Here is a 57,671-nt window from a genome sequence, read left to right on the forward strand (position 1 = left end):
TTAATAGTATGACAAATAGATTATACAAGTTGTGTTTTTTGCTATTGCCTTGCTTATGCTTTGCTCAAATTGAAAAAAACACTTATCAGTTTAAACACTTAAGTACTTCTGATGATTAAGATTTTAAAATCTACCATCGTTAGTCGTGTTCAACTCTTTATCTTACTCCATATAAAATACCTCGTCCAAAGGTTTTGAAATAGGGGAGTTGTCATCATTGGTTTCCATAATGTCAGCCATAAATGCCCACCATTTCTTTACAATCTGGTTCTGGCTTAAATCTTGTGAACCACCATTGCCTGACACTTTTTGAAATGCAAAAAGTGTGTTTGTTTCTTCATCTAAAAAGATGGAGTATTCACTTACGCCAGCCTTCTTTAGCAGTTCTTTTAGTTCTGGCCATATTTCATTGTGCCTTTTTGTATATTCTTCTTTAGCACCGGCTTTTAGTTTCATTTTAAATGACAATCGTTTCATCATAATAGTTGTTTTGGTTCATAGTAATGTATTACCGGTTATATGGGTATAGTAAAATATCTAAATGGTCTACTTTCTTTGTATTATGACCTAGTTTACAATACTCTTTTATGCTTAACATGCTACCTGTGTTTCTAAACATTCTTCTTAGTTTTTCCACTGCGTTTTCCATACTGCCCAGTTGCTTAAAGGACCATTGATCTGGAGTTTTTAAAAAGGGTAAGAGGTAGTCGTAAGCTTTTTGTAAATCGCCTGTATTTGACCGGTAATTCCATATATCTATTTGAACACCATCTTTCCTGCCAAAAAATGCAAGTTTTGATAATCCTGTTAAATTTAAAATACTGTACGTTAATGATTTTGTTCGTTGAAGTTCATGGGGTTGTTTACCATCTGCTTCAATTTGGGGTTCAACTAGTTTTTCAACTACTGATGACAGAATATTTCTTGCTTCTTCTATTCTATTTAGGAATAGGAGTAAAGCTACCACTTGCACTTCATAAAGCGTGGCATGATTATTTTTTCTCGATTTTTCCAATTGCCCCAGTTCACTTGTTTGTAACCAATTTAGATAGCTTTTTAACCAGGCTTTAAGTTCATTTCCTAAATTTGGTTCTAATGAATTGTTTAATTCTAAAATTTCAATGGCGGTAATGATATGTGTAATTCCTGAAAACTCTATTATGCCAAAACATCTTCCGGTACTGGAGCCTGGTACTCCTTGGGCATAATTTAGGTTAGGATTCATTCTAGTCTCCTTGTCTACGAACCATACTTTAAGTAGCTCTTTGGTTTTTTTAGCATATGTATTATCTCCAGAAAAAAAGTACGCCAAAGAAAGAATTTTGACGTTATTTATCATTTTATCCTTTACGGGCTCATCTACGTTTTGACCCCTTGTTAGGGGATTAATTTTACCATCTTTTCTGACCCAAGGTAAACCATCATCTTTACTAGGGTCTGGCCACCAATAGGGCGCTAGACTTAAATAATCATGCTTATTATTGCTAACGGCAACCTGCTTTTTGGTCATTACCGAAAAACTACCTTCTTTTAGCGCTTTATCTGCCGCTTTGATGAGCGATTTATAGGCAGGTAGAAAATCATCATCTCTTTTTCTAATTGCCAGTTTTACTTGAGAGAGCAGTTTGTAGTTGTAAACCGTAAGCTCATTACCAACTATATTCCAACCAGGCTTAGTCGAATAAATAGTAGGTACATCCGTTTGAAATGTACCTACATTTTTTTCTTTTTTTTGACCACAAGCATTATTTATGATGAACACTACTAAAAGTAAAGTAGCTTTTAAAGTGTTTTTGTTCATCTGAAAATAACTTATTTAAGTTTTAGGATTTCACTACCTGCTAATAAAAATGCCCCGGTACCATAATTTTGCCAGCTATCTGCAGTTGCTGGTTGAGGATCTGCACCTATATCTTGTACCCAGCCTACCATACCATTTTCGTGTTGGCAAGCAGCCAATGCTTGCCATGCTTTTGTTACTACAGGCGTATATTCTGCTTTATTCAAAAGTCCGTTGTTTATACCCCAGGCTAGCGCAAAAGTGTAAAAACCGCTTGCACTAACTTCACCATGCTTAAAAGATTCTGGTGAAAGTAAACTTGTACGCCATAGCCCATCTTCTTGTTGTAGTCCTTTAATTCTAGCAGACATTTTTTTATATAGGTTTACATAAAAATCACGATGTTCATAATCTTCAGGCATATCAGATAGTATTAAAGCAAGTCCGCCAAGTACCCAGCCATTACCTCTGGCCCAGAAAATTTTCTTTCCGTTAGGTTCTTTTAAATCTTTTTTATTCACACCCCATTGATAGCGTGTATCCCTTGCAAATAATTGTTCTTTGTGATCAAAGAGTTTATCATAGGTTTCTTTATAATACTTGTGCATGGCATCTAAATATTTTTGCTCACCTGTTTGTTTTGCATATAGCGTAATTACGGGAGGTGCCATAAATAAAGCATCACACCACCACCATAGTATTTTTTTTTCGGCATGTTTATCTGTTCCGTCTTTCCATGCATTTGGTTCATAGAGGTGTATGTCTAAAAATTCTTTGGTGGGAGATAAGTCTACAAGATTTTTTCTAGTCGAGTTTGCATATAGGTAAGCATATGAAATAGCGACATCATCTGCATGATGGGTACGGTACAATGGTTTCCAGTCATTAGTATATCCCATAGTTTTTAACGCTGCTAAAAATATAGGGTTGTCCGTGGCTTGGTGTGCACGTGTAACACCAATGTAATAAGCACCATTGGTCCAATCGGTCGGTGCTAAAGCAAAAATAGGGTGGGCTTCTTGCCATTCCAATGCCTTGACCATAGCGTTTTCTATATCTGATTTTTCAATTTTATTTTGCGCATTGGTATTTACTATGTGCAAGAATGAAAGAAATACTATAGTAGTATTTAGTATTTTTCTAATTTGTTTACTTTTCATTATCAATTGTTTAAATAGAATTAATAGTTTTTTGAGTTGTAAATCTTTACATCTGTAGTACGTTTAAGTGTAATACCTTCTTTGGTTTTAACTTTTGGTCCATTGTTCTTAAAATCAATAAACAGCGCCGTTGGTTGTCCTGAGTTTGATTTAATAATGGTATTTCTAAATTTTAAGTATGACCCTTCACCTACATAAATTGTTTGTAAATTTTCGTTTTCATTTAAAGTAATTACTGCATAACTGCCAGTAAATACAATTTCTTTATGATGATCGGTAAAAGTGGCGTCTTTTGAATCTTGAACCAGAATTAATTGCTTTATATTTTTTTTATCAATGCAGCTTATTACCTCAAAACCTTTAAAAATTTTGTCTTGTTTAATTTCTGAAACCGATACTATACTCCCATTTTCTCCTTTAACAGGTTCAAATAGCAAAGCGAAAGGGTTTTGCCAAGCTTCATTCTTTTTACGAATAACCAATGTTGGAGTTTTTTCTGATCTGTAAGATTTGGGTCCCTCGGTGCTTGGTGGTGCCATAACAGAAGTATATTCCCTATCTTCTGCTCCAAGAATAAAAGCTTTCATTTTTATGGGTTCTGGGCTAAGTTTATTGACCGTAAAAATTGCAGTTACATTTTCTGATGTCTGTTTTGATGTTTTTACCGATTCAAAGTAATGCCACCCAGGATGCTTCGCTTTTTTGTTGTTTGTCCATGGCTTATTTTTTGAATTCGAATACCTCTTTTGGTCAGGAAATAGCGGTAGTGGCCCTTCGTTACCTATAATATTTAAAGAATCTCCAATATTGTGATATATATAGTCATGATATTGGTTTGGTAGCGCAGATTTAGACCTGAATACATCAACATAATAACCAGTGGTTGGTGAAGTTATTATAATACCCAAAGTTCTTTCTTGTGTTGCTTCGGTAAAATCTCCCTTATCATCTTTAAAACTTGTTCTAGAAAATGAATTATAAGGAGAAATAGCTTCTGTTCTTGGTTCTGGTTCCACCACAATTTTTTCCACCCTATTTATTTCTAGACCGGCCCAACCGCCTTTACCTTCAGATGATCCATTTACAATTACAGTGTTGTTAGATGCAAATAACCTATAGTAATTTTCATGAATTTCTGTACGGTATCTACTTCTGCCAGATTTGCCTCCTAAAACAAAACCTTTACCATACAATTCCATAAACATTCCTGTAGCATGCCCATGTACATAATGCCCGCCACCTACAAAAGTCATAAGGTCATCTTCGGCATTTTCATTTTTGTTTAAATTACGTTGTAGAATAATGCCTGCAAAAGGTAGTTCATCTGTAACAGGTAATGGGTAATCTTTAACACTACCTTCAATATTGGTTTCGAACCAAAGTAATTTGGTAGGTTCATTGTAAAAACTAGCTCCATAGTTACGCCCGCTTAACTGAAATCTTCTATAATTTCCGTTGGCGATATTACTATTTATAAGAGATCCAAATATGGTTGCGAACTTTTCCTGATTTTCTAATTTTGCCAGGTAATATGCCGTTTCGTAAGCGTGATAATTTGGGTTGTATTCACGATGACCGTCTCCAAATAATATAGTTTCCTTTTTGTTTGGATAAGTTAAGTAATACGGTTTGGGTAACGCTTCTAGAATTTGAGGATACTTTTGACCTAAATGTAAAGATGGATCATACTTGGTCAATAAGGTCATTAAATAGGTTAGAAAAGTATTTACCCCATTAGCATAGTTTATACTCTCTGGCCAGTCACCATTGTATTCTAGATAGTGATCAGCAATCTTTTGCAAGGCATCTTGATGTTTAGTGTTTATTGTCAAAAAATAGGGGAGCAGTCTTTTACGTTCACCTTCATCATCCAATGCCAATATATTGCCTACTAGGCTTGGTGATTCTAAAATAGGCCAATTACAGTTAATTATGCCACGCTCAAGAGCCAGTTTTACATAAGTACGAAACACTTTTTGACCATCCTCAAAATTGTAGGTAACCATAGAAGTCTTACCTAGGTCATATACTTTGCCGTTATTTTTTAAATAATGATAAACAAAATCATAAATAATAGGTAATTGAGCACCAATTTCACGGGCTTCCCTTAAATGATCCTGTGTATATAACCATCCGGCATTATGGCTTGCTTCTGGTTGGGGCAGTGCTAATAATCCATTTGAGATATTGTATAATACTGATCCGGCATATTCGGCATATTGTTCATCATCGGTTAAAAAATAGAGAACTCCGCAATCAATTGCTGTTTGCAAATAATGCATTATGGTATTTTGTTCTTCTCTTGCCCTACCATTAAAACTGGTATAAGTATGTAACGGCGGAAATTTCTTTGTTTTTATACCAGTGTAGTTCCATGGTAGCTTTTTTATATAACTCTCTTTATCGCTTTGGTATGTGATAAGATCATTTTCTACCCTTTCAGTAAAATTTTTATAATAATCGCTAATCTCAGTATTGGTCTTGATCTTGTGAAGAATGGTTGGCTTGTCAGCTTCTTTAACCCAAATAGAAGGACGTTCGGTGACCTGAGAATATAGGGGTGTATAATAACATAAAAAAACAACTAGTATCAGTTGCCCGATACGAGTTTGTTTTTCTATAAATAGGTTTATTATACTGCTTTTTTGCATTCTTATTTTTCTAATCTAAACTTTGCCATTTTTACTTCTTTAGAAGAGGTGCCGATCATAATAGTATAATCACCTGTCTCCAATATCTTATCCATAGTTAAACCGGTAAATTTCAACATTCTTGGAGTTATGGTAAAACTTACTTTCTTTGATTCACCTGGTGAGAGTTCTATTTTTTCAAAACCCTTCAATTCTTTATCCGGGCGGGTAACAGAACCAATATCATCTTTAAGATACATTTGAACCACTTCTTTAGCTTTCATTTTGCCTATGTTGGTTACGGTTGTACTAACTATAAGTTCGGTATTGGGTGTAATCGTATCGTTAGAAATTTTGAGATCGGCATACTCGAATTGGCTATAACTTAAACCATGGCCAAAAGGATATATAGGACCATCTTCAAGAAATAAATATCCTTTTTTATTATTTATTTCCTTCATGCTGTAGTGAAAGGGAATTTGTCCAATGGATCTTGGTACGGTTACCGGAGATTTACCTGATGGTGAAACTTCGCCAAATATTATTTTAGCTAAGGAGGAATCGCCCAATTCGCTTAAATCCCATCCGTCTAAAATTGCATCTGCTTTATCAGCTATAGTATTTATAGAAAGAGTTCTTCTATGTTTTAGTACCACTATTACGGGTTTGCCTAGTTCTTTTACTTTTTGAACTAGTTGATCTTGGGCCCCAACAGGATCAATGGTTGCGCGGTCTCCTAGCGCATTATTGAAAAAGGCTTCTTTTGAAGTAAATTCATCCCCTCCCAAAAACAGAATAGTTACATCTGCTTCTTTTGCCATGCCTACCATTTTATCAATGGTACTATCGCTAGTTTTTAATAGTTGAGGTACGCCCTTATTTTGGTCAGTTAGGTCAAAACCTTTATCTGCAATGAAGTTTACATTGCTACCTGCTACAGACTCAAAAGCTGCTTTTGTACTTTCGTTCAATAGAGGTCCAAGCAAGGCAATTTTTTTGGTGGTTTTTTTCAGTGGCAACGTGTTTGCTTCATTTTTTAGGAGTATTATGGATTCTAGATCTGCTTCTTGCGCCAATGCCAATGAGGCTTGTGAGCGAACTTCTTTCTTAACCTTTTTTATATCCACATAAGGATTATCAAAAATACCTAAGATCATTTTAGTTCTAAGTACCCTTTTTACAGAACGATCGATCATTTTTTCGATGCTAGGGTCTTTTTTTACCATTTCTGGTAAGTATGCATACGAGTCTTCTGCGTAAAGGTCAATGTCTATGCCAGCTGTTAATCCCAATAATGCTGCTGCTTCAGGAGATTCTGCTACTTTCATAAAATAGTATAGACGAGCTATATCATTAGAGTCTGAAACCACATAGCCATCAAAACCCCATTGGTCTCTAAGTACTCCTGTAAGTAGTTCTGGATTACCATGACTTGCAATTCCGTTTAGATCTCCATGCGATGCCATTATACCCAATGTTCTAGCTTCTTTTACCGCTGCTTCAAATGGAGGGTAGATTTCGTCTATTAATGTACGTGGAGATATTTCTATTGCCGCAAAATTAGAACCGCCAAGAACTTGGCCATATCCGGCAAAGTGTTTTGCAACGGCACCAATGTGAGTTCCGTTTCCTAAACCTTCATAATTACCTTGTACACCTTTAATAGCGTTGACGACCATTTGTGTGGTCAAATAAGTGTCCTCACCAAATGCTTCGGACATTCTGCCAAAACGAGGATCTCTAACAATATCTGCCTCTGGTGAATGGCACATGTGCATACCTCTTAGTCTTGCCTCTTTTCCAACAACGTCCCAAACGCGGCGTACCAAATCTGGGTTAAATGATGCGGCCGAAGTAATAGGTCTTCCAAATTTTGTACAGCCTTCTGCATCAACACCATTATATGATTCTGTGACAAACAATGCTGGTATGCCCCAACGATTACTTTCTATTATATACTTTTGAAGTTCATTGTTTAGTTTTGCCGCAGCCAAAGGAGATATATGTTCTCCTGGATTTTTTATTCCCGCAATACCAAGCTTTAATTTTTCTATTACCCGTTCAGATAGCTCCATATTTCCTTTCTCATCTGATTTAACACCGATATTGGCATGAAAAATTCTCATTTGGGCTACTTTTTCTTCCAATGACATTCTTGGTAAAAGATCATTTACCCTTTCTTCAATAGAAAGAGATACATCTTTGTATGGCATTTTGTTTTTTTGTGCCGATATACCGATCGTTACTAGGAAAAGAAAATATAAGATTTGATATTTCATTGGTTTCATTACTGTTGATTTCTATTAACTAAATTACTTTAAGGTGTTATGCAATTTCTTATGGTTGTACAATGGTACTTCTGTCTGCATTTTGTGCTTCTGTCAATGTTTTTCCTTCTATGAATAAAACAAAACGGTCTAAAGCATGGAATTTAGAACGACCGGAAACTTCCATAGTGTATAGGCCCGGATTATCGAATTTTACGAAAATATTGTGTGGGTCATTATCACTGGTATTGGAGCGCCATAACCATTCGCCTATACGGTTCATATAAATTTTTAGCCAACCGTTTGAGCTGCTGCCCTCAACAACTGGTGTTTTCTCAACTCCTTTAGGGTATACTATACTACTTTCGCGTTGTCCAAAAAAGTCAGTGGCATCTGGAAAGCGAAGCCAAGAATCATTTCCTTCAGATTGAACATCGCCCTCAGATATTCTTGAACGCCAAACGAACTGATAGGTTCCTGGTGTTGCAATATTCAATTTGTAGACCAAAGTGCCTATGCCTGGCGTATTAAAATTATCCTCTTTAATCCAGCGTAAATAGCCGTTACCTTCAAAATCATCTAATGTATTTCCGCGTTCCCATTGCAAATCTCCCTCAGCTGATTCAAATTCAACGCTAATAATTCCATTATTTTCCGTATAGCTAATGACGTTTGCATTGGTGTTAGGTGTGCTAGGGTCACTCATATCACCTTCTTCTGTATTAACATTATCCTCTGTTATTTGTTCCATAGGTTCATCTGTAATAGCATCTGAACTACAAGAGAAATTTAATGTCAAAAAACCGGATAGCAACATTGTTCTAATAAAGGAGGTCTTTATCATTTCTTGTAGCTTATTTTATAAGTTCCAGAGCCTAATCTAACCTCATTATTACTTATTGGTTCTTGTTGAAAAGTTTGCCAATCCGTACCATTGATCTTTAAACTGTTCTTCTCATTTTCGTTTAATGGTAAAAGTGCGGTGGTATTGAATGGAACAGTTAATTCCATTTTAAAAATAGTATCATCTAAAGACCATTTAGAATCAATATTTCCATAGGGTGTAGGTACAGATACTTCTGCATAGTTTACTTGCTTTGGAAATTTTGGGTCTACAATGAATTCTTTATATCCCGGTTTGGACTTTGATGATTTTATACCTCCTAAAGATTCGTAAAAGTATGCCGCAAAACCACTGTGCATTGGGTGATTCAAGGAATTTGTAGGTCCTTCCATTTTCTCCCATTCAAATTGACGCTCCGGCCATGTTGTAAAGCCGGAATTCATAACATAGGTTTGACTAGGAAATTCTGGTGTTGTTAATATTTCATGGGCTAAGTTTTCTTTACCGTACTTGGTCAAAACAGTATAGATATATCTGTTACCATGAATGCCTGTGGCATGGTGACCGCCCTTTACCTCGGTAATGTTATATGCTAAGCCGTTAACCACTTTATGTATATCGTTTTCTGGTACCATACCAAACTGCAAAGCTTGTACGGTTGCGGTCTGACTTTGATACCATTTATGCTCAGTGTTTGGAATATTTTTAAGATATGCCTTGTTGAACGCATTTTTTAAAGAATCTTTTTCTTCTTTCATCTGTGCTGCAAAAGCTGCATCATCGTTCATTTTAGCAAAAGTTTCCATAATTCCCAATACATCATAAAAATAAGCGTTAGCGGATATAATGGAGTCGGTTTCCATGGCGCTCGGATTTAACCTTCTGTCCCATAACGGCGGACACCAATCGCCCATACCGTCTTGCATAATTCCGTTTTCGCCTTTGAACGAGAGATAGAAGTTAGTTAACTCTTTCATCTCCTCGTAATATTCCTTAACTATGGTTTCATCTCCATAATACCTATAACTGTACCATGGTAAGTACATGGTGGCAACGCCCCAATCAATCTTAGCATAGGTAGATGTGCGCTTACCGGGAGCTATCATAGTAGGTACTTGGAATTTGATGTCCGGATCATTGTGCCCTTTTGTTGGTCGCATTTGGGTACGTATATCTTCCATATACTTTTGGTAGAAATCATACATATCATAATTATAAAGTGCATATTCTGCAAAAGCATGGGAATCTCCTAGCCAACCACATTTTTCTCTATGTGGACAATCTTCTGGTATACCATGTAAATTATCTACAATGGTCCATTTGCTTACCTCATGCATTTTATTATATAGCTCTTCTGATGAGGTGAAACTTCCAGTTTCATTTATATCCGTAGCGACCAAAACAGCTTTTATCATATTTGCATCTGGTTCTTTTGAAACGCCTGTAATTTTTGCATATCTAAAACCATGGTAGCTGAATTTTGGCTCCCAAGATTCAGGTTCACTACTTTTACAGATATATTCATAAATCTGCGGCATACCATTGGCACCACCACCGGTAGCACCTTGGAAAATGTCTGATTTATCTGTTTTAAGAGCTTCGGTGGTAGTAATCTGTATTAATTGTCCGTCTTTTTCCTTAACATTAATTTTGACCCAACCCGCTATATTTTGCCCAAAATCTACAATCCACTCTCCATCTACACTTTTAAAAACTTTTCTAGGTTCTAATTCTTTAAGTTTTTTAATGGCAGGTATTTGCTGTGCACTGACTTTTTTAATTTTTGGGTTGGCTACTTTTGGGTGGTTCCAATCTTTATCGTTATACCCTACCGTGTTCCAACCATTTATTTCGTACCTGGCATCATAGGTGTCTCCACCATAAATGTTGTTGAATACAATTGGTCCTGTAGATTCTTTCCAAGTATCATCGGTATAAAAGTCATCTTCTTGACCATCTGTATAGGTTACCTTTATTAAAAGCCTAACTGCAGGTGGACCATATGATAAGTCTTTTTCAGATTCGGGGTCATTTTTCCAAGAGATGTTTTGACCATAAAATCCGTTTCCTAAAATAATACCTAAGGCGTTGGTACCTGGTTCTAGAATTTCTGTAAGGTCGTAATCTACATAATATGCTTGCTTGTCATAATTAGAGGGTGCAGGGTCCAAGACATGATCTCCAACTTTATTTCCATTCAAGTATAGTTCATAATAACCTAAGCCGCAGATATACGCTTTAGCACTTTTTATCTCTTTTGTTACATCAATTTCGTTTCTAAAATAACTGGCAGCGAAACCTTTTACGGCAGTAGGTTTATCCATTTTACCGGTTTTATAATCTCGGTACTGGTATGGCGATCTTCTTTTGTCTTCGTTTAATGTTATCCACGCAGAAGAACCCCAATCTATTTCGGTTTCAACACCAGTTTCAAATTTTTGTATTTCAGACCAATTGGATTCTTGTTCATTTTCATCCCATATTTTAACCTTCCAGTAATAGGTTTGCATAGGTTTTAAAGGCTCACCAGTATAGGTGATAAAAGTTGATTTAGCCGAAGCTGTTTTGTTAGTGTTCCAAATATCTGCTTTGTCTTTATTTAATAAGTTTTTTTTACTTGCAACTAGAAGGTGGTATGCAGATTGCGATTTGTTAAACCCTTCTGAAGTTACAACCCATGAAAAAACAGGTGTACTTTTTTTTCTGTTTTGTAAATTATTAGCAGTTAGTTTATTAAAAGATAAGCTTAATGTTTCAGTAGTTTGATTACATGAACTCAACAATAAATAAATCAATATGAAGCCAAGTTTTTTTAATAGATAAAATATTTTTGACAATTCCATAATTAATATATGCTAGTTCTTGTTTATTAGATAGTAATTATGGCAATGTACTTTTTTTGTACTGTTAGGGTATCCTGTACTATATGGTTAAATTGTAGGTGAGCTCAATAAATTAATTTTTTACATCTAGATTCCTAGCAAAGTATAAATGTGAATAAAACTATTGGTATTTTGAATCAAAATTGGTCTAAGTGATGTAGAGTTTAAAAAAAGCGTTTTGTTGAGAAATGTTTTGTTTGTTAGTTAAAAATTATGATAATTAATAAATAGGTTGTTGTTTTTTTACGACATCAGTACAGTGCAGGATGCTTTTAAGAAAACATTAAGATAATTTTCGTGAAAACCTCACATTATGAAAAAAATTACTCTTAATTCATTATTAATTTACTGTTTTACGCTTATTACACTTGTAGTTACAGCACAAAACGCACCACCCTCAGATGGGATTTTTAAATTACAAAATGTTGCTACAGGGAAATTCTTAACAGATGCTGGTTCAAGCACATCTCCAGTTACCATATCAGATTCAGGTGACGAACCAAGTACACATTTTACGTTTGTAGAAAGTGGGTCATATTATAATATTGATAGTGAAATTTCAGGAATTTTACGTGCGCCAGGCGCCGGTGGACCGGGAGGTCCTTATGTAGTTGTAAGCACGTTAAAGAATCCGCCAGCAGCGGATTCCGATAAAACGTGGACACTAAAGTATAGTGCAGCTACTGACAGTTATAGATTTGAATCTAGAACCGCTGGTAGATATTTGTATCAAAATGAAGATGGAACCGTAACTCATTCTATAGTCGATGCTACTGATGATCGTAGTAATTGGAAACTTATTCCTGTTGTGGAAATTCCTGTTGTACAAATTCCCGTGGGTACAACTCTTCTGTTTCAAAATGTAGAGACAGAAGAGTACTTATCCACTGCATCAGTGAGCAATCAGCCCGTAACCATGTCTGCTTCAGGAGAATCCGATAATACACATTGGACACTTGTAGAAAGTGGAGACTATTATAATATTGATAGTAAAAGTGAATCTAATGCTACTGGAATACTACGTGCACCAGGTGCTGGTGGTTCAGCAGGTCCTTATGTAGTTTTAGGAACCTTAAAAGCCCCGCCTGCGACCGATAACGATAAAACTTGGACAGTAGAATATAATGGTTCCACTGACACCTATAGATTTGGCTCAAGAACCTCAGGTAGATATTTATATCAAAATGAAGATGGAACGGTAACACATACTACAGTTTCAGACACCGATAATAGAAGCAATTGGAAACTTATACCTTTTGTGGAAACGCCAGAAGGGGCAGCTCCTGATGAAGATACGAATCCTGATTTATCCTGTTCAGGTGAATTTGACAATAACAATACTAGAAATTTTGATATTCCAAACCCTGAAAATGTAGGAACTATAGATGACAGAACGTGTTATTCAGATTACAGTGAAGTTTCTGTCAATGGCAAAACATGGGGCGTATATAATATTACCGATGGATCTAATCATATTGATGCGCCTAATACTTTACAACCCAGAATGGAGCGTTCTTTAAACAGATCTCAAGAAACTGGTGTTGGAAGTTTTGCAAGGTTCAAAGGAATTGTAAGAATACTAGAAGTAGGTGATGCTGGTTCTTTTAACCAAGACGGGAGTTACTTAATACAAGCCAAAGGTAAACATACAGGTGGCGGAGGCTCAGCAGACCCTGCAATCTGTTTGTATTTGGCAAAGCCCGTTTATGGTACGGGTGAAGATGCAGATAAGCAAATAGCCTTTGATATTTATGCAGAACGTATTTTAGAACGAGGAGGATCAGGTAGCGGTAGAGAAGTTGTATTCTTAAAACAAGTAGCTAAGAATGCGGAAATTGATTTTGAATTAGAGATTGGGTTTAGAGCTGATCCAAACGATGCTTCAAAAAAAATACATTATTGCGATGCGGTTATTGGTGGCGAAGCCTTTAAATGGAATATTCCTGACCCAGAAAGAGGACTGCAATCTGGTATTAGATATGGTGCCTATCGTGTAAAAGGTGGACGAGCTCAAATAAGGTGGGCAGAAACTACCTATGAAAAAGCAGAAGTAGTAGATGAAAACCCCACTGGTCCTGAACTGACAACTGATGTTGTGGTATTAAGAAATGTAGAAACGGGAGAATTCTTAACCACTGGAGCAGCAAGTGCTCAACCCGTTACCATGTCAGTTTCAGGTGGAGCGGAAAATACAAAATGGACGTTTGTCAAAAATGGAGCTTTTTACAATATAGATAGTGAAAGCGAAACTGGAGGAACCGGAATTTTAAGAGCACCTGGTGCTGGTGGTCCTGGAGGACCTTATGTAGTTGTAAGTACTACAAAAGCCCCACCAGCAGGTGATACCGATAAAACCTGGATTATATATTATGACGAAACTAAAGATACATATCGATTTGAATCTAGAACGTCTGGCAGATATCTATATCAAAATGAAGATGGAACGGTAACACATAGTAAAGTACCTGCAACAGATAATAGAAGTGTATGGGAAGCTATACCACCAGGAGAACCTTTACTATTAGAATTAGTTTCCACAAATGTTAGCTGCGCCGGAGCAGATGATGGTACGGTCAGTGTTTCGGTTACTGGAGGAATAGCACCATATAATTATTTATGGAGTTCTGGTGAAACAACGGAAACCTTAAACAATCTTGCAGCAGACACCTATTCCGTATCGGTTACTGATGCTTTAAATGCTACCATAACGGCAAGTACAGAAATAACCGCACCTAGTAATATCGTCGTGACGGTATCAGATAATGCAGTATTGTACGCAGGATATGATGGAGCAGAACAATGTGCTACCATTGGAATAACAACCGTTACAGGTGGAGAAGGGCCATATAATTTTGCATGGAGTACGGGGAAAACAACTGAAATGATTGATGTTTGCCCAGATAGTACACAAACCTATACGGTAATTGTAACAGACGCTAATGGCTGCGAAGCAACCGCGGAAATTACGGTTGAAGTAATTGATGTAAGTTGTGGAACAGATAACAACCCAAAGATACTTATTTGCCATAAGGGTAAAACAATTTGCGTTGCACAAACGGCAGTAAAAGCACATTTAGAACATGGGGATACACTGGGAGCATGCACTGGAGATTCAAATAATGCAGAATTGAGTATACGTACTTATCCAAACCCATTTACGACTTCTATAAAAGCCATCATTGATACCAAAAAAAATAGTACGGTTAAATTACTTCTGTTAGACAATAGCGGTAATAGCATTGCTGAAAAAACACAGCGCATTAAGAAAGGTATCGAAACAATTGAGTTATCAATAAATACCTTGCCAATAGGTACCTATTATTTGCAGGTTTATATAAACAATGAACTTTATAGTTCGGAAATTTTTATTAAAAATTAAACTTATTTATTTAAATTATCCTTCAAGAGTTAAAAGAGACTGTCTGAAATAGGCAGTCTTTTTTATTATTCAGTACAACTGATATTTGAAAAATATATTTGTTTTGATGTTTATTAATTGAATCATTTTTTAGGTAGATTTAGATAAAGTGCATACAGATTAATAGGGGGGTATAAATTTATTTGGCAAATACTATATTCAAAAAACAGAATAAATTATTGAAAAAGATATGTGAAATTAATTGCTAAATAACGGTCGCTTCAAAATAATATTAGCGTTTGGTTGTAATTGAAATTTGGTTAAGTATCATCTTATCAGAAATAAAATATTGATATAATTTAGCGGTTACATTCTTAAACCCTTTCTAATTTTATAGGATAGCTGTTATTGGCATTCCATTGACATACGTATAAATTTTCATCATTATCAACACAAACATCATGACAGTGTTTAAATATTTGTTCTTTTTGAACCATTCTTTCTAATTGACCATTTTTATATTGTGGTTTAACACCGCCTGGGTTTGAAACTACCTTGCCGTTTTTATTTAAAATGGTAACAAAACCAGATTTTGGACTTGTTCGTGTTGGGTGTGTATTCATATCACCTTCTTCAAAATCTGTCTCAGAAGACCAACATACACCGGCATAGAGGTTTCTATTGTGAATTACAGGTCTGCATACAAAAGCCCCGGGTAAATCTATTTGCTCAATAAATATACCGTCAAGTGTAAAACGCTTAAAACAATTTGCCGCCCTAGAAGTTATCAATAAAGTGGGAAGTCCTTTTTCTCTATAATCTATACAGACGCCATGTGCTGTTTGAAACTGATTTTGACCAGTACCGCGTCCTTCTCCAATTTTACGTATAAATTCACCATCTTTAGTAAATTGTAATATATAGTTAGAACCGTAACCATCAGCTATATAAATATCGCCATTAGGGGCAATGGCACTTTCTGTGGGTTTAAAATTGTCATTGACATTATACGCACCATATTTTGATGGATGGCCTATAATCATTAATTCTCTGCCGTCTGTAGTGGTTTTGATTAGGCTTTCTCCTTTAGAATCACATATGAACAAAAAGTCTTCTGAGCCATCGTTCCATAAAGATAGACCATGACCACCATTATAGCGAATACCCCAAGCATCTAAAAGTTTACCGGATTTGTCATATATTAAAACATTGTTATGGGTATCATCACCAACCATGATGAGTCTACCTTGAGAATCCATAACCATTTCATGACAGTTTTTTACAGGCGTACGGATTTTGTCTAAATTCCCCCAATCTTTATGAACTCGGTATTTGAAATCACCGTGGCCAATAATGGTTTCGTATAATTTTGGTTTTGATTTTATAATATTAAAATGAGGGGTACAAACTAATCCTAAGCCTGCTTTTGCAGATCTGTTCAAGAAATACCTTCTATTGATTTCTATTTTTGACATGATGATTATACGTTCTTGGTAATCTGTTCTTTTGTATTTGGCGTTTTGCCGAATAAATCTAAAATAGGTTCTCCCTTACCGTCTGGTGTGGTATAAAAGGGTCTACTTTCTATTTCATAATGTGTTTGTGAATCTATGCCCAAAGCATGATATATAGATTGATGTACCTGATCGATCACTACAGGTTTTTCAATAGAAGCGCATGGTCTTTCATCTGCAGTTTTGCCATACACTAGTCCTTTTTTGACGCCACCGCCCCACATTAAGATAGAACTACCATCTGTAAAATGACGATGCATTCCGTAATGCTTTTCATGTTCAATAACATCTGGTTGATTTACTTGGTTTTTAACAAGTTCTCCTGGTCTACCTTCCATAATGGCATCACGACTAAATTCACTGGCGAGAATTACAAGTGTTCTATCTAAATGACCCGTTTCGTCTAAATCCTTTATTAGTTGTGCTATTGGTCTATCTATTAGTGCCTTCATTTTTTTAAGTCGTGTGTGTCCATTTTCGTGGGTGTCCCAACCTAAGAAAGGTTCATATTCTGTTGATACACTAATGAATCTTCCGCCATTCATGGCTAATCGTTTTGCTAAAAGGCAACCCAATCCAAAACGACCTGTGTTGTAGGTATCATAAACCTCTTTTGGCTCTTCCGATAAATCAAATATTTTAGCTTCGGGTGAGTTTAGCAGGCGATAAGATTGCTCCATAGACCGCATTAAGGATTCTCGCTGATAATCGCTGCCCTGTTCCATTATTTTACTTTTATCGGTCAACTCCTTATAAAGTTTGTAACGTGCCTCGAACCTTTTAAGAGACATACCTTTAGGAGGTCTAACACTATCAAGACCACTTGAAGGGTCCGGTATTAAAAAAGGACCATATTCCGCACCTAAAAAACCTGCGGAATGAAAAGCCTTCAACTCTTCTGATTCTCCCATTGTAAAACGTTGTCCCATAGCTATGAAAGGTGGTACTACGGGATTGGAAGGACCTAATTCTTTAGCTATCCATGCGCCTATGTGTGGTGCTTGTACCGATTGTGGCGGCTCATAGCACGTATGCCAATGATATTGGTGGCGAGTGTGTAAAATATGACCTAAATCTGCTGATTTATATGATCGTATAATGGCACCTTTGTCCATAACATTACCAATTGATTGTAGACCTTCTGAAAAATCCAATCCGTCTACAACGGTAGGTGCTTTAGGAAAAGTACTCAACACCCTTTTACTTTCCACCCCTTTTTCATATGGTACATAAGCCTTAGGGTCAAAGGTTTCTGTATGGGCCATGCCACCTGCCATCCAAAGTAATATAACGGTATCTGCACTAGATGCTATTTTCTGTACTTCTGGAGAACATGAACTTAAAAAACTGGTCACGGGAATAGTTGTAGCTGCTGCCGATAAACTTGCGGCGCTCATTTTTTTTATAAAATCTCTTCGTGAGTTTTGTGAATCCATTTTCATGATTTTAATTGATAAATTGAAATTCTGGTGACATTAAAACAGCCCAAAAGGTATCTTGTAATTGTTCTGTTTTAGGCGTATTCGTTAACGCACTTAGCATAAGTGATTTTTCTTCATTAGTTGGTGGCCTATTAAATGCTCTTTTATAAACGTTGTCAATGATTATTGCACTATCGTTGCCATGGTTTTCTAGCCATGATTGTGCTCCTTCTTCTAAAATTGTATTGAAGAATTCTCCATTTGTAAGCTCTAAAGCTTGCAATAACGTAGCTTGGTCTTCTCTTGATGTAGTTACTATTTCTCTACTTGGCCTACCTAAAGCTTTCATAAAAGGATGCTGTTTTACTAAACTTGCACGGGTAAATTTCTCATTATGTGGTTTAAACGTAAAATCAAGTAATTGTCCCCAGTTTTTAAAATTGCCGGTACTATAATTCCTAACGTTCATCCATGAGCTATCATCGTAATCTATGGCAACCCAATTTCCTTTTGGTAGCTCACGTGAACTTAACCAGGTTTCGTCAGATTTTATGAGTACACTTTTGCCAGACTCATAATCTAATTTTAAAGCGAACAATATACCGGCAGGGTTTGCTATGATACCACCGTTTTCCCCTATAATGGCTATCGTATTTTTACCCGTTATCAAGAATTCGGTTATGTCTATTTTATCTACTGCTTTCCAATTTTTATTTTGAAATATTTTTTCTCCATTAATATACAGTTCATAAGAATTATCGACCGAAATTAGTATCGTTCCTTTTTTCAAAGTCTGTTGGGTTACGTTAAACGATTTTCTGAAGTACCTTTTTCCAGGTTCAGGTAGAACCACCCTTTCCAACTCCTCTTCCAAATGCCAAATTCTTATTGCCTTTATATCATCACCGTTGGGATTAAATGCCGCTTGTGGGTACATTGGTGCAATAATTTGACTTACGGCATCTGAAAATTGTTCTGCACTAAGCCTGCGTGTTACTGGACCTTTAAACACATATTCTGTCTTTAAATCTTCTTCTTTCTTATAATTGACAATTGGTAATTGGTATACCTTAGATGTCATTATACGTTTTATTAAGTGTTTTAAATCTGCACCTGAATCAATAAAGTCCGCTGATAGCCAATCAAGCACATTGGCATCCCATGGTGCATTATCCATTTCGTCCAAAGGTTCTACGATACCACGCCCCATTAATCGATGCCAAAATCTATTGGTTAGAGTACGGTAGAGCCTTCCATTGTCTCTTTGTACCATTACCTCTGCTAGCTTCAGTAATCTATCTTTTACTGTCTTACCTTCAACACTTCCTAATTCAGGATATAGGAAATTGGCTTTTGCCATTTTACCAATAGGTTTGTCACAACGGTTAAGCTCTAGTATAGAGTCAGAAAAAATTGTTGCAAAACCGTAAGCCTGGTCTAGGGTCAAATTACTTACAAAGCTATTATGGCAAGAGGCGCATTTAACATTTACACCCATAAGAGATTGTCCAATATTTTGAGCTGCCTGCATTTCTGTTCTTTGACTTGCATTGACTACACCTCTCCATTTTACACCGTTAATAAAGCCTTCTGATCCTTTTATGGGGTTCACCAATTCTGTGACGATCTGGTTATAAGAGTTATTGTCCATCAACGATTTGTACAACCAATCCGTAATGGGTTGTTTTCCACCAACACTATAATAATCATTGCGTAAAAGATCGTTCCAAAAACTTAGCCAATGCTGTGTGTAATTTTGATTATCGTTAAGTAAAGAATCTATTAGTTCTTCTCTTTTGTTATTATTGTTGTTCGTTACAAAAGAGTCAACTACTTTAGGTTCGGGTAGTAGACCAATAGCATCCATATATACTCTTCTAATAAAAGTTCTATCGTCTATAATCTCTTCCCATTCAATATTGTTATTATCAAAATAAACATCAATTAGTTTGTCTATGGGGTGTGTAATATCTTGTTGGTTTGGTAAATTGGGTTTTGTCAAAGACAATTCAGCTTCAGGAAATACTTTAAGGGCTTGATTAGACCAATGTGCACCTTCATCGATCCAAAGTCTAACAAGTTCTATTTCATCTGTAGTAAGTAGTTTGCCTTTGGTTGGCATAACATCTTTATGACCGGCCGGAAGAATAATTCGTTTATAGATTTCACTTTCTTTTGCATTACCGGGCACAACTGCCAAACCAGTTTCACCACCTTTAAAGACACCGGCTTTATTTTCAAGAACTAATTCACCTTTCTTTTTGTTCTCTCCATGACACTGGTAACACTTATGGGCAAAAATACCCCTTACCTCAAGATTTAATTTATTTTTTTGTAAGATAGAAAGTGAATCGGCAGATTTTAAGTCCTGTAATAATGCAACTGTATTTTCGTTGTCATATTTTGTATTATTACTTGGTAATACAGCTGTTAAATAATCTTCTCCATGTGTAAGGTTTGCGCCCAAATGACCTGCTACGCTAAGTAAAACAATTGTTATGGTAAAGATGGATCTATAAAGGGTTAGTTTTTTTGATTTACGTAAACTGTAATTTAAAATTAATGCCGTTGCTAGAGCGAGTACAGCGGTAGCTATACCAGTATATTGATGGTTATCTACTAAATTACCGGCATAATCTTCTTGTGTTTTTAATAACCATCCTACTATGGCAGAGAGTATAGCAAAAAAAGCACCAATATATACCATGAACTTAATACCTTCTCTAAGAGAATTTCTTTTGCCTTTAAGGGTAAGTAGTTCTAAAACAAAAGAAACAACTAATAATCCTATAGGAAAGTGTACCAGCAAAGGGTGCAGCCTGCCTAAAAGTTGAAGTATCCAATTTGAGGTTTCCATATGATAAGTCTTTGTCTTGGTTTGTTGAAAACTAAACTTATCAATATTTTTTTATGACAGTATCCTGTAGTATCTGTATTGGTTTGTTGTAATTAATGTTAAATAGTTATTTTATTGGGTGTTTTATTGAAATTGCCTCAAATTTCATATTCATTTTTTTCTTTTGGTAAGTAGTATTATGAAAGAGATATAACATGTAGAATTTATACTAATTAATCAAACCACTCCTTCTCATAAATTGCACGCATTCTAACCAAGTCTTGTTTAAAGTTGGGGTCATTGGTAAAGTGAGTAGTCTCAAATGGGTCTAGTTCTAAATTTAATAATTGTTCTTCAATGCCATCTGCATCATAGCGAATGTATTTTAACCCATTAGTATCAATAACCATTTTACCTATTTCACTTTCAACACCCAAGGTTTCTCGCCATTTAACATTTTTACCTTCAAACAGTGGCCTTAGGCTTTTACCTCTTACGTCTGAAATACCAGTAATATTTGCATAATCACAAACGGTAGGTAGTATATCTAAACCGTTTGAAATCAAATTTTGATCATTAATTTGACCTTTTGGAATATGGTTTTTCCACATTGCCAATAAGGGAATATTAGCTGATTCTTCATAAAGGGTAGATTTATGCTCCATACGGTGACTTGCACTCATTTCGCCATGGTCGCTTGAAAATATTATTAAGGTATTTTCTTCTTGTCCGCTTGCTTTTATGGCATTTAATAATAATTGAACTTCTTTATCTAATACTTCGGTTAGCCTATGATATGCATACCTATGGTGTTTCCAATCATTTTCTGTAAAATTCTCTCTGGCATTTTTTCTAAAGGGTCTGTCATAAATTAATTTTTTGATGGCCCTTGGCTCATCCTTTTGAGGTTCAAAGTTGGGGGGTAAAGGCGGACAGTAATCTGTGTAAAATTCAGTTTCACTGATGCCCTCCGGTATTTTCATGGCATTATTCAAGGTAGCAATTTCAACTTTTGCACGTTTAAGTAATAAGGCATCATTTGCACTTGTTGCCTTTTCTCTTAAGGCCATGTAGCATATATCATGTGGGTTTATTAATGATACCACCATAAAATAAGGTTTTTTATGCTCCTCATTAATAATCTCTACCGCTTTATTTACCAATTCGCCCCGTTCATTGTCAGAGAATTTGTTAAAACCTAGTGTATTAGGTGTTAAAGATTCGGGTAAATGCTCCTTGCCTCCAAAATACAATTCATAGTTCGCCTTTTTAAGAAAAGATGCAATGGTCGTATTTTTTACTTCTGACGATACCTCAGGTATTTTCATAGAAGCTCTGTTCTCCCTAACTTCATTTCCCTGATTATCTTTAAAATAACTTGGGAATCTACCTGTCATTAAGCTTACCCTTGCCGGAGAGCAAACCGGGTTGGTCGTATATGCTTTTGTAAACCTAATACCGTTATTGGCTATATAATCTATAGCTGGCGTATTTAAATATGTGTTGCCGGCGCAACTCATCATGTTTGCACTCATTTGATCAACATAAATGTAAATTATGTTGGGTTGCCCATTTTCAACCGACTTGTTTTTATCTTGGCAGGAGGCAATTAGTGAAATAAAAATGGTAAAGAATACTGTTTTTATTTTTTTCGGATATTTAATTAAGATCATTATGAAATTTTATTTGTTTAAAAAATCTTTGCCCCAATTTTGTCTTAATTCTTTAGAAAGTGAATTAACTTTTTGATGATATTCAGGTTTCTCCGCCAAATTATCAAGTTCTAAAGAATCTGTTGAATGGTCAAATAACATTCTTGTATAGGCAGTACCATCATCTTTGATCCATTCAGTATAAAATAGATCGCCTTTGATATATGTAATGGCATCTTTGAATTTACTTACTGCCCAATCTTTACTAGATTTTTCACCTTTTAAAAGAGGGACAAAACTTTTGCCTTGTACGGTTTTTGGAACATTTTCAATATCAACAAGTTCTGCAATACTTGGGTAAATATCTATATATTCTGTTATGGCATCTGTTGTTTGTCCACTGGTTTTTCCTGGAACTTTTAGTAGTAAGGGTGTTCTTAAAGCCGTTTCAAATGTGACATGTTTACACCATAATTTATGATCTCCTAAATTCCAACCATGATCTCCCCAAAGAACAACTATTGTATCATCTTCTAAATCTAAGCGTTTTAACTCGTCTAATACCAAACCAATTTGCGCATCAACATAACTTACGCAAGCATAATAACCATGTATGAGTTCTTTTGCTAAATCATCAGGGATTTCCCCACTTTTAGGAATGTTGCCATAGTTGCGCAATTCTCCAAAATTATGAAAGGCTTCTCTAGGTGTAGTTTCTGGTTGTACATAACTTTGAGGTAATTTTATTTCGTTTCTATTATAAAGGTCCCAATATTTTTTTGGTGCAGTAAACGGTAGGTGTGGCTTCATAAAACCTAGAGCCAAGAAAAAAGGTTTTTTCTCGTTTTTCAGCAATTTTAGGTCGGCAATACCTTTTTGGGCAATTTTACCATCAAAATAAGCGGTGTCATTAACTTCTGCCATTTCAAATGCGGTAGCTCCTGCAACGGCTAGATTGGCATTACCATTTTCTTCAATATTTTTTTTAAGTTGATAATTACGAATATTACCGTCAGGAAACCAAATGGCATCCCAAGCTAAACTATCATCATCTATTTGATGATAAATTTTACCGTTTGATCGTGTTGTATAACCATTTTGTTTAAGAAACTTAGGTAATGAAGTAGCAAAGGGTACGTCCACATCTGCTCTAGTGCTATAATCAATGAAACGATTTCTTGTAGGTCTCATACCAGTAAGTATGCTTGCTCTTGATGCACCGCATACCGGTATATTACAATATGCTCGGTTAAAGACTAAACTTTCACTGGCCAATTTGTTCAAGTTTGGTGAAATTATGTGTTTGGCACCATAAAAATTTAATTCTGGGCGCAGATCATCAACTGCAATGAACAATATGTTTTTCGGTTTTTTATCTTCGGTTACAATAGGTTTATTATTTTCATTTTTACATGAAAATAATAAGGTCGCCAAAAATAATATGATATATAAAAATCTATTCATGTTACATCTTTTATGTCTACCAATGTTCAATTATGGTATAGTCCTCTTTTTGCAATGTGTTTTTTAGTGAATCGGCAATTTGTCGTGTTGGCGTATTTTGATCCAACTTAAATCCTTTATTTCCACTAGGAGTTATAATGGGCATATTACCGGCAATTTTATTAAGAATATCGCCTTGAGAATTCATCCAACTGAACATTTTTTTTGAAAGGGTGTCTTTTACTGATTTTAATTCTTCAACATTTGCCAAGTTGTGCTGTTCAAATGGGTCGTTCTCAATATCATATAACTCTTCAAATGGTTCATTTTTAAATTTATTTGCCCCTCTTTTTATAAAGTAATCTACATATGTTTTTCCCGTGAGATTATTCTCTACTACTTCTAGAGAATTAAAGTTTCTAATGTATTTGTATTTCTTGTTACGAATCATTCTTGACGGGAAAATTTCTGAATTCAGTATATTTTGGTTGGTTCTAACACCGTATACATATTCGTTTATTTCAACATCCTTACCCTGAAGTATTGGTAGAAAACTTTTGCCATCCATATCTGGCATAGCTTTTCCGCCTGCAATATCCAAAAAGGCGGGGAGTACATCTGTGTAATGAACAAGTTGGTCAGAGACTGTGCCAGCCTTTATTACCTTTGGCCAACGCATTACTAAGGGTACTTTAAGACCAATATCCTTAACAGTGAATTTGCCAGAAACACCATGATCTGCACTATAAATAAAAAGTGTATTGTTACTTAAGTACGTGTCAACTAAATTTAAAACACGTTCTAGTTGCGTATTATCTTCTTTTATACTTCTATAGTAACCTGCTTTAGACTTTACATATTCTGGGTCTGTCTTTTTATCCTCATTAAATGGATAGAATTTAATATCCTCTGCTTTAGGGTTATCAACTTCAAAATATTTTCCGTGCGGATATTTTGAGGTTATGAACATACAAAATGGTTTAGTCTTATTTTTTAAATAATTTTCTATGCTATCTAACGGAATGTAATCTCTTGGTACGTTTTCCTTAGGTACTGGTTCCCATTCTCTATCCCATTGATAAACATTAGAGGGTTTTACATGACTTTTTCCGGCCAATACTACTTCATACCCCAATTTTTTCATGTGGTCGGTAACACTTTCAATGGTTGGTCTCGTAGCAGTATGATTGGCAAAACAACCATTCTTTAATGGATATTTTCCTGTAAAGAGTTGAGATCTACTTGGTGCACAAATTGCTTGACCGGTAAACGCATTTGTGAACAATAAACCTTCTTGAGCTAAACGGTCTACGGCAGTTGTATGTACTTTTTCATTACCATAGCAACCATAATCATATACATCTTGGTCATCTGCCAAATAGAAAATGATATTGGGCTGAGCTGGGTTATCTAATGTTACTTTATTTATTTTATACTCCTTACATGAGGTGATAATTACGAATGCCAAAAGAATTGTTATGACTTTTGATTTTTTCATTTTACGACGCTTATTATTTACAAATTTTTTAATCAGTATTTAATAATTTGTTTACTGATAACACATTAATTTGAACAGGACCCAATAGACCAGAAGTGAGTAAATTAGAATCTTTGTTGTAATGGTTCCATGATGGAAATGTAGTTCTGCCAGACGTGCGTTCCCTATTATATTTCAACCAATCAGGTATAGCTATTGTCTGGGCTCCCTTGCGTTGTATGTCCAACGGTAGTTTTTCGTCACCAATTAGGTTATTGGGCCAAAGGTTCGTGATTTTTATTTCTAATGTGTTTTTACCTTTTTTTACAAAATCATCAATTTTTATTCTAAAGGGAGCTTTCCATAAAATACCCGCATTACTACCGTTAACCTTCACTTCGGCAATTACCGCAACGCTGCCTAAATCCAATTCTAATTGCTTATCGGGTTTAAGATAATCACTGGTTAACTCAAATTCTTTCGTGTATGTAGCTGTACCAGAAAAGTGTTGAATTCTTTCGTCTTCAATAGCAGACCAAGATATTAATTCGGGGAACTTTGTGTTTTCTGAAATTCCTGAATTTAGCGGAAATAAAACGTTCCACTCACCTGATAGTTTTAACGGTTTTGGCACTGATTTTACCTCTGTACGTTGTGTCTGCCCTGTATTAGTTGTGTATGTAATTTTACCGTTATAAGGCGTAACCCATTGAATGTCCTTATCGGTAAAAATTAATTCTGGATTGGTATTGTCTTTTGACAATTTTAAAATTTGACCTTCAGGAACTAAAATAGTCTGTTCTTCACCATCTGTAGAAAATACAATTTTCAATGTTTTATGACTGCCTGCAATTTTTTCATTGTTTAACAATGCATCTGTTACAGGTATTTCTAAAACTCCTGATCTTACCTTTTTTTTAATGGTTTCCGTAATGTGATGATAGGGATAATACTTGGGTACATTTTTAGTTTCAGGTTTAAATTTACCAAAAACAGCTCTCACTATTGTTAGTTCTTTATCGCCTGCATCTATAGATACATGTTCTTTTTCTAAGACAGTTTTAAATTGTGTTTTTCCATCTATTTGGTATTCCATACGAAATTCTTTTACGTAACCCATTGCCGGGTCACAATCGCAAAATTGTCTAGAGGCATAAAAATCAAGTTGATTGTCTTTCACTTCTTTTTTAACCAGGTCTGTAATATCTAAAAGACCTTCCTGTAAAAACGTACCATAATCAGCTTTTATAATTTTTAAATTTGAAAGTGGTTCTGAACTAGGTCTTTCAAGCTCAATTTTGGTGCTGATAAGATGATTGGAGTTTATAGGTTTTTTAAATACGATAAATACTGCCTCTTCCGTACCTAATGTGATGGGAACACTGGTGGTGCCATCGGTATTTTCGTCAAAAACTACCATATCTTTTATATTTCCGGTTTCTGCATTCCATAACTCTGGTTGTTTTGCCGAAACTCTAAAACGCGCCACAAAATCTCGACGTTCTTTTTTTGCATTGGCAATAAAATAAATATCAGCATCTTTGGTTTGTCTGTGTACAAAAGATATGTCCGCAGCATTGCCCTCTTCAATATAAAAATCGGCAGGGAGGTCATTACTTTTTAAAAATTCAATAACAGGTTGATCGTTCACTAAACCATTTTCCCATAAATATTCGGAAATGGAGATAATTTCCTTGTCACATACCGGAAAATTTTCAAGACTTGGAGATTTACTTGGTTTTGCACCAATTATCTTAGCACCTGCGGTTGCCAGTTCTTTTACTTTTTTTAAGGTTTCGGGTTTCATCCAATTGGTATCGGTTAATGCCAAAACACTGTAAGGACCCGAGTGTGAAGTATATATTTTTCCGTTTTTAACCAAGAGGTCATCAAATTTATTAGACCCTATTAAGTCATAATCATAACCTAAAGTTTTAATCTCAGGTAATAAAAATGCAGTATTAGGTGAAGATTCACCGGTAAAAACCAAAACATCGGCTACATTTTTACCTTGTTGTAATAAATATTGAGAACGGGCAATATAATCCATAAAACCTTTGCCTTGTTCCCACCATGTATTTAACCGATTAAAATCTGTACCGTGGTAACTTAAGGCCAATCCTGGCGCTATATCCCAAGGTTGATGAACGTAGGTGTGGAAAATAAATCGGGTTATACCCTCTGCCCAAGCTCTGTCACCAATAGATTTTAATTGCGCGGGGTGATCGTTCCATCCACCAATACCCGTAAAAGATTCGGCCCCGACAATGGAACTACCGTTTAAATGTGCAATAGAAGATACAAATTTTGGTGAGTCAAAGAATGGATACCCGCCACTCCAAAACTCGCACATGACAATATCACCTGTAGCTCCTACTTGCATATTGTCAAAAGGACCCCAATAAGGTTCTACAGAGATTTTTAGGTTATTGTCGTGGCATAATTTAGCGAAATGAGCATAATAGTTCTCTGCCATTAAATCACCAATAGTTCTTCTAAAATCCCAGAGAAAGCGTTCTGTTATTTCTCCACTTTCTACATAATACCCTGCTAAAGTTGGTAAAAATGGGGTTAAATCATAACCTTTCAATCTTTTGAACTGCTCATTAAAACCTAGAGTCCAATTAGTTGTACCTACCTCATAACTATCTATCAAGCAATTGGTTACTGTTGATCCAATTAAATTACCAAGTTTATTGATTATAGGTTGTACACCTTCATTCCAATAAGCATCAACAGCTTTTTTACTCATTTTATCAACTTCTAGACCATGGCCACCATTAGGTGCAGGATGATTTTTTTTGCCTTTTGGGGTATGTCCAAATCGAATAACGGTCCATTCTCCTTTTGGAACGGTCCATGTTAGAGTTCCGTCATTTGATAATTTTGTAGTTAAGTCTATAATATCTGGTTTGCTAATTAAAGCTTCTGCCATTATATCTTTTACGTCCGGCAATAAATGATTTCGAATACGGCCCGAAAGGTTTTTATAATCTAACCCATTGACTTTCTTGGTTATTTTTGGTTTTGGAAATGCTAAAACCGCAATATCTTTATAGTAGTCTAGTTTAGTTTCAGGCTGTGGTAATTTTTGATTAAATACTTGGTTGCCTATCACATTAACTTCACTAAAAACTACAGTTTGCATTGCATTCTCGGGTGTTACCCAAGGTCCGCCACTTGAAGACCAACCGGCACTGTTATGAAATGCTAATTCTAGGTTTAAACGTTCTGCTTCTTCAGCTGCAAAATGAAACAAGTCTAACCATTCTTTACTTAAATACTCTAAATCACCTGAAGGAAATTCTAATTGCACATTGAATAATTGCGCTTCTTGAATGCCAACTGCTTTCATGGCCTCTAAATCTTTTGTAATGCCGGATTTAGAAACGTTGCCACTGATCCAATGCCACCAAGTTCTTGCCTTGGCTTCATTAGGAGGGGAGTAGAAACCTTGTTCCAATGACATAAATTCTTGGGCAAACAAATTGTTAAGGCAAATTACCGCAAGAATTAAGATCAATTTTTTCATGTTTACATATTTGATATAAATCTACCTGAAGTACTTATCTATATCATCCTGTAATGTCATGCTTAATTGATGTTTTAACTTTTTTAGGATATACCGTTTAATTGACGAAGAATAAATTTGGCACCTCCTAATTATTTCGTGGAATATCATTCTGCAAGAATGGGTTGCTATCTCTTGGAAATTCTTTCTCTAGTAACTTTTTCATTCTTTGTTCTACTGATGTAAAGTCTGAATTTCCGGATAGGTTTTTATACGACAGGAGATTATTTTTATGTTGGTATAATTCTGCTCCCAAAATTTCATGGGTTAGAGAGTTCCTCCATTCCGTATAGCGCCAATCACCATCGGTAGTTGTAACACCCATAATCTTTTTACCTCTTGCATACACACTATATGCTGCTTTGTCCCATTTTTTAGAAGGATTTTCCATTATGGGTAGTATGCTTTTACCATCTGTCTTAGGGGCACCTTTTAAATTGCAAACTTCAACCAATGTGGAATATATATCTACACTTTCAATTAAGGCATTTGATATTTTACCCGTATTCCTATTTTTATGATCAGTTTCTCTACTAATGATCATTGGTATTCTTACATCTATTTCCATATTAGATTGTTTGCACCAAGAAGCGTACTCGCCAATTTTATAACCATGATCACTCATGAAAATAATCATGGTATTTTTTCTAAGATCTAGATTGTTCAACGTTTTCATTATTTTACCGATCTGGGCATCTACATAACTTACGGAAGCATGATATCCGTGAATTAAGTTCCGTGTTAAATCATCGTCTAAATTTCCTTTACCGGGAATATTTGAATAAGCTTTTAATTCTCCCCAAGGACTTAATGCCAGTCTGTACGCATCTTCTGGTTTTTTTCTGGAAGGAATTTCAAAATTATTTTTATCGTATAGGTCCCAATATTTTTTAGGGGCATTAAATGGTAAATGTGGTTTGCTCAAACCTACGAACATTATAAATTTATCATCTTTTAGCTTGTGTAGTTTTTCTATGGCATATTTAGCGGCACGGCCGTCTTTATAGGCGTCGTCAGCTACATCTGCGTTTTCAAAAGCAGGTCCCTTTAAAGGTTTGCCTTCTTCTTTTAAATGCCTTAATATTTCAATATTTTCTGGTTTATAATAACTGTTTTGTTCTTTTTCAAAATAAGTTGACCATTCATTTTTGTCGTCACTGGCATGGTGGTATACTTTACCGATACTTACAGTTTTATAACCGTTCTTATTAAACAATTGAGGAATTGAAACAATTTCTTTATGAACTTTTCTCAATGGAGTAAATATGCTATATATGCCTAATGTCTCTGGTCGCAGACCCGTTAACATGCTCATTCTTGAGGGCGCGCAAATAGCTTGCTGTACATAAGCTTTATTGAATAATATACCATCATTTGCCAGTTTGTCAATGTGCGGGGTAATGGCGGTTTTACTACCGTAACAACCTAGTTCGGCTCTTAGGTCGTCTATATAGAATATTAGAACATTTGGCTGTTTTTCCTGTGCATTACTACCTACGAAATAAAAAGTAGTAATGAATAGTATTATAAATTTTTTCATTTAGTTCTTGGTACATTTTATCATTAATCTAGTTGTATTGGTTTAGGTGATTGAACCTCACCGGTACCTTCATCAAATTCCCAATATGGAATTGCTTTTCTTTTCTCATTAAAAGAATAATTATACTTATTTAAATAATATTCTCTAGGCCGTATTTTATCACCAATTTTAGTTAGCTTTTCCTTTAAGGTATTATCTAATTCTGTCTGTATAGTTTTAAATTCAGGTTTGTCAAGTAAATTATTTTGTTGGTAAGGGTCTGCTACATTATCATAGAACATATTTGGCCCATCAATACTTACGGCATAAGTGTAACGTTTTGTTCTTATAGCTCTGAATGGCGTATCATTATAATTTCCTGCAAAAGGAGCAACATTCATAACCAAAGCGGCCCGGTCTGTATCTGGGTTAGGGTTTAGTATTAACTGTGATAAATCTTCACCTTCTATTTCATTATGTATTTTTATATTAGATAGGCCTAACAATGAAGGTAATATATCAGGAGTATTAATAGGTGCATTTACCACAGCACCTTTGTTTTCTTTTATACCAGGATATTTTATTAAAAATGGTACTCGTAAAGACTCGTCCCAAGCCATTTGTTTTGCAAAAGGTCTTACCCCATGGGCTCCCATCATTTCACCGTGGTCTGCGGAAAAAACTATAATCGTATTATCAGAAAGGCCTAAATCTTCTATCTGCTGTAGTAATTGGCCAATGGCTTCATCGGTGGCGGTAGCATGGGCATAATAACCTTGTAATTCTTTTCGAATTCTATTTTCTATAGATGATTTAGTAACATTTGGGTTAAGTTTTAATGATTCTGGTTGATATAGGTCTTTATATTTCTGAGGCGCTGAATCATGAGGAAAATGTGGTGTTGCAATAGATACCATAGCTAAGAATGGTTTTTCATCTTTTGCATGCTCTTTTAAGTAAGTGTTGGCATCTTCTACTATGGCAAAGGGTGAATATTGCTCCCAATGTTTTAATTGGGGATTGTCATTATCATAATAAGGCATTTTATTATAATTATGTGAACATTCAAGAGCTTTCCAATAATCGAATCCTTGACGTCTTTCTTTGGGAATGAACGTTGAGCGCCCATGACCGTCTAAATGCCACTTACCCCAATAAGCAGTATTATAGCCTTCTGCTTTAAATATTTCTGCCATTGTGAGTTCTTCAGATGGCAAATAAACATCATTGACAATCATACCTGTTGAAGTAGGAAACTTACCTGTCAAAAGTGCTGCACGATGAGGAGTACAAACAGGGGTTACGGATACGGCATTTGTAAAGTTTACAGATTGTTTTGAAAAATTATCTAGGTTGGGCGTTTTTATATTTGGATCACCGGCATAGCCCAACGCTGACCCGCGCCACTGATCGGTTAAAATATATACAATGTTTGGTTTTTTATGCTGTTCAACAGCTTTTGTCTTTACTTCATTATTACAACTTACAAAAGCGGCATAAAAGAAGGTTAGAATAAGGGCTTGATTTATTGTTTTCATATTTTTATTGATTTGATATCCAAAATGTAGAGCTTACTGGTTTTAACATTAGTGTAGCTTTTGTAAACTCTTGATTGTTGAATTTTGAATGAGTAAGGTTTTTTATTTTTTGAATGTCTCCATTATGCGGGTTTGCATTGAATAGGTAATGTTTACCTTGTAGCGTTACCTCAGTAGTAATGGTTTCGTCGCTAGAATTAGAAAAGAAATAGATATTCTTTCCATCTTTTATTTTATGGATATAATTGAATTTGCCTTTGTTGCTAGACAGTTTTGGAGTTGGGTTGAATGCAACATCTGTTACCACATTTTCTGTGATAGCTCCAGATAGGGTATGTTCATTTGGTTCTGAGATATAAATAGCTTTTCCACCATTAGAATTACCATTAATTTTAATTTCAGAAACTTGGGTGTTTTCAGGGTTTATATTGAAAATTTCAATTATTAATTTCTTAATTTTTTCATCTTGGCCCAATTCTGAAGATTTAAATGGTAGTTGCCCGGTAGAAATTACCAAACCACCTTGGTCAAAATAGCTCTTTACTTTTTGTAATGTTTTTAATGAAATAATTTTACAGCCGGTAATTATAAGTGCGTCGTATTTTTGTTTGTTAGTTGCATTGTTCAATAGTACTGATCCTTGCTCTATTTTATATTTGTTATCTAAGAAATATTCTGGATGAATAAATGTAAAGTCTTGTCGAATATCATTTGTCAATAGGCCACTAATTTTTTGGTAGTTGGTTTCTGGCGATACGTAGAAACCTTGTCGAGGATTGTCTGGCGCCTCAAAATGATACCAACCAGCCAATTCTTCGAACGGATACAACACTGCAATATTGGCTACTCTTTTACCTCCTTGCAATAACATACACGACCTACCAACAAAGTTTGAATAACGGGGTAGGATGGGTGCTAATTTTTCACTATCAGAAGAGACCAAGGGTGAAATGTATACCTGATCTGGATTATACCACATACCATGGGGAACAACCAAATTTACACCGCGAGAAAAAAGATCCATTGCAGAACGGTAAAGCATTAACGAATCGAAAGCTTGTTCCTTATAGGCACCGTAAATTTCAGTAGATACGATAGGTTTGTCGTAATAATCTGCCGCTGAACTTATAAGTTTATGACCGTTTTGACCAAATTGATATTCGATTATGGCATCAGTTAGCGGAATTTCTGTATGACGGAAAAATTTGAAAATATCTCCGTTCATGTCTATTGGGGTAGGATCATAATTACCTGGCGGATGCCCTGTGTCTTTAAGTCCATTTTCTTTGGTCCATTTCCCAACAAGTTTTGGAAAACCTTCCGCAAGAAGTTCTGCTCGGGTATTGAAAAATGCATGACGAATTGCTTCGGTTTCGGGTCCAATATCATACCACAATGCCGGGTACCAGGGTTTTGGGTCAAAACCGTTAAGATCCATGAATTTTTTATTGAATAGACCGGTCCAGGTTCTTGGATGTTTAAAAAAACCTACATCATCAAAAAAGGTCATTTTGATTGTATTACCAAAGTAAGATTCAAAATTTTCTTTGTAAACATCATATGTTAAACGTATCATTTCCCTTACCGCAGTAGTATCCAAATAGTCTACCACAGGAAATGCCTTATGGTAACTATCCTTGACCATGACAAAAAACATTATTTTCCAGGTTCCTTTTGGTACTTGCCATTGTAGTGTTTCATTTTCTATATAACTGCTGAGTTCTATAAGTTGTCTAGTTTCTTGGTTCATCGCCACAGCCGATACTAATTTACCAGCAGGTATGTTTTGTTTAAACCTTGAAGGTCCTTCGATGCGTTTTTCCACCTTATCTAAACGTTTCATGGTGTGTTGAGGAAAAAGTTCGCCTATTTTTCCACCGGCCATTCCGCTTGGAAAATCATTATCATCATATAAAATTACCTGCATGTCTAAATCTTCAGCTGTATTTAAGACATCTTGATACCGTTCTAGGTATTTTTTCGAAAGAAAATTTGGTGTTGTACCAGGTCTACCATTTTTTTTAGGTGCTAATGGTAATACGCTAATGCCACTAAAACCTGCTTTCTCTTTTGCATCTTTCATTTGTTGTTTTATGTCCGTGGTAGTTAATTCACCGTTTATGTGCCAAAAGGGCATTGGCTTGAATTCATTTGGAGGATTCTTAAAATTTTGTACTAAATCCTCAGGCAGTTTTTCCTTCTCTTTTTTACATGAAATACCGGTGAACAGTAATGCAATTAAAAGTAGATTTGAAATTTTATATTTTATACATTTTAAATACATATTAATCTTTTGTTATTTGGCTGCCCCACCAATCATTGTTAGGTTTAAAATTGGGTTCTAATATTTTTAACCTTTCAATTTCCAAATGCCTAAGTTTTTCTGTAGCGATTTTGTTGAGGTAATTCTGTTCTAGATTTTGATCATAGCTGGAGTCTTTAACTGGATATTTAGCACCAACATTATCTAAATAATTGAATAACTCATTCAACATAGATTTGGTTAACGCCTTATTTTCTAAAGAAATATCGTTTTTTTCAGCTTGATCTTGTTCCAGATTATAAAGTTCGTTTCTTTTGTCTTCGTAATAATGAATCATTTTCCATTTGCCTTTTCTTATAATAGATGAGGGTTCACCGCCTTGGTTACCATAATGTGGATAATGCCAGATCAAAGATCTCTCTTCTAAACTATCTCCTTGTATAACAGATTTCAAACTCAAACCATCTATATGTTGTTCTGGCATTAGTTTGGCGTCTACTAAATCTAAAATAGTAGGGTAGAGGTCGGCGCCGGTTACAGGTATATTTGTTTCTTTAATCGTATTTTTTATCCAGGGAGCTTTTATAAAATACGGTTCTTTGATACCTCCTTCAAATTGGTATCCTTTTCCTCCACGTAATGGTAAGTTTGAAGTTGAATAATTATCTCCCGATGCAACACCACCATTGTCTGATGTAAAAACTACCAAAGTATTTTTATCTAGCCCCATTTCTTCTAATGAGCTTAAAATATGACCAACGGCATCGTCCATATTTTCAACTAATCCACCATAAATAGGGTTGTCCTGTACTTGACGTATCGGTAAAAAGTGCCCCATGGCGTAGCCGCTATTTCTAATACCGTTTTCTTTAGCTTTTTCTCTGTATTTCTGCCATTTGTTTTGTGTTGTTTGTATTGGGCCGTGTACCGCATAAAAAGATAAGAAAGCAAAAAAAGGTTTCTCTTTATTTTTCTTAATAAACTTTGCGGTTTCCTCTGCCAATCTCATGCTCAGGTTTTCACCTTCTATATTATCTTTTAGTTTTGGGTTGTTGAACGGTGAAAAATATCCGCCTGGGGGGCTGCCCGCTCCAAAACCGGCAATATTGATATCAAAACCATGGTCTTCTGGCCAAGAACCTTCTTCTCCCAAATGCCATTTTCCTGCAAAAAATGTACTATAGCCACTTTGTTTTAGTGCTTCTGCCAAGGTGATATTTTCTATAGGCAAATTCTTAATGTATTTGGGTGGCAATAATTTACTGAACCTGCCTTTTTTTCTCCACTCTTTTCCCGTTGGAGCTCCTATCCAATCGGTTATACCATGTCTAGCAGTAAACTTGCCTGTCATGATACTTGCTCTTGATGGACTACAGACCCTAGAATTTGCGTACCCTTCATTAAACACGGTACTTTCTTTGGCGAGTTGATCAATATTCGGAGTCTCATAGAAACTACTGTTTCTAAAACTCATATCATTATAGCCAAAATCATCTATTAGTATAAAAAGTACATTTTTCTTTTGAGGTGGTTTACTACAGACCGTTACAAAAAGTAATGGAGCAAGAATGGCTAGTTTAGTGCATGACCTCATAATTTTTTTAAGGATTATAGTGTAATACTGCGCTAGTGTTGCCATTGGTTTCTAACTTTTTACCTCCAAATAGGAGTTTTTTGCCATCACCTATATAGAGTGTATTTTCTGTTTTATCGTCTTCTATTGTTGTGCGTACAATGGCAAAACGGCCCTGAAAACTTATGCCTGATTTTTTGCTCTGGTACTGGGCTTTCTCGGTATCTTGACAAATGATATAATCGGTAATTAAAGACTTTCCTACTTTTGAAATTATTATGGCACCAACGGTTTGTCCATTTTGCTTTAATGTCTCAACTTTTTGAATACTTGATTTCTTGTTCGTTGAAGGTTCAAAAATTGAAATGAAAGGATTTTCCCAAGCTTCACCTTTTTGTCTTATGATCAATACTTGGGTCTGTTTATCTACGTAACCGTTTTTAGCCTCTCGCGTACCCGGTGCCAATGCGGTTGTATATGCACGTTCAGATTCTTTTGGAATTATCATGTGCATATATCTTTTATTATAGTTTACATCAAACCTAACTTTTACAGTTTCCTTTATACTTTTGGTAGACTTGGTATCTTCAAAATACCGCCAACCTGGAGACTTGACAATATCTCCAATATCATTTTTATAACGGTCCGTTTGCTGTACTGATAAAGCTTTTCCCTTTTCATTGGTCAGTACTGTTTTATCACCAATATTATGATAGACATAATCATGAAATTTATTTTCAATATTCGATTTAGAGCGGAACATGTCAAAATAATATCCGGTACTGTCACTGGTCCTAATAATTCCTAATGTGCGTTCTTGTTGGGCATCGTTTACGGTATCGTTCAGATATTGGGTAGCAAAACTAAATTCTTTTGAAATTGGGTCTTCTAAATGTTTTGGTTCTGCCGCAATATTTACGGTGGTGTTTTGCCAAACGTTTGCTTTTCTTTTCCACGAACCCTCATCCAAACCATGCGAGGTACCGTTTACTATTACGGTATTATTACCTGCGTAAAGTCTAAAATAATGTTCGTGTAATGGTATTTGACGCTCCGAGACCGTAGGCGGTAGTCCGGCATTTGGTCCCATAATATACCCTGCTCCATACAACTCCATGGTAATACCGGTAAGGTGAGAGTGTACATAATGCGCCCCACCAATAATGCCACATAGGCCATACAATTCGTTATCTGTTTTTACATAATTACGTTGTAGCGCTATACCTGCATGATCAACGATAACTGTTGGTTTGTTTAAATCTACCGTTTTGTCTATCGCTTCTGGTAATGGAAGGCCCCAAAACAATTGTAACGCATTGTAATTGTTGAAAATGTTGCCTTGACCCAGATCGGGTCGGTAACCACCTTGAGACCGGTAAGATTGTTGTAGGGCAACTTCTGCTTTTTCCTTTAATGAGGTGAACCCTCGGCGATCTGCAATTCTTAGGGTATAACGATACAAAGGAGCGGTAAAATCATTGTATCGCTTAGAATCTCCATATCGCACAAAAGTTCTATCTGGGTTTCTTAAATAATCAAAAAGAAAATTTCCTTCAAAAATATGGCGATTGTTCTCTGTTACGTTCATTTCTGGTTTTACCCTGTCTACAATATTCAATACCATTGTGATTATGGGCATGAAACTATAGCTTAAAGATTCTGGCCATATTCCTTGACTAGAGAACATGGGTAGTATGGTCCTGGTGAAGGAGTTTTGATGAGCCGTACCAGTTTCCCAAAATATATGGAACAAACGTTCACGTTCTGTATCGTCTTCTACGCAAAGAATAGCAAATAATGCACCTGGTGCTGTAAGTATAGGGTGATTTGATATTCGTTTACCATAAACATCGGGTTCACCATATTCTTGCAGCACATTGCCTACTATATTCTTGATGGCCATTTGTGCTTTATTATTGTTAAAAGCGACCTGGGTGCCTTGTAAATTATCGTAGACCGTAGTCCCCGGTTTTTTTAGATACTCATAAATAAAATCATAGGCGATGGCAATTTGGTCATATGTTGTTCTGGGGTCGAAGAATGCATATCCGCAAATACTTGTGGTCTCTGGTGTTAACGGAGAAATATGTTCAAAGTACGCATTAAGGATGTCAGCAGAAAGTTGAGCGTAATTTTCATTCGCTGTCAGATAATATAACATGCCCGAATTTGCGGCCAATCTTAGTATTTTGTTATGGGCAGCGGCAATTGGTCCCGCTTTTTTCTCATTATTTTGGTGGTCGCTTGATGCAAATTTGGGTATACTACTTAATAGTAATTCAGGATTTTTGCTATGTGATAATACAGTACTATCAACTTGACTATGTAATTGCTCAACCAAGCTCTTTGCCCATTCATATTTATCAATATTTTTTAATATTTTTTCCTTTTCACTTTTAGTCGTCATAATAACCGGGTGGTTTAATGACTGTGCTTGGGCAAAACACATTGATAACACCAAACTAATACTGAAAATATACTTGACTAAATGTTTAAAAATAATAGCTATCATTAATTTGAGAAAAATGTTTGTCTTAGTTATTTTTTCAAGTGAAAAGGACGTCTGGTAGCTTTTGATTCTGTTGGAAAATCATCAGGAATTTCTTGGGTCACTTTTCCTGTTGCTGCCCATTCGGTTCCGCGTAAAACTGAAACAATAAAGCCTACATTCTCAAATGAGTCTAAATCATGGCCAAGTGTATTATGAAATACTCTGCCCTTACCATAATTTATTACCATTAGCATGGGTTCATTTCGGTCAGTTGGCGCTTTATCACTTTGGTCTTTGCCAGTAGCCAGTATGGTCATATTTTTTGCAGGACCACGTAGTTTAGCATAGCATTCATCAATACCGGTCATCCAAATGTTGGGCATTCCATTAGTAATTGGGTGTTCTTTGTCTCTTATCGTTATGGGAAACCTATGTCTGGCTCCATGAAACCCTGCAGGACCTTTTGTTGTGTCTATAACCATTTTATTGGCATTATTGTAAAATACATAAGGCCCATCTTTTTCTGATCGGTCACCCCAGCCGCCTAGTCCGATCATTTCATTATAGGCATCCCATTGTGGAAAAGAATTATCTGCAGCATGAATGCTTACAAACCCCCCACCTTTTTTTACATAGCGTTCAAATAATTTTTGGGTCTTTTTTGGCCAAGGTGCGGCCTTCCATCCAAAATTAGATATGACTACATCATAATTATGAAACTTGGGTCTAAAATTTGGGTCGGTTATAGGTTGTTCTACTTGTTGCTGTTTTTGATTGGTCGCAAGCTTTAAATATTGTTGTTCTCGTTCAGCTTTCCATATATATTGAGTACGTGATATATCTACATTGAACAAGCCAGTTTCTTCTAAATACTGTTTCATCATTATGGTCGATTTGGGCCAAATTTGATGGTTGTTTTGACCATCGACGATGAGTACTTTAATTTTTTCCTGTGCCGTACAAACTGTACTCATTGCCAATAGCATACCAATAATAATATTTTTCATAACCTTTAAAATTTATGGTTGTATGTGTCTTGTTTATTTCTTTTCGATAAAACTCAACAATATATTTTTTACATCTTCTACGGTACCTAGTTGTAAACCGCCGTTTGTAGCACCAGTTAGCCAATAAAGTACCATACCCGCATCAGAACAGTCCCATTTTCCTTTTTGAAATTTTACTACATCATCTACTTCGGCAATTTTACCTTGAAGCCAAACCCATTGTATTCTAGGGTCGGTATGATTTTTTGCCCAATCCCACTCAGGTAAGGCAACTTTTAAATGTGTATTTTGATCAGGTATTCTTATTTCGTCTATACCAAAATCCAAAATATCTTGCCATGAAAAGAAATCTCCCGCATCATCATTGGCCGGGTGGTGGGTTATTACTTTAACATACTTGTGTTTAGATTTTTTTGACGCCTGTAAAGCATATCCAATAATATCTGGTTCGCCTGCTTCTACTATCCATAAAGGATCATTTGTCGATGATGCGTTTATGGCGTTTTTTAAATCATTAATAGTTTGCTCTTGTTGCCATTTGGCATCAAAAAAGGTAATATCATCAAAGCCTCCCCAACGCCTTGCCGTTACATCACAAACAGTTTGCATCATGGCGTGTCTTTCTTTTTCTGCTCGTTCCGATATTCGGTTTACTCGGATTAGATCACAGCTATGGGAATAATGCACAAGTCTATTTTCAAATCCTGTCGCCCTTAAAAGAGCCAATGAAACTGCAGTACCTCCAAGATCATCGGGGTCAGGAGAATTTCCATCGGCTATAATGGCAATACGACCCTTTGGTGGTTTCACCTTTGGAATGCTATTAACAGCTGTTTTTTGTAGTGTACCATCGGCTTTTTTTACTTTTTCGCCTTTACCAACTGGTGTAAAAATTAGACCAGACCATCTTGCCCTGGCCCATTCTTTACCGTCGGTACTTCCTATGGTAGATTGGACCGTAATTTTGTCTCCTTTTTTAAGGGAGACATTTTGCCACAAGCCATTAAAATCTTCCCCTTCATCAAACATTTTAGAGGTTAAGGATGGTGTGAACGACCCTAATTCTTTATTATTTATTAAAACTGTAAACTTAGATTGTCCATCATTTTCGCCGACACCAACAAATACAATGTCATAAGCTCCATCTTTAAAATTAAAATTCGTGGTAGTGCTTGCTTTCCTATTCTTATTTGGGTTTATGGCAAACCATTGGCCACCGGCATCTTTATAATAACCAGTATTCTCCATTGGGAAATCTGCTACAGGTAAGGTTTTGTTATCTATATCCGATAAAGAAATTAACTGATAATAAGTAGGCTCCGGCCATTTTATTATTGCTGGTTTGTCTTTACTTTCCGGTTGGTAATCTTTGTCCTTTGTTAAAATAAATTTATCGAATTTAAAGCCATCTTCACGCATGCTAAATTGAATGTCATGAATGCCGCTTTTTGCAATATCTAGATATATTTCATGTGGAACTCCACAATGTACTTCTTTTGTTCTTTGCTTGTTAGACCATGACCAGTCATTTTTGCCATCGCACCATTGCATACGTTGACCATGTTCCGGCCATTTTCCGTTTAGACCAATATGTATGCTGTTGTCTTCACTTCCGGTGCTATATGCTCTGACCCAAACATAATAACGACCAGGTTCCTTTATTTTAACTTTGTAATGCATGATTGCTACTTCACCCGGTTTGTTGGAGAAATTCTCACCATGTTTAAGTTCATCGGCATGGGTGATCCTTGTGTCTGGCAAAACTTGTGTGTAACCATTGTTACTTGCACCGTAACTATGATTTTCTATTTTTTTATTAGTAGTATTCGCAATTTCGTGCTTATTAAATCGGTACCAATTACGTAGACTATCTTTTGTTTGTCGATAAAAAAATTCTGCCTCGACCGCAACTGTATTGTTTTGCGACTCAAAAAAGTTGTTTTCATCAATTATTGGATCTGTTAGATCAGATGTTTGGGCGTTCATAGTTTTTGTAGAAATAAAAACTAGGATCAAGAGTAAAAAACAATTTTGAAACGACATATTCATACAGTGAATTTTGAATTAAAGCAATTTAAGATTTTGACACCTATAAGGTGTCCTGTAGTGTTAGGCTTATAATTTTAGTGCTATTTTTTTAAGAATTATCTAAAAATAGAATAAGTTGTTACCCATGAAAGCACAGGATAGTTCTTAGGGAATTTGAGCTAACTTTAAGCGATAAGTAAATTAGTTATCAAATGAATAAAAGAATGAAAAAGAATTTTATAGGAATTTCCTATGTTTTGGTTTCTGCCTTATTGGCAAGCTGTACAACTGAAAAGAAAGATCATTTAACACCAATTTTTAATGGTAAGGATTTAACTGGTTGGCATATTATTGGTGGTGAAGCTACGTATAGCGTGGAGAATGGTGAGATAATTGGTGAAACGGTGGCCAATACACCGAATACTTTTTTAGTTACGGACGCTACATATACAGACTTTATTCTGGAACTTGATTTTAAAACAGATTCGGTTTCCAACTCTGGCGTTCAAATAAGAAGCAACAGTTTTCCTTGGTATAGAGATGGTATTGTTCACGGTTACCAAGTAGAGATCGATCCTTCAAGAAGATCTTGGAGCGGTGGTATTTATGATGAAAAAAGAAGAAAATGGCTAAATCCGCTAGAAGGCAATAAACCGGCGCAAAAAGCATATAAACCTAATGATTGGAATCATTTTAGAATTGAAGTCATTGGCGACACCTTAAAGACATGGATCAATGATATACCTGCAGCTCATTTAATAGATGACATGACCAAAGAGGGTTTTATTGCCCTGCAAGTACATAGTATTGGGAAAAAAGGAAAACCGGGAGTGGAAATCAAATGGAAAAATGTGAAGCTTATTACCCAGAACTTGGATACGTATAGCAAAGCATCTCCATTAGAACCTATTGTCACAAAAAACAATCTTACTTTTCAAGAGAAAAAAGATGGTTGGCAAATGCTATGGGATGGTAAGACGACCAAAGGTTGGAGAGGTGCCAAGCTAGATGCTTTTCCTAAGAAAGGATGGAAAATTGAAAATGGAATTTTAAGTGTATTGGCATCAGGTGGCGGCGAGTCTACTGCCGGTGGAGATATAGTAACAGAAAAAATGTATGCTGATTTTGAAATGAAAACCGATTTTAAAATTACTGAAGGTGCAAATAGCGGTATTAAATATTATGTTGATACTGAACTTAATAAGGGTGAAGGGTCGTCAATTGGTCTTGAGTTTCAAATTTTAGATGATGAGCGTCACCCAGACGCAAAGCTTGGTAACCATGAAGGAAGCAGAACAGTTGGGTCTCTTTATGATTTAATCGAAGCAGATGAAAATAAGCATATGAACGCCATAGGAGAATGGAATACGGCACATATAATTTCTAAGCAAAATAAAGTTGAACATTGGTTGAACGGTGTAAAAGTTTTGGAATATGAGCGAGGTAGTGAAGCATTTTTGAAATTGGTAGAAGAAAGTAAATATAAAGACTGGCCAAATTTTGGACTATTGGAAAAAGGAAATATTCTATTACAAGATCATGGTGATCTAGTGTCTTTCAAAAACATAAAAATTAAGACTTATGAGTAAGAATAATAGTAGAAGAAGTTTTGTTAAGAAATCTACATTAGCTGGTCTAGGATTGGCCAGTGCATCTTCAATGGGTATGAGTGCAAAAAGTTACAATAGCATTTTGGGGGCCAATGATCGACTTCATGTTGCCATTGCTGGCCTAGGTCGTAGATTGGGTGCATTTTACGAGCCAATTGCCCATAAAAAGAGTAATGTTAGGTTGCTTTACTTGTGCGATGCAATGCAATCACAAATGACTAAAGCCGCTTCTAATTTTGAAAAGTATATTACTTATAGTCCTAAACTTGAGCAAGATATTTTTAAAGTTTTAGATGACGATAAAGTAGAAGTTCTTATAAATGCCATGCCTGATCATTGGCATACACCTGGGGCGATCATGGCCATGAAAACCGGTAAGCACGTTTATGTTGAAAAGCCTAGTAGTTGTACAATGGAAGAAAATGAACTTCTTGTAGAAGCAACCAAAAAGTTTGGTAAGATTGTGCAGATGGGAAATCAGCAGCGTTCTTCTCTACATACCCAAAAAATCATTCAGAAAATTCATGACGGTGCCATAGGGAAGGCGTACAAAGCATTGGCATTTTATAATAATGGGAGAGGAGCGGTACCACACCAGAAACAAGCGTCTGTGCCAGAGGGCTTAGATTGGAATAACTGGCAGGGACCTGCAGTTCATAGGGAATACACCTCGGAAACTTGGAACTATAATTGGCACTGGTACGGATGGAACTATGGTACAGCGGAAATGGGCAATAACGCAACCCATGAATTAGATGTTGCACGTTGGGCATTAAATGTAGATCTGCCTAATAGAGTAGAAGTAGATGCTACAAAAAAACACTTTGTAGATGATGGATGGGAAATGTACGATACCATGATGGCCAAATTTACATTTGAGGATAATAAGCAGATCGAGTGGGACGGTAAAAGTAGAAATGCATACAGTACATATGGTAGTGGTCGTGGTGTTATTATCTATGGCACCGAAGGGTCCGTATTTGTCAACCGAGGTCATTATAAACTATTCGATAGAAAAGGTAAGCTTATAGAAGAAGTTTCAAGTGGTGGCCAAGAGGGTGGCGTTGCTCTTGGCGGCGGAGGCGATATGTCTACTGTACACGTTATGAACTTCTTTGAAGCTATTAGAGGAAATGAATCTTTACAAGCACCTATAGATGATGCAAACGTTTCAATGGCTATGGTTCACTATGCAAATGTTGCGTCGCGTATCAATCAAAATTTTGATATTGATAATACAAAGGGTATCATGTTCAATAGAGAAGCTATGAAACATTGGGATAAACCTTATGAGGATTCTTGGAAAAGTAAGTTTATGTTATAAAGTTATATGATAATATAAATTTTAAAGGAATAATGGGGCAAGTAGTCAAAGCTACTTGCCCTATTTGTTTATTTATGAAGAAAATATTTCATCATTATTTGAGAAGGCTTTAAATTCTAGTGGGTTACCACTATAATCGAACACGACCATAGTAAGCTGTTCTCCTGTTTTTTCCTTCGTACCTTTTTTTAGGTTTACGACGAACTCTATTTTATTGGCACCGCCAAAGTGTATAATACCCAGATGCTTGCCTCGAATTTAAAATTTGTCTCCTTTGAATGCCTCATGGGCTTGCCCTGAGGTGTTTTGCTTTCTTCAAATTATCTTTCTATTTCTTTAAAAGTATAGCTATTTAAAATACATCCAAGATATGGTATGGAGCACTTGTATCATTAACCTTTCCACAATTGTAGAGTTTTGGAAATTCAGTACTTACATGAGCGTATAATTGGTTGTTAAAAAAAATAAAATCGATTCATGTTTTGGTATATCTGCCTTCTTCGCAACCAAGTAGATTGATGTAAAATTCTCTTGTTGATTGAATATCTTTGACTTTAAATACGTAATGAAAAGAACTCATTATTAAAATCTTGGTAAACAAGTTGTAAATAAAATGAGGTTTTTTAAACTAAAAAACCTCATTTTCAAAAATATAATTAATGTTATTTTTTGATTTTAATTAAAGTTAATGATTAGTGTTTAAAAAGAATTTATTTTTAATTGAATGGTGTGATTGCCCGGTGAAAGCCTAACACTTTCAAATGCAGGTGGTACTTTGCGGCCATTATGAATGAAATCTTTACCGTCTAAATTATTTAAACTGAACTCTGCTACCATGTTAGCAGGTATTTCTATTTCATAGGTTTGTAACCTGGGTCCGTTGTGGGTATATGTGCCCTTTATAGTACCACGTACAGTTGGTACCTCAATAGAGCTCGATTTTAATGTGCTCATTTGAGGTTTAATAGTGGCAATGCCAAAACCTGGTGTTTTAGGTTTAATGCCCCAAAGCCCTCTAGGAATAATGTTAGCAGGAACAGCGCCCCAAGCATGGTTCCAATCCAAATTGTTTTTATACTTATTGTCCCAAGCTTCTAATGTTATTGTAGAACCTATTTTGATCATATTGTACCAACTTCTATCACTGGTATCGGTTAATAGATCTAAGGCGTAATCTTGCTCTCCTGCATTATAGAGTCCGTCCATTAAAAATTGGGCACCATATACGCTACACGCAAGTCCTCTAGATTTTACATAATCTACTACAGTCCTATAATGTTCCTTTGGTACTAGCCCAAATGCCAAAGGCATCATATTGGCATGTAAAGAAGCATGATCAGTGCCTACGCCATCCACATAAATACCTCTGTCCTTATCGAACATTTGTTCATTGACCGCTTTTTTGACTTTTGTTGCCCGATATTGAAAATCTAAGGCTTCTTGAGTTTTTCCTAAAATTTTTGCAAACTCTGCCATAATTTTCATGTTCTCATAAAAGAATGAGTTTATTACGGTACTGTATGGTTGAAAAACGAATCCGTCTCTTTCTCCCGGAGTTTTGCTACCGTTAAAATTGGCGGGCGGCCAATCTACAATATCGGTCAACGGTTTTTTATAACCGTCTGGAAAACCAAGTTTACGCATAAACTCTTTATCAACTTTAGTAGAGGTTATAAGACCGTCTTCGTTAGAGAGTTCAAATAAAGATTTATGCTTAAGTGCTTCATAGTATTTTTCAATTAATTCAGTGTTTCCCGTATACATGTAATCTGCATGAATTAAAAGAGGTACATGTTGCTGCCACTCTGTTGGCCAAGTAGGGTTTTTCATAAAGTACTCTATGGTACGTCTTGCCATGGCGAACTCACGGTCTGTAGTATAGTGACTCAATTGGTTCAAGTAAGCGTCGGCTTCATAAGGTATTCTTTCTCTATCACCGTCTACATAAAGACCATTAAAGGTTGTTGCTTTGATAGAATATTTACATAGTTCCCAGACTTGATTTAGAATTTCATCATCACTATGGAAACTGCTTGCCTCTTCATCCCAATAGGTATGAAATGCAAGCTGTTGAAAGTTCTCTTTAGAAACCTTTGCTTGGGCTCCTTCTACTTCGGCATACCTGAACGGAACAAGTGGGGGGAACCCTTTAGGTAATGCTACAGCTTGGTTAGGTCTAGTATTTCTTTCGTTTTTTTGAACTTCTATTTGATATTTTGTTTGACCGGGTTTTACATCAATTTTTATCTCTTGATAGCGAATGTTACTCTTTGCAGGTGGTGTTCTGTTTACATTACCTTCACTATCTATCATTTCACCAATTCTAAAGGTCAAGGTGTGTGGTTTTTCTGCATTATAGGTAAAGTCAATGGTTGCAAATGCCGCTTTACCAAAATCCATAAAATATGAATCTCCTCTTTTTTCAAAAACAACAGGTTCTATCTTAGTGGTAATAAATTTATTTTCAGTAGATATGATATAGTTGTCACTTTTTCCTGTTGTAAATTTTTGAGTTTCCGAATAGTCTACTAAACGATTGTCCTCATCCCAAATCCTTACTTTCCAATAGTATGTTTTGCCTATTTCTAAGGGCTTACCTTTATATTCTACATTAGTAGATGCATTAGAAGCTACTCGTTGACTATCCCAAACATTGCCATTATTGGCATCAATAGTTGATTTATCGGTAGCTACTAAAATCTGATATGCAGATTGAAATTTTGATGCCGAAGGAACTGTCCAGCCAAATTCAGGTTGAAGATCAAAGATTTCAACTTCGGTTTCTGGAGCTCTTATTAATTCTACAGTCAGATCAGTGGGTGCAGCTCTAAATTCATTACTGTTCTTTTTTATAAGTTCATCTAATTTAGCTCGTAATTTATTAGCTGTTTCGGCATATTTCTTTTTACCGATCAAGTTGTTGATTTCTTGAGGGTCTTTTTTAAGATTGTATAGCTCTTCTATGGTTTTATCGTTTACATATCTAAAATATTTCCATTCTTCGGTTCGTACACCTTCACTTGGGGCAATACTCTCAAAATCCCAAATATGTTCTATTAAAATGGTATCTCTTTCTATTGATTTTTTTTCTTGTTTAACTAGTGGCATTAAACTTTTTCCTTGCCAGGTTTCTGGTATTTCTACATTGGCCAGATCTGCAATTGTAGAAGTAACGTCTATATTTAAAACCATATCATCAATATCTTGATGTTTGTTTACCCGTGGGTCAAAAATTATTAATGGTACACGTATAGAGTTGTCGTACATTAACCATTTACCTGCTAGTTGGCGTTCTCCTAAAAAGTAACCATTATCGCCCATAACAATAATGACCGTGTTGTCCTCAATACCCTTTTCTTTTAGTTTCTTTCTAATTTCCTTGATCTCTAGGTCTATTCCAGAGATCATTCTGTAATAACCTTTTGTACTATGTTGATATTTTTCTGGGTTGTCGTACCTCCAGGTCCAACGTAGTCTGTTGAAACCTTGTCTCACTATCTCTGGTTGTGCATTAAAATATTTATCATCGGATAATGCAGGCTTTGATATGGTAATATCTGTCAATAAATTATTGGTGCTATTCTGCCAAAAATATTGTTCTTCTGCGGGGTCATGTGCGTGCGGTGCGCTAAAGCTTAACGATAGGCAGAATGGTTCACTACCAGATGCGTTATTTTCAATAAAATCTAAAGCTTTTTGTCCTGTGTAACGCGTTAAATGAACAGTGTCATTATCTATAGTTTTGTAATAATATCCTCTTCTGTCCTTATAGCGGTTATTTCTATCATACGATTCAAACTCATCAAATTGCTTCTCTAAATCGTCGTATCTAACACCATATTTCCCGTAAAAACCTGTGTAATAGCCATTATTTTTTAATAGAGTAGGGTACGAGTTTTGCATATATTCTTCGCGAACATTACCGGTCTGAAAATTAAAATTATGTGATCTCTCATGTAAGCCTGTAATAATGCTTGCTCTACTTGCGGCACAAATAGGAGTGGTAACAATTGCTTTGTTGAAGTAAGTACCTGCCTTGGCCAAAGCATCCATTTCTGGAGTTTCTACGAATTTATTTCCTGCATAACCAATGGCATCAAATCTTTGGTCATCTGTTAAAATAAATATGATATTTGGTTTATCGTTGTTTTGACCATATGATATGTTTCCTATTATACAAAATAAGAAAATAGCTAAATGTCTCATTATTTTCAGCATACGTTGATTTTAGTTTTTATGTTGATTTTAACGCAACGCCCTTTTTTGAGCGCATTACCAAACTTAAGTTTCAAGGTAGTAGTATCCATCCTGTGCTGTCCTGAATATATATTGACAAGATATAATTTAAAATCTTGTATAAGTATGCGTCTTTCGGGTGTTTTTTTATAGCCTACACACCAGTATGGTTTTTATATAAGAGTACATTATTTTTAGCTTTTACCAAGTGTTTAAATCAAAGAAATATGACTTCTACAGTTTTTAGTTTTTTTAAGGTAATTGCCCTATGTTTTGTTTTGTTGACCGTTAGTTGTAATAATGCGAAGCAAAAAAAAGTAAGCCATGTTGAAATAAAGGGGATAGAACTTCCGGAGCGTCCAAATATTTTATGGTTGGTTACAGAAGATATGAGTGCTTATTTACCATCATTTGGTGATTCTACCATAGTTACACCAAACCTAAGCAGGTTGGCAAAAGAAGGTGTAATTTATCCAAATCTGTATTCTACTTCCGGTGTTTGTGCTCCAAGTAGGGCTGCAATTACAACAGGTATGTATCCTTCAAGTATAGGTGCAAACCATATGAGAACTACATCGTTCACAGAGGTAACCGGTTTACCTGCATATGGTGCGGTACCACCGCCAGAGGTTAAAATGATCAGTGAACTTTTACGTAAAGAAGGGTATTACTGCACCAATAATTATAAAACGGACTATCAGTTTAAACATCCCGTTACCGCTTGGGATGAAAGTGGACCTTATGCGCATTGGCGCAATAGAAGTAATAATCAGCCATTTTTCTCTGTCGTTAATTTTACAGAAACCCATGAGTCCGGTTTATTTGAACCTTATGGACATCGGTATATTGAGCAACGGCATTATCGGTTAGGAGATAGAAGCTTCAAATGGAAAGAAGGTAGAATGTCTGAGGAAGAAACTCCAAAACATTTAAAAAAAGATACAAAATTCAATATTCCTCCTTATTTGCCCAAGACTGAAGTTGTGCAGAGGGATATGTGGAAAATGTATAATAATATCGCTGAAATGGACAGCCAAGTAGGTGCTGTTTTAAAGCAATTGGAAGATGATGGTCTTTTGGAAAATACCATAATTTTCTTTTATGGGGATCATGGTGGGCCAATGCCAAGACAAAAACGATTAATTTATGATTCTGGATTGAAAACCCCCATGATAGTTAGATTTCCAAATCAAATTAACGCAGGTACCAAAGATGATAGGTTACTAAGCTTTGTAGATTTTGCACCGACCTTACTTTCGTTGATTAAAACAGAGCCACATGATTATATGCAAGGTCAAGCTTTTTTAGGTGAATATTCAGCCAAAAATAAGAGGGAGTACATTTATGCCGCCGCAGATCGCTTTGATGGTTTTACAGATGCAATTCGTGCGGTGCGTAATAACCGCTTTAAATATATTAGAAATTATAGGCCAGAACAAGGTTATTACTTACCTATAGATTACAGAGAAAATATACCCACCATGCAAGAATTGTTGAATTTAAGGGATGCCGGTGAGTTAGATTCTGTACAATCTTTATGGTTTGGAAACAAAAAACCAATGGAGGAGTTGTACGATTGTATAGTTGATCCCCATGAAATTAATAATTTGGCGGAAAATCCGGAATATGCAGAAATTTTGAGCGAATTAAGTAATGAACTTGATAACTGGATAAACAATATTGGAGATCAACCTAATTTACCTGAAGGTGAGCTTTTAAAGCAATTATGGAATGGAAAAAATGTACAGCCCATTACCCTAGTGCCTACCGTTGATATTAATGAATCATCAGTGTCTATTGCGTGTAATACAGAAGGAGCTTCAATTGGCTATAAGGTTATAAAGAGTGATAAAAAAGAACCCGTAGAGTGGCAAGTCTATACCGGTCCTTTTGAATTACAGGATAATAGTAATCTTAAAGTACAAGCTCATAGAATTGGTTTTAAACAAAGTGATATAGTTGTAGTCAATAAGTAATTGATTATTTGATTTTATTTAAAGAGCCTTCAATTCAAGGATTATAGATCACATTACAATCTTTGAATTCAAAGTACATTTTACATGTTTTTAATTTGACTCTTCAATATAATTTCTAATACCGGGTACTATTTGTATTTGAAGTTCAGTTTTATTGTCAGGCCATTTTAGTATAGTAAGTTTTTGGGTGAAGGAATTCCAAATAAAATTTTTTGGTTGCATGCTTTTTGGGCATTTATATATCTCTAGGCCTTTATTTTTAATAGGGTCGTGGTACATGACAAAATTATTGTCTATAAGAATTGAGAACCCATCTGGATAATGTCTGTTAGCACCAATGAAGATTTCTGAAAATCCTTTTTTACTATCCGGTTTTATTTTTACGTATAAAGTGCGTGTGGCATGATTGAACAAAAATGATTTTATGTCACCGGCAATGGTCTGCGGATAAGGTCTGGCAATAATATCTGTGATATACTTACGTTCTACAGTTCCTGCAGCTTTTCTGTCACTGAATATTGCCCATGTTGACGGACCACCTGGTAAAAAATTCTGCATGCTTCGATTACCTAAAAACCAAGCTTTTATGCTGCCAACTCCCATTCTGTCAAAGACTTCTGCGGTTTTAATATACAGTTCCCTATATTCTAGTTGCCCTAATTTACCCGAAACCAAAGTGTCTGTTATTGCAAATGTAGGAAAACCCCATTCACCAATTAGAATTGGTGCGTTCAAAAAAATAGATTCCTTATTAAAACGATCCATTACCGGTTTAATGTATTCTATTTTATTTTGATAAATGTGAGGTGCAAACACTATATTTTTTCTATTCACATTTGTCGTTATTTCGGCATATTGGTTATTATCAATAGCTTCACCTTTATTCATGAAAATGGACTGTAACAGTATCTTTTTATCCGGGTTTATTAAATTGCTGGCATCTATAATTTTTTGATATAACGGAACTAAGTATTTTCTAGTAAGTTCATTATACGTGATATCCATTTTAAGCTTTCTAGGTTCGTTGACAATGTCATAGCCTAAAACCGAAGATTCTTTGGCATATCTTTCCCATATTACTTGCCAAGCTGCTATATAGGTATTGTATTCGTTATTTTTATTTAACCAAAAATCTTCCCAAATAAAACTATCTACACCATAAACGGTCATTTTAAAAATCGTTTTAATCCCGGCATTTCGCCCCAGATCAATTAAAGAATCGAGTTTAATTAAATAATCATTGTCCAATTTACCTCCTGGGAACTTACTTAGTTTTCCCAATTCTAATCTTATAACTTGAGTATTGCTTCCCATGCGAACCATACGCGCATAATCATCTGAATTAAAGAAAACTTCGCCTCTGTGGTCATTGGTGTTAATTACGAAACCTCTAGGTATAATATGTCTATCTTGACTATCACGTAGACCATGTCTAATTTGAGCGAAGCAGGTTATAGTGCTAGCTAAGATTAAAAGAGAGATCGACAATATTTTTTTCATGATAATTTTTTTAAAGTTGGAATTGAGATTGTTCAAGTCTTTGTGTTTTATGACATATCATAAAAAGAGAGTGGGACAAAACATGTTTTTGTCCCACTCTACCAACTAACTTTAAACAACTGATATACATTACCTATGCAGGTAATTTTTTTAAATCGAAATAACTATTATCTATATCCATTATTTGTTGGATCTGATTCTAAAAGGGCAGGGTTTTGTTCCAATTCTTGTAACGGAATTGGAAGTTTAACATGCCATGGCCTAATATTTAAGTTAGGTTCCCAAAAACGATATTCTAAATTTGTAACAACATCCAATAGAATGCCCCAACGTATAAGGTCATATCTTCTATGTGCTTCACCTGCTAATTCCCACTTGCGCTCATCATAAATTGCTTCTCTAAAGCCTTGTTGGCTTAGCCCTTCTAATTTCCACTCCGCTTCTGTTTCATAGGCTCGGCTTCTAATTGGTTCAATATATTGATAAGCATTACCAGGACCATTAGCTTCATTCTCACATTCAGCTGCCATTAAATAGACATCGGCCAAACGAAATACCATTCTATTGTCCGAGTGGTTAAAACGAGGAGAGCTTTCTAAATCTAAATTCCAAAATTTGGCCATGTATGGAAAGTTTAATTCAAAACCCAAATAATTATCTACAATATTCAATTCTCTTCTTAAATCGTTCATTGGGAATTTTTCTGCAAAGTCTTTTGATGCAACTTGTAAACCGGTACCATTAAATGCTTCTCCTCTTTCTGAAAGGGCATTTCTCAAAGCAGCTCTTTCATCTGAATTTTTTGGTTCGTCTCGCAATCTAGGATTGAACATACTTGGTCTCCAGCTATTATTACCTGCAAATGCTGCACCAGGAAAAGCTGGGTCAAAAATACCCTCTATATCTCTGGCAAAATCTAAAGACCAGATAATTTCGGCATTGTATTCATTGGCGGGGTCAAAGACCTCATTATAGGTAGGTAATAACCTGTGAGGAGATTGGTCTATTATTTCATTACATTTATTTAAACCTGCTAGCCAGTTTTCTTGCTTCATATAAATTTTTGCCTCAATAATTGCGGCGGCCCATTTAGAAGCACGGCCTCTTTGATCATCAGCATATGAATCTGGTAGATTGGCTTGTGCGAACTGTAAATCTGCTAGTACACCGTTAATTATAGTTTCTTCATCTGTTCTAGGTAGTGCACTAATTTCTTCTAGAGTAAGTACTTCTGTATAATAAGGAGCATCACCCCACAAATTGGTAATATGCCAATAGCATAATGCCCTTAAAAAACTTACTTCAGCAACAATTTCTGTTCTGGGCGCATCAAGAATTGCTTCGTTTTCAGCTACTCTATCAATAATAAAATTAGCATTGTATATAACTCGGTAAAGATCTTTCCAAGTATCCGAGACACTCATTTTCTGAACAGAAACGTCTGCAAGAGCTTCGTTCAATGAATAGTTGCCTATGGGTTCAACGAAATTTGCTGAACGGTTAGGTTCAATGATATCCGCGCCATTGTCATAGAAATGATCAAGACCAACCTGACCATAGATAGAGTTATTTTTTAAAATGGCATATGTGCCATTTACAGCTTGTCTTGCGTCGTTCTCCGATGCAAAAAATGTTTCTGGTGCAACTATAGCCCTAGGCTCTTCTTCAAGAAATTTCTCGCATGAGAAGCATGAGAAAATTATGAAGACGTATGCAATTATATTTTTTGTTTTCATATTTTATTTTTTTAAAAAGTTACGTTCATACCAAGTGTTATTACTCTTGGATTTGGATATGAACCGTTCGCATATCCTTGTGCGATGTTTCCTAAACCTGTTCTTCCAAAATTATTTTGCTCAGGATCTATTAATCTGAAATCCGAGAATAGTAAAAGATTGCTTCCTGATAAATAAACGCTCATGTTTTTAACACTATCTCCCCATCCCATCTTCTCAACAGGAAAGTTATATGCTACCCTTGCTGTTTTTAGACGAACGTGAGAGCCGTCTTCTACATATTCCGAGTTACTAGGGGTGTTGGTTACAGAATCTGCACCAGCTCTAGGAATGTCTGATGTAGGGTTACTTGGTGTCCATCTATCTCTTAAATCTCCGAACTTCACGGTTTCACCTCTGTTGAAATAATGATTTCGCATTCTTAGGTTATAAACTTCATTACCTGTAGTACCTTGAAAGAAAAGTGAAAAATCTAGGTTTTTGTATGAAAATGAATTTTCAAATCCGAAAATTAAATCTGGTAATGGACTGCCTAATACCACATTATCTTCAGTAGATATAATTCCGTCTCCGTTCAAATCTTCAAATCTGGCACCACCAACTACTTGTGATGAAAGTCCTGAAGCATCAATCTCTTCTTGGCTCTTCCAAGTTCCTAAATAATTTACACCTGTAAATACCGGGACCGATTCGCCAACTATTAAACGTGTATTACCAGAACCTATAATAGGATCTACGACTACATCAATAAATTCCTGGCCACCAAGGTCCAAGATTTTATTTTTGTTGGACGCAAGTGTTAAGGTGGTGTTCCAATTAAAATTATCATTTGTGACGTTGGTAGAAGTTACCAATAGTTCCCATCCTTTATTCTCAAGTGACCCTACATTCTGTAATTGACTTGTAAAACCTGTTTGTCTTGGAATAGTAACATCTAACAAAAGATCATTGGTTTCTTTTTGGTAATAATTAAATTCCGTAAATAATCTACCTTCAAACATTGATGCCTCTAAAGCAATGTCAAAAGAAGTTGTGGTTTCCCATTTTAAATTAGGGTTAGATGGTCTGCCCAAAGTCAATCCAGGAACTTCAAAACCATTTAGAGTAGTATTCGCTTCGGTCAAAACACCTAATGTTCTATAAGGACCAATTGCCTGGTTACCGGATCGGCCCCAGCTAGCTCTCAACTTTAGATCTTTGAAAAAAGTCTGTTCTTGTAAAAAAGCCTCTTCACTGATCTTCCATGCACCTGCAATAGATGGATAAAATTCATATTTGTTACCTGGCGCAAAAACAGAACTACCATCAGTACGTCCTACCAATGTCAATAAATATTTGTCTTTGTAATCATAATTTATCCTTCCGAAGAAAGAAGCAATTTGGAAACCGTTGTAACCACTGGTTACTATAGACCTTGCGGGGTCAGAATTGCCTAAATTATTAAAGCCAGTGGCATCACTTGTAATCCCGAACGCTTCTGCTTCGGTTATCTCGGTAGAAACTTTTTGAAATGAAGCACCTGCAAGTACCGTTATACTGTTGTTTTCATTCAAATCTTTTTGATATTGAATAGTATTCTCATTGTTCCATCCTGTACTGGCAACGGTTCTTACACTTGCAGTACCGCCATCTGTTACGCCTATGGCTAGGTTACCGGGCGATTGGCTAGAAGTAAATCTATTTTGTTTTGTATTATTGAATTCAGGGCTAAAGGTTGATCTAATGGTCCAATCAGGTGCCGGCCTGTATTCAAGATATGCAGTTCCTAAAAGGTTATTGGTAAACGTTTCATTAGTGTTCAGTTCAATATTGGCAAGTGGGTTCGAGAATGGAGATCCAACTACATCGTTAAAACCATTATATGTGCCATCATCATTGAATATTGGTTGTGTGCGTAATATGCCGAAAGCAGCAGAACCAAAACTAGTTAAGCCATTATCTTGGTTAATTCTAGAGTAATTGATTCGTAGACCTGCTTTTAATTTATCATTAAGTTTGATGTCTAAATTTGATCTAAAAATAAATTTTTCCAAGCCAGAGCTTTTTACAATACCTTCTTGATTGAAGTAATTGATAGAGTTATAGTAATTTACATTATCAGATGCACCTGAAATTGAAATATCTGCATTGTAGATCGGTGCCGGGCCCAATAGTAGATCTACCCAGTCATTATCTGGATATGAAGAAGGGGCATCTGGAAAGGGTATTGCGGCCGATCTAAATTCAGCGCTTTCATTTGTAAATGCAATTTGCTCTTCTTGTGTTAACAAATCTGGCAATTCAGGTAGCATTTGCATACTTGTATATATGTTAACGCTTACCTCTGGTTTACCGCTGCCTATACCAACTCCATTTTTAGTAGTAACCAATACAACACCGTTTGCACCCCTTGACCCATAAATGGCTATAGAAGAAGCATCCTTAAGGATTTCTATGGATTTAATGTCGCTAGCGTTAATGTTGTTTAAATTAAAATTGGTACCAACTACAATACCATCAATAACCCATAAAGGTTCGTTGCTACCTGTAATTGAATTACCACCTCTTACTCTAATGGCCGTACCTGCACCTGGCGCACCACTAACTTGGGTTACCTGTACACCTGCAGCTCTACCTTGTAGTACTTGATCGACTCTTGAAGAAGGTACCTGAGTTAGGTCTTCCGAACTGACCGATGCTACCGAACCCGTTAAATCCGATTTACGTTGAGTACCGTAACCAATTACGACTACTTCGTCAAGCTTATTTCCTGCTTTAAGAATAATGTTCAATTGAGTTTGGCTACCAACAGTAATACTTTGAGGCTCATAACCAATGTAGGAAACCTGCAGTGCATCTGAAGCGTTTGCTTCTATTGTAAAGTTACCATCAAAATCAGTAGTGGTTCCCCTAGTTGTCCCTTTTACGATGACCGAAGCACCGGGCAGTGGTCCTTCTTCATCCGATACATTACCGCTCACGGTCTGCTGAGACCAAGACGTAAATGCGAACAAGGCAAATAGAATAGTAAATGCCTTAGTTTTAGTTTTAAATGATGTTAGTTTAGTTTTCATAAAGTTGTTTCATAAAGTTGAAAATTTCATTTTGATTATGTTAAGCTATCGTTAACGTTTTTTTTATTCATCCTGTACTGTACTGTAGTGGTCAATAATTTTTAACTTGAAAAGGGCTATATGTAGAATGTTTATTGGATATGTGAATAAAAAATTAAATTCTTAAAAAATGTCAATTTTATTTTTAATTTGATTATTTATTAAGCTTTTAATTTCAAAATTTGTATTGGTAGGTTATTGCATATTGCTTTAAAACCGCGTAGATATTTATCATTTCAGTTGAAATTTTTAACCGTAATCAAAATGTGGCCACTATAAAAAAATACCCCTCTTAATAATTATAAGGGGGGTGTAAACAACTTTTAATTAACTATTTTCAATCTGCAGTAACTATTTTGGCATCTTTAGGATTTAGAGTTACTAGTACGTTCTTTTTGTTCTACGTAATAAGGTTGAAAAGTATAAGAAGATTTTTTATCCCAATTTGAATTCCGTTGAGGTAATTTATCTTTCATTCTTTCAATTTGAGATTTGTACTTTAAATTTTTTGCTTGGTTTGTCCATTCATTAGGGTCTGTACTATGGTCATAAAACTCTTCGGTGCCATCTTCATATCTAATATATCTATATCCGTTTGTTTTAATGGTATGGTTGTTCATCCCAAAAGTAGTAATGGCGTGTGCATCGTCTAACCCTTCATTATTTTTCATCATATTCACTAAACTAATCCCTTCGTTTTTTGAATATTTAGGTAGTCCACTTAATTCTAAAAGTGTAGGGTAAATGGACAACATTTCAACTGGAGCATCAATTTTCTTTCCTTTAGGTAAATTTGGTGCCGAAAATATTAATGGCGCTTTAGTAGCAGTTTCCCATAATGCGTGTTTTGCAAAAGTTCCTTTTTCTCCTAAGCGGTACCCGTGATCAGACCATAATACAATAATTGTGTTATCACCGTATTCACTATGCTCTAAGGCTTCTA

The 57,671-nt window shown here is 35.7% G+C and carries 30 protein-coding genes (1 of these 30 cut by a window edge); 4 read left to right on the forward strand and 26 right to left on the reverse strand.

Features of this window, described 5'->3' with window-relative positions:
• Nucleotides 1-162: 162 nt before the first annotated feature.
• From rhaM to PXC01_RS08445, 7 genes are all read right to left on the reverse strand, one after another.
• Nucleotides 163-480 carry an L-rhamnose mutarotase gene (rhaM, locus tag PXC01_RS08415; RefSeq protein ID WP_338089459.1) on the reverse strand — a complete coding sequence of 106 codons (318 nt, stop codon included), beginning with the start codon at nt 478-480 and terminating at the stop codon, nt 163-165.
• Nucleotides 481-508: 28 nt separating this feature from the next.
• The gene (locus PXC01_RS08420) at nt 509-1,801 is read right to left on the reverse strand and encodes an alginate lyase family protein (RefSeq protein ID WP_276471839.1); all 1,293 of its coding nucleotides are present in this window, start codon (nt 1,799-1,801) and stop codon (nt 509-511) included.
• An 11-nt stretch (nt 1,802-1,812) separates the two neighbouring features.
• Nucleotides 1,813-2,940 (reverse strand): glycoside hydrolase family 88/105 protein, encoded by a 1,128-nt coding sequence (locus tag PXC01_RS08425; protein WP_276471840.1) that lies wholly within the window; start codon nt 2,938-2,940, stop codon nt 1,813-1,815.
• Nucleotides 2,941-2,960: 20 nt separating this feature from the next.
• Nucleotides 2,961-5,591 carry an endo-acting ulvan lysase-like protein gene (locus PXC01_RS08430; RefSeq protein ID WP_276471841.1) on the reverse strand — a complete coding sequence of 877 codons (2,631 nt, stop codon included), beginning with the start codon at nt 5,589-5,591 and terminating at the stop codon, nt 2,961-2,963.
• Between the two features lie 2 nt (nt 5,592-5,593).
• Entirely contained in the window at nt 5,594-7,783 is a 2,190-nt protein-coding gene (locus PXC01_RS08435) for a glycoside hydrolase family 3 N-terminal domain-containing protein (protein WP_276471842.1), read from the reverse strand.
• 124 nt (nt 7,784-7,907) lie between these two features.
• Entirely contained in the window at nt 7,908-8,681 is a 774-nt protein-coding gene (locus tag PXC01_RS08440) for a hypothetical protein (RefSeq protein WP_276471843.1), read from the reverse strand.
• Nucleotides 8,678-11,524 carry an alpha-L-rhamnosidase gene (locus PXC01_RS08445; protein ID WP_276471844.1) on the reverse strand — a complete coding sequence of 949 codons (2,847 nt, stop codon included), beginning with the start codon at nt 11,522-11,524 and terminating at the stop codon, nt 8,678-8,680. Before PXC01_RS08445 ends, PXC01_RS08440 begins: the two co-directional genes overlap by 4 nt.
• A gap of 352 nt (nt 11,525-11,876) precedes the next feature.
• Here PXC01_RS08445 and PXC01_RS08450 point away from each other — a divergent pair, with 352 nt between their 5' ends.
• Nucleotides 11,877-14,942: an RICIN domain-containing protein gene (locus PXC01_RS08450; RefSeq protein ID WP_276471845.1), complete on the forward strand. Its 3,066-nt coding sequence runs from the start codon at nt 11,877-11,879 to the stop codon at nt 14,940-14,942.
• Nucleotides 14,943-15,295: 353 nt separating this feature from the next.
• Here PXC01_RS08450 and PXC01_RS08455 read toward each other — a convergent pair whose 3' ends face one another.
• The 14 genes from PXC01_RS08455 to PXC01_RS08520 form a co-directional block, all read right to left on the reverse strand.
• Complete coding sequence (locus tag PXC01_RS08455) at nt 15,296-16,396, reverse strand: 6-bladed beta-propeller (RefSeq protein WP_276471846.1); 1,101 nt, start codon at nt 16,394-16,396, stop codon at nt 15,296-15,298.
• A 5-nt stretch (nt 16,397-16,401) separates the two neighbouring features.
• A complete protein-coding gene (locus PXC01_RS08460; protein ID WP_276471847.1) occupies nt 16,402-17,871 on the reverse strand; it encodes a DUF1501 domain-containing protein in 1,470 nt (489 codons plus the stop codon).
• Between the two features lie 10 nt (nt 17,872-17,881).
• Complete coding sequence (locus PXC01_RS08465; protein ID WP_276471848.1) at nt 17,882-20,713, reverse strand: DUF1549 domain-containing protein; 2,832 nt, start codon at nt 20,711-20,713, stop codon at nt 17,882-17,884.
• A gap of 212 nt (nt 20,714-20,925) precedes the next feature.
• Nucleotides 20,926-22,365: a sulfatase family protein gene (locus PXC01_RS08470; RefSeq protein ID WP_276471849.1), complete on the reverse strand. Its 1,440-nt coding sequence runs from the start codon at nt 22,363-22,365 to the stop codon at nt 20,926-20,928.
• Between the two features lie 9 nt (nt 22,366-22,374).
• The gene (locus PXC01_RS08475; protein ID WP_276471850.1) at nt 22,375-23,808 is read right to left on the reverse strand and encodes a sulfatase; all 1,434 of its coding nucleotides are present in this window, start codon (nt 23,806-23,808) and stop codon (nt 22,375-22,377) included.
• Between the two features lie 16 nt (nt 23,809-23,824).
• Nucleotides 23,825-25,285 carry a sulfatase family protein gene (locus tag PXC01_RS08480; protein WP_276471851.1) on the reverse strand — a complete coding sequence of 487 codons (1,461 nt, stop codon included), beginning with the start codon at nt 25,283-25,285 and terminating at the stop codon, nt 23,825-23,827.
• A 28-nt stretch (nt 25,286-25,313) separates the two neighbouring features.
• Complete coding sequence (locus tag PXC01_RS08485) at nt 25,314-28,796, reverse strand: glycosyl hydrolase (protein WP_276471852.1); 3,483 nt, start codon at nt 28,794-28,796, stop codon at nt 25,314-25,316.
• Nucleotides 28,797-28,923: 127 nt separating this feature from the next.
• Entirely contained in the window at nt 28,924-30,375 is a 1,452-nt protein-coding gene (locus tag PXC01_RS08490; RefSeq protein WP_276471853.1) for a sulfatase, read from the reverse strand.
• Nucleotides 30,376-30,398: 23 nt separating this feature from the next.
• Nucleotides 30,399-31,892, reverse strand: a complete 1,494-nt coding sequence (locus PXC01_RS08495) for a sulfatase family protein (protein WP_276471854.1) — start codon at nt 31,890-31,892, stop codon at nt 30,399-30,401.
• A 4-nt stretch (nt 31,893-31,896) separates the two neighbouring features.
• Nucleotides 31,897-34,176, reverse strand: coding sequence for a glycosyl hydrolase (locus PXC01_RS08500; RefSeq protein ID WP_276471855.1), 2,280 nt, complete (start codon nt 34,174-34,176; stop codon nt 31,897-31,899).
• 1 nt (nt 34,177) lies between these two features.
• Nucleotides 34,178-35,794 carry a sulfatase gene (locus PXC01_RS08505; protein WP_276471856.1) on the reverse strand — a complete coding sequence of 539 codons (1,617 nt, stop codon included), beginning with the start codon at nt 35,792-35,794 and terminating at the stop codon, nt 34,178-34,180.
• Entirely contained in the window at nt 35,757-38,135 is a 2,379-nt protein-coding gene (locus tag PXC01_RS08510) for an endo-acting ulvan lysase-like protein (protein ID WP_276471857.1), read from the reverse strand. Before PXC01_RS08510 ends, PXC01_RS08505 begins: the two co-directional genes overlap by 38 nt.
• 131 nt (nt 38,136-38,266) lie before the next feature.
• On the reverse strand, nt 38,267-39,226 hold the full coding sequence (locus PXC01_RS08515) for a ThuA domain-containing protein (protein WP_276471858.1): 960 nt from the start codon (nt 39,224-39,226) through the stop codon (nt 38,267-38,269).
• A gap of 33 nt (nt 39,227-39,259) precedes the next feature.
• Entirely contained in the window at nt 39,260-41,212 is a 1,953-nt protein-coding gene (locus PXC01_RS08520) for a hypothetical protein (protein WP_276471859.1), read from the reverse strand.
• Nucleotides 41,213-41,478: 266 nt separating this feature from the next.
• Between PXC01_RS08520 and PXC01_RS08525 the strand changes: the two genes are divergently transcribed.
• Together PXC01_RS08525 and PXC01_RS08530 are read left to right on the forward strand one after the other, a co-directional pair.
• The gene (locus PXC01_RS08525; RefSeq protein WP_276471860.1) at nt 41,479-42,843 is read left to right on the forward strand and encodes a 3-keto-disaccharide hydrolase; all 1,365 of its coding nucleotides are present in this window, start codon (nt 41,479-41,481) and stop codon (nt 42,841-42,843) included.
• A complete protein-coding gene (locus PXC01_RS08530; RefSeq protein WP_276471861.1) occupies nt 42,836-44,188 on the forward strand; it encodes a Gfo/Idh/MocA family protein in 1,353 nt (450 codons plus the stop codon). Before PXC01_RS08525 ends, PXC01_RS08530 begins: the two co-directional genes overlap by 8 nt.
• A 699-nt stretch (nt 44,189-44,887) precedes the next feature.
• On the opposite strand, the gene PXC01_RS08535 is transcribed toward PXC01_RS08530, so the two are convergent.
• Complete coding sequence (locus PXC01_RS08535; protein WP_276471862.1) at nt 44,888-48,406, reverse strand: alpha-L-rhamnosidase-related protein; 3,519 nt, start codon at nt 48,404-48,406, stop codon at nt 44,888-44,890.
• Between the two features lie 245 nt (nt 48,407-48,651).
• Here PXC01_RS08535 and PXC01_RS08540 point away from each other — a divergent pair, with 245 nt between their 5' ends.
• Nucleotides 48,652-50,400 carry a sulfatase family protein gene (locus tag PXC01_RS08540; RefSeq protein WP_276471863.1) on the forward strand — a complete coding sequence of 583 codons (1,749 nt, stop codon included), beginning with the start codon at nt 48,652-48,654 and terminating at the stop codon, nt 50,398-50,400.
• A gap of 90 nt (nt 50,401-50,490) precedes the next feature.
• On the opposite strand, the gene PXC01_RS08545 is transcribed toward PXC01_RS08540, so the two are convergent.
• From PXC01_RS08545 to PXC01_RS08560, 4 genes are all read right to left on the reverse strand, one after another.
• Nucleotides 50,491-51,900, reverse strand: coding sequence for a cellulase family glycosylhydrolase (locus PXC01_RS08545; protein WP_276471864.1), 1,410 nt, complete (start codon nt 51,898-51,900; stop codon nt 50,491-50,493).
• A gap of 167 nt (nt 51,901-52,067) precedes the next feature.
• Nucleotides 52,068-53,636: a RagB/SusD family nutrient uptake outer membrane protein gene (locus PXC01_RS08550; protein WP_276471865.1), complete on the reverse strand. Its 1,569-nt coding sequence runs from the start codon at nt 53,634-53,636 to the stop codon at nt 52,068-52,070.
• 11 nt (nt 53,637-53,647) lie between these two features.
• Nucleotides 53,648-56,689 carry a SusC/RagA family TonB-linked outer membrane protein gene (locus tag PXC01_RS08555; RefSeq protein ID WP_276471866.1) on the reverse strand — a complete coding sequence of 1,014 codons (3,042 nt, stop codon included), beginning with the start codon at nt 56,687-56,689 and terminating at the stop codon, nt 53,648-53,650.
• A gap of 404 nt (nt 56,690-57,093) precedes the next feature.
• On the reverse strand, nt 57,094-57,671 hold the final stretch of the coding sequence (locus tag PXC01_RS08560; RefSeq protein ID WP_276471867.1) for a sulfatase. It continues 913 nt past the right edge of the window; 578 of the gene's 1,491 nt are visible here — the last part of the coding sequence; its start codon lies off the right edge, out of view — the gene reads right to left on this strand; its stop codon occupies nt 57,094-57,096.

The sequence above is a fragment of the Maribacter huludaoensis genome, from assembly GCF_029350945.1.
Taxonomy (GTDB): domain Bacteria; phylum Bacteroidota; class Bacteroidia; order Flavobacteriales; family Flavobacteriaceae; genus Maribacter; species Maribacter huludaoensis.

Excerpts from the sequence above, each read along its gene's own strand:
- PXC01_RS08470 (WP_276471849.1), bottom strand. The coding sequence starts at position 22,365 with ATGATCTTAATTAAATATCCGAAAAAAATAAAAACAGTATTCTTTACC.
- PXC01_RS08495 (WP_276471854.1), bottom strand. The coding sequence starts at position 31,892 with ATGAAAACAATAAATCAAGCCCTTATTCTAACCTTCTTTTATGCCGCT.
- PXC01_RS08505 (WP_276471856.1), bottom strand. The coding sequence starts at position 35,794 with ATGGCAACACTAGCGCAGTATTACACTATAATCCTTAAAAAAATTATG.
- PXC01_RS08490 (WP_276471853.1), bottom strand. The coding sequence starts at position 30,375 with ATGAAAAAATTTATAATACTATTCATTACTACTTTTTATTTCGTAGGT.
- PXC01_RS08430 (WP_276471841.1), bottom strand. The coding sequence starts at position 5,591 with ATGCAAAAAAGCAGTATAATAAACCTATTTATAGAAAAACAAACTCGT.
- PXC01_RS08520 (WP_276471859.1), bottom strand. The coding sequence starts at position 41,212 with ATGAACGCCCAAACATCTGATCTAACAGATCCAATAATTGATGAAAAC.
- PXC01_RS08465 (WP_276471848.1), bottom strand. The coding sequence starts at position 20,713 with ATGGAAACCTCAAATTGGATACTTCAACTTTTAGGCAGGCTGCACCCT.
- PXC01_RS08515 (WP_276471858.1), bottom strand. The coding sequence starts at position 39,226 with ATGAAAAATATTATTATTGGTATGCTATTGGCAATGAGTACAGTTTGT.
- PXC01_RS08500 (WP_276471855.1), bottom strand. The coding sequence starts at position 34,176 with ATGTATTTAAAATGTATAAAATATAAAATTTCAAATCTACTTTTAATT.
- PXC01_RS08425 (WP_276471840.1), bottom strand. The coding sequence starts at position 2,940 with ATGAAAAGTAAACAAATTAGAAAAATACTAAATACTACTATAGTATTT.
- PXC01_RS08420 (WP_276471839.1), bottom strand. The coding sequence starts at position 1,801 with ATGAACAAAAACACTTTAAAAGCTACTTTACTTTTAGTAGTGTTCATC.
- PXC01_RS08450 (WP_276471845.1), top strand. The coding sequence starts at position 11,877 with ATGAAAAAAATTACTCTTAATTCATTATTAATTTACTGTTTTACGCTT.
- PXC01_RS08555 (WP_276471866.1), bottom strand. The coding sequence starts at position 56,689 with ATGAAAACTAAACTAACATCATTTAAAACTAAAACTAAGGCATTTACT.
- PXC01_RS08550 (WP_276471865.1), bottom strand. The coding sequence starts at position 53,636 with ATGAAAACAAAAAATATAATTGCATACGTCTTCATAATTTTCTCATGC.
- PXC01_RS08475 (WP_276471850.1), bottom strand. The coding sequence starts at position 23,808 with ATGAATAGATTTTTATATATCATATTATTTTTGGCGACCTTATTATTT.
- PXC01_RS08525 (WP_276471860.1), top strand. The coding sequence starts at position 41,479 with ATGAAAAAGAATTTTATAGGAATTTCCTATGTTTTGGTTTCTGCCTTA.
- PXC01_RS08540 (WP_276471863.1), top strand. The coding sequence starts at position 48,652 with ATGACTTCTACAGTTTTTAGTTTTTTTAAGGTAATTGCCCTATGTTTT.
- PXC01_RS08510 (WP_276471857.1), bottom strand. The coding sequence starts at position 38,135 with ATGACGACTAAAAGTGAAAAGGAAAAAATATTAAAAAATATTGATAAA.
- PXC01_RS08485 (WP_276471852.1), bottom strand. The coding sequence starts at position 28,796 with ATGAAAAAATTGATCTTAATTCTTGCGGTAATTTGCCTTAACAATTTG.
- PXC01_RS08445 (WP_276471844.1), bottom strand. The coding sequence starts at position 11,524 with ATGGAATTGTCAAAAATATTTTATCTATTAAAAAAACTTGGCTTCATA.
- PXC01_RS08455 (WP_276471846.1), bottom strand. The coding sequence starts at position 16,396 with ATGTCAAAAATAGAAATCAATAGAAGGTATTTCTTGAACAGATCTGCA.
- PXC01_RS08535 (WP_276471862.1), bottom strand. The coding sequence starts at position 48,406 with ATGCTGAAAATAATGAGACATTTAGCTATTTTCTTATTTTGTATAATA.
- PXC01_RS08435 (WP_276471842.1), bottom strand. The coding sequence starts at position 7,783 with ATGCCATACAAAGATGTATCTCTTTCTATTGAAGAAAGGGTAAATGAT.
- PXC01_RS08460 (WP_276471847.1), bottom strand. The coding sequence starts at position 17,871 with ATGGATTCACAAAACTCACGAAGAGATTTTATAAAAAAAATGAGCGCC.
- PXC01_RS08440 (WP_276471843.1), bottom strand. The coding sequence starts at position 8,681 with ATGATAAAGACCTCCTTTATTAGAACAATGTTGCTATCCGGTTTTTTG.
- PXC01_RS08480 (WP_276471851.1), bottom strand. The coding sequence starts at position 25,285 with ATGAAAAAATCAAAAGTCATAACAATTCTTTTGGCATTCGTAATTATC.
- rhaM (WP_338089459.1), bottom strand. The coding sequence starts at position 480 with ATGATGAAACGATTGTCATTTAAAATGAAACTAAAAGCCGGTGCTAAA.
- PXC01_RS08545 (WP_276471864.1), bottom strand. The coding sequence starts at position 51,900 with ATGAAAAAAATATTGTCGATCTCTCTTTTAATCTTAGCTAGCACTATA.
- PXC01_RS08530 (WP_276471861.1), top strand. The coding sequence starts at position 42,836 with ATGAGTAAGAATAATAGTAGAAGAAGTTTTGTTAAGAAATCTACATTA.